Origin of the sequence: Flavivirga algicola, assembly GCF_012910715.1 — a bacterium.
Classification (GTDB): domain Bacteria; phylum Bacteroidota; class Bacteroidia; order Flavobacteriales; family Flavobacteriaceae; genus Flavivirga; species Flavivirga algicola.
The window spans coordinates 235,687-293,357 of the sequence record NZ_JABBHF010000002.1 but is presented as its reverse complement, the minus strand read 5'-3'; the positions used below and the strand labels follow the sequence as shown (position 1 = coordinate 293,357).

The 57,671-nt window shown below is 31.2% G+C and carries 59 protein-coding genes and 1 riboswitch (2 of these 60 only partly in view); of the genes, 20 read left to right on the top strand and 39 right to left on the bottom strand.

Going from position 1 to position 57,671, the window contains the following annotated elements; genetic code table 11:
- Positions 1–287, top strand: partial view of an SCO family protein gene (locus tag HHX25_RS04215; RefSeq protein ID WP_169670471.1) — the 3' portion only. Its footprint begins 343 nt before the window's first position; only the last 287 of its 630 coding nucleotides appear in the window; its start codon lies beyond the left edge, outside the window; its stop codon occupies positions 285–287.
- 78 nt (positions 288–365) lie between these two features.
- The gene (locus tag HHX25_RS04210; protein WP_169670469.1) at positions 366–1,436 is read left to right on the top strand and encodes a WD40/YVTN/BNR-like repeat-containing protein; all 1,071 of its coding nucleotides are present in this window, start codon (positions 366–368) and stop codon (positions 1,434–1,436) included.
- A gap of 55 nt (positions 1,437–1,491) precedes the next feature.
- Here the strand turns inward: HHX25_RS04210 and HHX25_RS04205 are convergent, their stop codons facing one another.
- The 7 genes from HHX25_RS04205 to HHX25_RS04175 all read right to left on the bottom strand — a co-directional run bounded on the left by HHX25_RS04205 (position 1,492) and on the right by HHX25_RS04175 (position 8,589).
- Positions 1,492–1,941: a Spy/CpxP family protein refolding chaperone gene (locus HHX25_RS04205; RefSeq protein ID WP_169670467.1), complete on the bottom strand. Its 450-nt coding sequence runs from the start codon at positions 1,939–1,941 to the stop codon at positions 1,492–1,494.
- Between the two features lie 11 nt (positions 1,942–1,952).
- Positions 1,953–2,450: a hypothetical protein gene (locus HHX25_RS04200; RefSeq protein WP_169670465.1), complete on the bottom strand. Its 498-nt coding sequence runs from the start codon at positions 2,448–2,450 to the stop codon at positions 1,953–1,955.
- Between the two features lie 32 nt (positions 2,451–2,482).
- A complete protein-coding gene (locus HHX25_RS04195) occupies positions 2,483–3,025 on the bottom strand; it encodes an RNA polymerase sigma factor (RefSeq protein WP_169670463.1) in 543 nt (180 codons plus the stop codon).
- A 280-nt stretch (positions 3,026–3,305) separates the two neighbouring features.
- Positions 3,306–5,141, bottom strand: coding sequence for an ABC transporter ATP-binding protein (locus HHX25_RS04190; RefSeq protein WP_169670461.1), 1,836 nt, complete (start codon positions 5,139–5,141; stop codon positions 3,306–3,308).
- A 53-nt stretch (positions 5,142–5,194) separates the two neighbouring features.
- On the bottom strand, positions 5,195–6,925 hold the full coding sequence (locus HHX25_RS04185) for a phospho-sugar mutase (protein ID WP_205957989.1): 1,731 nt from the start codon (positions 6,923–6,925) through the stop codon (positions 5,195–5,197).
- Positions 6,926–7,068: 143 nt separating this feature from the next.
- Positions 7,069–8,019, bottom strand: coding sequence for a glycosyltransferase family 2 protein (locus tag HHX25_RS04180; RefSeq protein WP_169670459.1), 951 nt, complete (start codon positions 8,017–8,019; stop codon positions 7,069–7,071).
- Positions 8,020–8,058: 39 nt separating this feature from the next.
- Positions 8,059–8,589, bottom strand: a complete 531-nt coding sequence (locus HHX25_RS04175) for a DUF4199 domain-containing protein (protein ID WP_169670457.1) — start codon at positions 8,587–8,589, stop codon at positions 8,059–8,061.
- A 159-nt stretch (positions 8,590–8,748) separates the two neighbouring features.
- Here HHX25_RS04175 and HHX25_RS04170 point away from each other — a divergent pair, with 159 nt between their 5' ends.
- The 6 genes from HHX25_RS04170 (at position 8,749) to HHX25_RS04145 (ending at position 13,501) form a co-directional block, all read left to right on the top strand.
- On the top strand, positions 8,749–9,000 hold the full coding sequence (locus HHX25_RS04170; protein ID WP_102757447.1) for a type B 50S ribosomal protein L31: 252 nt from the start codon (positions 8,749–8,751) through the stop codon (positions 8,998–9,000).
- A 165-nt stretch (positions 9,001–9,165) separates the two neighbouring features.
- Complete coding sequence (locus tag HHX25_RS04165) at positions 9,166–10,341, top strand: GlmU family protein (RefSeq protein WP_169670455.1); 1,176 nt, start codon at positions 9,166–9,168, stop codon at positions 10,339–10,341.
- A gap of 73 nt (positions 10,342–10,414) precedes the next feature.
- Positions 10,415–11,323: a TolB family protein gene (locus HHX25_RS04160; RefSeq protein WP_169670453.1), complete on the top strand. Its 909-nt coding sequence runs from the start codon at positions 10,415–10,417 to the stop codon at positions 11,321–11,323.
- A 54-nt stretch (positions 11,324–11,377) separates the two neighbouring features.
- The gene (locus HHX25_RS21530; protein ID WP_169670451.1) at positions 11,378–12,085 is read left to right on the top strand and encodes a lysoplasmalogenase family protein; all 708 of its coding nucleotides are present in this window, start codon (positions 11,378–11,380) and stop codon (positions 12,083–12,085) included.
- Positions 12,086–12,216: 131 nt separating this feature from the next.
- Positions 12,217–12,504, top strand: a complete 288-nt coding sequence (locus HHX25_RS04150; RefSeq protein ID WP_169670449.1) for a hypothetical protein — start codon at positions 12,217–12,219, stop codon at positions 12,502–12,504.
- 295 nt (positions 12,505–12,799) lie between these two features.
- Positions 12,800–13,501 carry a lysoplasmalogenase family protein gene (locus tag HHX25_RS04145; RefSeq protein ID WP_169670447.1) on the top strand — a complete coding sequence of 234 codons (702 nt, stop codon included), beginning with the start codon at positions 12,800–12,802 and terminating at the stop codon, positions 13,499–13,501.
- Here HHX25_RS04145 and HHX25_RS04140 read toward each other — a convergent pair.
- Genes HHX25_RS04140 through HHX25_RS04130 form a run of 3 tightly spaced genes read right to left on the bottom strand, consistent with a single transcriptional unit; the run spans position 13,488 to position 18,059 of the window.
- Positions 13,488–15,107, bottom strand: a complete 1,620-nt coding sequence (locus tag HHX25_RS04140) for an ABC transporter substrate-binding protein (protein WP_169670445.1) — start codon at positions 15,105–15,107, stop codon at positions 13,488–13,490. The genes HHX25_RS04145 and HHX25_RS04140 overlap by 14 nt on opposite strands.
- Before the next feature lie 23 nt (positions 15,108–15,130).
- The gene (locus tag HHX25_RS04135; protein WP_169670443.1) at positions 15,131–16,891 is read right to left on the bottom strand and encodes a hypothetical protein; all 1,761 of its coding nucleotides are present in this window, start codon (positions 16,889–16,891) and stop codon (positions 15,131–15,133) included.
- Positions 16,892–16,901: 10 nt separating this feature from the next.
- Positions 16,902–18,059 (bottom strand): ATP-binding cassette domain-containing protein, encoded by a 1,158-nt coding sequence (locus HHX25_RS04130; RefSeq protein ID WP_169670441.1) that lies wholly within the window; start codon positions 18,057–18,059, stop codon positions 16,902–16,904.
- Positions 18,060–18,198: 139 nt separating this feature from the next.
- On the opposite strand from HHX25_RS04130, the gene mtaB reads away from it, so the two are divergent.
- Together mtaB and HHX25_RS04120 are read left to right on the top strand one after the other, a co-directional pair.
- Positions 18,199–19,524, top strand: a complete 1,326-nt coding sequence (mtaB, locus tag HHX25_RS04125; RefSeq protein WP_169670431.1) for a tRNA (N(6)-L-threonylcarbamoyladenosine(37)-C(2))-methylthiotransferase MtaB — start codon at positions 18,199–18,201, stop codon at positions 19,522–19,524.
- Positions 19,525–19,677: 153 nt separating this feature from the next.
- Positions 19,678–20,178 (top strand): hypothetical protein, encoded by a 501-nt coding sequence (locus HHX25_RS04120; protein WP_169670429.1) that lies wholly within the window; start codon positions 19,678–19,680, stop codon positions 20,176–20,178.
- 90 nt (positions 20,179–20,268) lie between these two features.
- Here the strand turns inward: HHX25_RS04120 and HHX25_RS04115 are convergent, their stop codons facing one another.
- The gene (locus HHX25_RS04115) at positions 20,269–20,565 is read right to left on the bottom strand and encodes an N-acetyltransferase (RefSeq protein WP_169670427.1); all 297 of its coding nucleotides are present in this window, start codon (positions 20,563–20,565) and stop codon (positions 20,269–20,271) included.
- A 195-nt stretch (positions 20,566–20,760) separates the two neighbouring features.
- Between HHX25_RS04115 and HHX25_RS04110 the strand changes: the two genes are divergently transcribed.
- Both HHX25_RS04110 and HHX25_RS04105 read left to right on the top strand, forming a co-directional pair.
- Positions 20,761–21,426 carry an alpha/beta hydrolase gene (locus tag HHX25_RS04110; protein WP_169670425.1) on the top strand — a complete coding sequence of 222 codons (666 nt, stop codon included), beginning with the start codon at positions 20,761–20,763 and terminating at the stop codon, positions 21,424–21,426.
- A 35-nt stretch (positions 21,427–21,461) separates the two neighbouring features.
- Positions 21,462–22,388, top strand: coding sequence for a lytic transglycosylase domain-containing protein (locus HHX25_RS04105; protein WP_169670423.1), 927 nt, complete (start codon positions 21,462–21,464; stop codon positions 22,386–22,388).
- 37 nt (positions 22,389–22,425) lie between these two features.
- Here the strand turns inward: HHX25_RS04105 and HHX25_RS04100 are convergent, their stop codons facing one another.
- Positions 22,426–23,001 (bottom strand): tetratricopeptide repeat protein, encoded by a 576-nt coding sequence (locus HHX25_RS04100; protein WP_169670421.1) that lies wholly within the window; start codon positions 22,999–23,001, stop codon positions 22,426–22,428.
- 299 nt (positions 23,002–23,300) lie between these two features.
- Here HHX25_RS04100 and rpmH point away from each other — a divergent pair, with 299 nt between their 5' ends.
- Both rpmH and carB read left to right on the top strand, forming a co-directional pair.
- A complete protein-coding gene (rpmH, locus tag HHX25_RS04095; RefSeq protein ID WP_027878648.1) occupies positions 23,301–23,462 on the top strand; it encodes a 50S ribosomal protein L34 in 162 nt (53 codons plus the stop codon).
- Between the two features lie 112 nt (positions 23,463–23,574).
- A complete protein-coding gene (carB, locus tag HHX25_RS04090) occupies positions 23,575–26,430 on the top strand; it encodes a carbamoyl-phosphate synthase large subunit (RefSeq protein ID WP_169670419.1) in 2,856 nt (951 codons plus the stop codon).
- A 58-nt stretch (positions 26,431–26,488) separates the two neighbouring features.
- On the opposite strand, the gene HHX25_RS04085 is transcribed toward carB, so the two are convergent.
- Positions 26,489–26,833: a hypothetical protein gene (locus tag HHX25_RS04085; protein WP_169670410.1), complete on the bottom strand. Its 345-nt coding sequence runs from the start codon at positions 26,831–26,833 to the stop codon at positions 26,489–26,491.
- A gap of 264 nt (positions 26,834–27,097) precedes the next feature.
- Positions 27,098–28,150, bottom strand: a complete 1,053-nt coding sequence (locus tag HHX25_RS04080; protein ID WP_169670408.1) for a glycosyltransferase family 4 protein — start codon at positions 28,148–28,150, stop codon at positions 27,098–27,100.
- Positions 28,151–28,242: 92 nt separating this feature from the next.
- Between HHX25_RS04080 and HHX25_RS04075 the strand changes: the two genes are divergently transcribed.
- Together HHX25_RS04075 and HHX25_RS04070 are read left to right on the top strand one after the other, a co-directional pair.
- A complete protein-coding gene (locus tag HHX25_RS04075; protein WP_169670406.1) occupies positions 28,243–28,983 on the top strand; it encodes a phosphorylase family protein in 741 nt (246 codons plus the stop codon).
- Between the two features lie 7 nt (positions 28,984–28,990).
- Positions 28,991–30,031, top strand: a complete 1,041-nt coding sequence (locus tag HHX25_RS04070; protein WP_169670404.1) for a glycosyltransferase family 2 protein — start codon at positions 28,991–28,993, stop codon at positions 30,029–30,031.
- On the opposite strand, the gene HHX25_RS04065 is transcribed toward HHX25_RS04070, so the two are convergent.
- The 11 genes from HHX25_RS04065 to HHX25_RS04015 all read right to left on the bottom strand — a co-directional run bounded on the left by HHX25_RS04065 (position 30,018) and on the right by HHX25_RS04015 (position 40,297).
- Positions 30,018–31,706, bottom strand: a complete 1,689-nt coding sequence (locus tag HHX25_RS04065; RefSeq protein ID WP_169670402.1) for an ATP-binding cassette domain-containing protein — start codon at positions 31,704–31,706, stop codon at positions 30,018–30,020. The two genes, HHX25_RS04070 and HHX25_RS04065, sit on opposite strands and share 14 nt — an antisense overlap.
- A gap of 64 nt (positions 31,707–31,770) precedes the next feature.
- Complete coding sequence (locus HHX25_RS04060; RefSeq protein WP_169670400.1) at positions 31,771–32,751, bottom strand: glycosyltransferase family 2 protein; 981 nt, start codon at positions 32,749–32,751, stop codon at positions 31,771–31,773.
- Between the two features lie 3 nt (positions 32,752–32,754).
- On the bottom strand, positions 32,755–34,140 hold the full coding sequence (locus HHX25_RS04055; protein WP_169670398.1) for a B12-binding domain-containing radical SAM protein: 1,386 nt from the start codon (positions 34,138–34,140) through the stop codon (positions 32,755–32,757).
- Positions 34,137–34,922, bottom strand: coding sequence for a class I SAM-dependent methyltransferase (locus HHX25_RS04050; RefSeq protein ID WP_169670396.1), 786 nt, complete (start codon positions 34,920–34,922; stop codon positions 34,137–34,139). The genes HHX25_RS04055 and HHX25_RS04050 overlap by 4 nt, the downstream gene beginning before the upstream one ends.
- Entirely contained in the window at positions 34,915–36,378 is a 1,464-nt protein-coding gene (locus tag HHX25_RS04045) for a B12-binding domain-containing radical SAM protein (RefSeq protein ID WP_169670394.1), read from the bottom strand. The genes HHX25_RS04050 and HHX25_RS04045 overlap by 8 nt, the downstream gene beginning before the upstream one ends.
- Positions 36,371–37,276 carry a nucleotidyltransferase domain-containing protein gene (locus HHX25_RS04040; protein WP_169670392.1) on the bottom strand — a complete coding sequence of 302 codons (906 nt, stop codon included), beginning with the start codon at positions 37,274–37,276 and terminating at the stop codon, positions 36,371–36,373. Before HHX25_RS04040 ends, HHX25_RS04045 begins: the two co-directional genes overlap by 8 nt.
- A gap of 45 nt (positions 37,277–37,321) precedes the next feature.
- The gene (locus HHX25_RS04035; RefSeq protein ID WP_169670390.1) at positions 37,322–37,873 is read right to left on the bottom strand and encodes a YceI family protein; all 552 of its coding nucleotides are present in this window, start codon (positions 37,871–37,873) and stop codon (positions 37,322–37,324) included.
- A 46-nt stretch (positions 37,874–37,919) separates the two neighbouring features.
- A complete protein-coding gene (locus tag HHX25_RS04030) occupies positions 37,920–38,285 on the bottom strand; it encodes a hypothetical protein (protein WP_169670388.1) in 366 nt (121 codons plus the stop codon).
- Positions 38,286–38,297: 12 nt separating this feature from the next.
- Positions 38,298–39,146, bottom strand: coding sequence for a DUF5777 family beta-barrel protein (locus HHX25_RS04025; RefSeq protein ID WP_169670386.1), 849 nt, complete (start codon positions 39,144–39,146; stop codon positions 38,298–38,300).
- Positions 39,147–39,220: 74 nt separating this feature from the next.
- Positions 39,221–39,625, bottom strand: coding sequence for an OB-fold protein (locus tag HHX25_RS04020; RefSeq protein WP_169670384.1), 405 nt, complete (start codon positions 39,623–39,625; stop codon positions 39,221–39,223).
- 33 nt (positions 39,626–39,658) lie between these two features.
- Entirely contained in the window at positions 39,659–40,297 is a 639-nt protein-coding gene (locus HHX25_RS04015) for a sigma-70 family RNA polymerase sigma factor (RefSeq protein ID WP_169670383.1), read from the bottom strand.
- A gap of 107 nt (positions 40,298–40,404) precedes the next feature.
- Here HHX25_RS04015 and HHX25_RS04010 point away from each other — a divergent pair, with 107 nt between their 5' ends.
- Positions 40,405–40,752, top strand: coding sequence for a hypothetical protein (locus tag HHX25_RS04010; RefSeq protein WP_169670381.1), 348 nt, complete (start codon positions 40,405–40,407; stop codon positions 40,750–40,752).
- Positions 40,753–40,785: 33 nt separating this feature from the next.
- Here the strand turns inward: HHX25_RS04010 and HHX25_RS04005 are convergent, their stop codons facing one another.
- The 7 genes from HHX25_RS04005 to HHX25_RS03975 all read right to left on the bottom strand — a co-directional run bounded on the left by HHX25_RS04005 (position 40,786) and on the right by HHX25_RS03975 (position 47,199).
- A complete protein-coding gene (locus HHX25_RS04005) occupies positions 40,786–41,322 on the bottom strand; it encodes an acyl-CoA thioesterase (RefSeq protein ID WP_169670379.1) in 537 nt (178 codons plus the stop codon).
- A gap of 5 nt (positions 41,323–41,327) precedes the next feature.
- Positions 41,328–42,029, bottom strand: coding sequence for a DUF3307 domain-containing protein (locus tag HHX25_RS04000; protein ID WP_169670377.1), 702 nt, complete (start codon positions 42,027–42,029; stop codon positions 41,328–41,330).
- Positions 42,026–42,655 (bottom strand): transcriptional regulator, encoded by a 630-nt coding sequence (locus HHX25_RS03995; RefSeq protein ID WP_205957988.1) that lies wholly within the window; start codon positions 42,653–42,655, stop codon positions 42,026–42,028. The genes HHX25_RS04000 and HHX25_RS03995 overlap by 4 nt, the downstream gene beginning before the upstream one ends.
- 112 nt (positions 42,656–42,767) lie before the next feature.
- Positions 42,768–44,087, bottom strand: coding sequence for a DNA recombination protein RmuC (locus HHX25_RS03990; protein WP_169670375.1), 1,320 nt, complete (start codon positions 44,085–44,087; stop codon positions 42,768–42,770).
- 92 nt (positions 44,088–44,179) lie between these two features.
- Positions 44,180–44,974, bottom strand: coding sequence for an ABC transporter ATP-binding protein (locus HHX25_RS03985; RefSeq protein WP_169670373.1), 795 nt, complete (start codon positions 44,972–44,974; stop codon positions 44,180–44,182).
- A gap of 80 nt (positions 44,975–45,054) precedes the next feature.
- Entirely contained in the window at positions 45,055–46,086 is a 1,032-nt protein-coding gene (locus tag HHX25_RS03980) for a FecCD family ABC transporter permease (RefSeq protein WP_169670371.1), read from the bottom strand.
- Positions 46,087–47,199, bottom strand: coding sequence for an ABC transporter substrate-binding protein (locus HHX25_RS03975; RefSeq protein ID WP_169670369.1), 1,113 nt, complete (start codon positions 47,197–47,199; stop codon positions 46,087–46,089).
- 127 nt (positions 47,200–47,326) lie between these two features.
- On the opposite strand from HHX25_RS03975, the gene HHX25_RS03970 reads away from it, so the two are divergent.
- Entirely contained in the window at positions 47,327–47,983 is a 657-nt protein-coding gene (locus HHX25_RS03970; protein ID WP_169670367.1) for a Dph6-related ATP pyrophosphatase, read from the top strand.
- A gap of 153 nt (positions 47,984–48,136) precedes the next feature.
- Here HHX25_RS03970 and cobC read toward each other — a convergent pair whose 3' ends face one another.
- The 4 genes from cobC to HHX25_RS03950 are packed head-to-tail and all read right to left on the bottom strand — an operon-like array spanning position 48,137 to position 51,011.
- Positions 48,137–48,712 carry an alpha-ribazole phosphatase gene (gene cobC / locus HHX25_RS03965; RefSeq protein ID WP_169670365.1) on the bottom strand — a complete coding sequence of 192 codons (576 nt, stop codon included), beginning with the start codon at positions 48,710–48,712 and terminating at the stop codon, positions 48,137–48,139.
- Positions 48,697–49,458 (bottom strand): adenosylcobinamide-GDP ribazoletransferase, encoded by a 762-nt coding sequence (locus HHX25_RS03960; protein WP_169670363.1) that lies wholly within the window; start codon positions 49,456–49,458, stop codon positions 48,697–48,699. The genes cobC and HHX25_RS03960 overlap by 16 nt, the downstream gene beginning before the upstream one ends.
- Positions 49,459–49,463: 5 nt before the next feature.
- Positions 49,464–50,507: a nicotinate-nucleotide--dimethylbenzimidazole phosphoribosyltransferase gene (cobT, locus tag HHX25_RS03955; protein WP_169670361.1), complete on the bottom strand. Its 1,044-nt coding sequence runs from the start codon at positions 50,505–50,507 to the stop codon at positions 49,464–49,466.
- The gene (locus tag HHX25_RS03950) at positions 50,508–51,011 is read right to left on the bottom strand and encodes a bifunctional adenosylcobinamide kinase/adenosylcobinamide-phosphate guanylyltransferase (protein ID WP_169670359.1); all 504 of its coding nucleotides are present in this window, start codon (positions 51,009–51,011) and stop codon (positions 50,508–50,510) included. It abuts the gene before it with no gap.
- Positions 51,012–51,103: 92 nt separating this feature from the next.
- Positions 51,104–51,396: riboswitch (cobalamin riboswitch) on the top strand.
- Between the two features lie 66 nt (positions 51,397–51,462).
- Here HHX25_RS03950 and HHX25_RS03945 point away from each other — a divergent pair.
- Positions 51,463–53,325, top strand: coding sequence for a TonB-dependent receptor plug domain-containing protein (locus HHX25_RS03945; protein WP_169670357.1), 1,863 nt, complete (start codon positions 51,463–51,465; stop codon positions 53,323–53,325).
- Between the two features lie 94 nt (positions 53,326–53,419).
- On the opposite strand, the gene HHX25_RS03940 is transcribed toward HHX25_RS03945, so the two are convergent.
- The 3 genes from HHX25_RS03940 to HHX25_RS03930 form a co-directional block, all read right to left on the bottom strand.
- A complete protein-coding gene (locus HHX25_RS03940; RefSeq protein WP_169670355.1) occupies positions 53,420–54,142 on the bottom strand; it encodes a Dph6-related ATP pyrophosphatase in 723 nt (240 codons plus the stop codon).
- Positions 54,143–54,531: 389 nt separating this feature from the next.
- On the bottom strand, positions 54,532–55,626 hold the full coding sequence (locus HHX25_RS21525) for a thrombospondin type 3 repeat-containing protein (protein WP_394352854.1): 1,095 nt from the start codon (positions 55,624–55,626) through the stop codon (positions 54,532–54,534).
- A 176-nt stretch (positions 55,627–55,802) separates the two neighbouring features.
- The gene (locus HHX25_RS03930; RefSeq protein ID WP_169670351.1) at positions 55,803–57,233 is read right to left on the bottom strand and encodes a S41 family peptidase; all 1,431 of its coding nucleotides are present in this window, start codon (positions 57,231–57,233) and stop codon (positions 55,803–55,805) included.
- 148 nt (positions 57,234–57,381) lie between these two features.
- Between HHX25_RS03930 and HHX25_RS03925 the strand changes: the two genes are divergently transcribed.
- On the top strand, positions 57,382–57,671 hold the 5' portion of the coding sequence (locus tag HHX25_RS03925; RefSeq protein WP_169670349.1) for an RNA polymerase sigma factor. The gene runs 220 nt beyond the window's last position; 290 of the gene's 510 nt are visible here — the first part of the coding sequence; its start codon is at positions 57,382–57,384; the stop codon falls past the right edge of the window.

Sequence of the window (57,671 nt, the reverse complement as noted above, 5' to 3'; positions counted from 1 at the left end):
AAGACTCCATACCTGTTTTAAAAGATTATGCCCAAAGAAATCATGTAAATGCTGCTAGGTGGCATTTAGTGACTGGAGATAAAGAGGCATTGTATAAAATAGCTAGGAACGGGTATTTCGCCGATGAAGATTTTATAAAAACACAAAATGAGAGCGACTTTATACATACCGAAAACTTTATTTTGATAGATAAACAAGGATATATACGGGGCGTTTATAATGGCACTTTGGAAATTGATATAGAACGATTAAAGAGGCATATTACTATTTTAAAAGGAAAGGGATAAATTTTAATTAATAGTATTATTGTAAAGCTTCGTGATTCATCACGAAGCTTTTTCTATTTTTATAGAAATTTAGGTTTTATGAAAAAGGTATCTTTACTGTTAATAGCCATGTTTATATTTTTTGGATTTAAAGCGTTCAATACATTTAAGTTTCGAAACATTAATAGTGTTGAGATTAGTACCATTATAAAAGATTCCTTATTGAATGTTAGGGCACTAGAAATTATTGAAAATACTAATGTTTTGGTTTTTTTAACGTCCAACGGAAACATGGGTGTTGTACCTATTGAGGAAAATGGAACATCTAATAAAAATATAGCGTATCCCATTAAAGTTAAGAGTGATTCGATATCCCCTAATTTCAGGGCTTTGGCAGGGAGCAGTAAACACGGGTATGGCTTAAGCATAGGATCCCCAGCTTTGTTGTTTAAGTTAGATATAGGCAAAGATACTGTAGTTTACAGGGAAAATCATCCTAAGACTTTTTATGATTCCATGGATTTCTGGAATAACCAAGAAGGTATTGCTATTGGAGATCCTACAAACGATTGTATGAGTATTATTATTACAAGAGATGGTGGGGAAACATGGCACAAATTACCCTGCGATTCTTTACCAAAAGTTAATGAAGGTGAAGCCGCTTTTGCAGCAAGCGATACTAATATTGCTATTGTAGGGAACCATACTTGGGTAGCTACAGGAGGAAAATCTAGTAGAATTTTATATTCACCCGATAAAGGAAAAACCTGGAAAGTTTATAATACACCAATAGTTCAAGGTTTAGAAACAACAGGTATGTATTCTATCGATTTTTATGATGAGCTCAATGGCTTTGCTATAGGTGGAGATTACACAAAACCAGAAGATAATGCTGCTAATAAAATTAAAACAATTGATGGAGGTAAAACCTGGGAATTAGTAGCTCAAAATAAAAACCCTGGCTATAGAAGCTGTGTACAATATATTCCAAATAGGGGAGGCAAAGAACTGGTTGCCGTTGGGTTTAAAGGGATAGATTATAGTAATGATTCTGGAAATTCATGGAAACATTTAAATGATGAAGGCTTTTATACGATCCGATTTTTAAACGATTCAATAGCTTACGCCGCTGGGGCAGGAAGTATTTCAAAGTTAACCTTTAGAGAGTAAAAAGTTCATGAAAAGTGTGAAGGCTAGGCAACATGTTAGGGATATTCAATCTAATTTATTCCCTTTTCCTTCCTTTGTAACCTCTATTTTTAAAGTGCTGGAGCATTTTTCTTTTAAAATCATCCTCAGCTATTTTTAATAAAATTATTTTTCTGGGAGGCAAGATTTGCAATAATTTATTTGATAACTCCATACGCTGGTTATGGAGGGCACTTTCGGCTTTATTTAGCTTCGTGATTAGATCTTTTGCTTTTTTATCTGTTAAGGTGTTTATATTGCTTCTAATTTCACGACGAATACTTCTAATATCTTCATGTCTTATTTTAGAGGTTACCTTATCATAATTATTGTAAACCGGCCAAAATTTCTGAGCTTCATCCTCTGTTAAATCTAGTTTTTCAGTAATGAACGAAATTTTAAGAGCTTTAATTTTTCCTCTATCATGTTGTGCTAAAATATTTAGCGAAAGAAAAAATATTAATATAGGTAGTATGATTTTTTTCATGAGTTTGTACTTTATTCAATAATAAGATCTTCAATGTCCAGATTGTCTAATATATAGGTTTTTACAGATTCTTCTTCAACTTTATACTCTATAAAGTTTTCTTCTAACAAATCTTCTTCAGGTAGTAATGTTGCAATTTCATAAGAACCAATATTTTCATTCAATATATAATTCTCAACGGTTTCAAAATCTAAAGAATCAAAAGTTGGTTTACTTTTAAAAATTGAAAGATTAAATAAAAGTAGTGCAGCCGCTGCTATACCAGATATGTAAATGATGCTTCTTTTTCTAAATAAAGGCACTACTTTTACAGGAGGCTTGGTTGAAACTTTTTCCATAACCTTATCTTCTAAAGTGTCAAAGTAGCCCTCAGGTAGTTTAAAACCAGAATCATTTGATGCTTCTTTAAGTTTTATATCACTTAAAAGAGCATCTTCCAAAGTATCAAAATAATCCTTGGGAACTTTAAACCCAGTTTTTTTAATGTTATGTAGTTTATTCTGTTTCATTATCTATTAAGACTTATAGTTTTAATAAAGGTTTAATCTTTAGTTAAATAGGTTTCAATTTTCTTAACAGCGATGTGATAAGAAGCTTTTAATGCACCTTCACTGGTTTCTAGTATGTCGGCCATATCTTTATACTTTATGTCTTCAAAATATTTCATATTAAAAACGAGCTGTTGCTTTTCTGGCAAAGTAGCAATAGCCTGTTGTAATTTTAGTTGAATGGCGTCGCCTTCAAAATAAACATCGGATGCTAAATTGTTTATTGCTAATTGTTGCACTTCTTCACTTGTAATTTGCAGACGTTTAGCATTTTTATTAATTAATGTAATCGATTCGTTAGTAGCAATGCGGTATAACCATGAAAACAATTTACTATCTCCTTTAAAGTTATGAATGTTTTTATAAACTTTAATAAATGTATTTTGGAGTACGTCATCAGTATCATCGTGTGATTTTACTATATGACGAATATGCCAGTATAAGCGATCTTTATAAAGCGTGATTAGCGTTCTAAAAGCGTGATCTTTATGGCTTTCAGATTTTAATTGTTCTACTAGTTGCGTTTCGTTGGTCACAAAAAATATTTAGTCTTTAGACTAATAAAAATACAGAAAGTTTAAGTTTTATTTTTTAATATTTTGTAATTAACTGATAATCAATTTAATGTAGTTATTTTTATCGATTAAATGTATTAAATCGACGATTAAATGCGTTTTTTCTTGGTTCAAAAGGTTTTTTGTTTTATGTTTGTAACAGAAACCTACTTATTGTTGTTAGTCGTCCCCAAGTCTATCAATGAACAAAAAAGGATAGATGCCCAAATCTCTATCCTTTTTTACTTTTTAGTTATTAATATTATCCGAAACTTTGCATTTCTACAAGTTTGTAGTAGGTTCCTTTTTTACTAATAAGATCTTTATGTTTACCTTGTTCGACAATTTCCCCTTTATTAAGAACTATAATTTCATCGGCATTTTGTATGGTAGATAATCTATGTGCAATAACAATAGAAGTTCTGTTTTTCATCATATTTTCTAAAGCGACTTGTACTAAACGTTCACTCTCGGTATCCAGAGCCGAAGTTGCTTCATCTAAAACCATAATAGGCGGACTTTTAAGAACTGCACGAGCGATACTTAAACGTTGCTTTTGACCACCAGAAAGCTTATTTCCTGAGTCTCCGATATTTGTATTAATAGTTTCGGGCAAATCCTTAACAAATTCCCAGGCATTGGCAATTTTTAAGGCTTCAATGATGTCATTATCATTGGCATTGTCATTACCAAGTTTTAAATTATTCTTTATACTATCGTTAAATAAAATAGCATCTTGAGTTACTATACCTAATTGACGTCTTAAGGAATCAGTTGTTAAATCTCGAATATCTATACCGTCTATTGAAATTTCTCCTTTGTTAACATCGTAAAAACGTGTTATTAAATTGGCAATAGTTGATTTTCCACTTCCAGATTGTCCAACCAAAGCTACCGTTTTTCCTTTAGGGATAGTTAATGAGAAGTTTTTCAGTACATAATCGTCCTCATATTTAAAAGAAATGTTTTTAAATTCTATTTCAGAATCAAAACTCATTTTTGCAATGGCATTTTCTTTATCCTTTAAAGGGTTAGGGGTATCAATGATTTCTTGAATTCTTTCAGCTGCGGCACCTCCTTTTTTAATATTATAAAGCCCACGTGAAATAGCTTTGGCAGGTGTTAATATTTGATAAGATAACCCCATGTAGATTAAGAAGCTGGTACTGTCTAGTGCTAAGTTCTGGTCTTTAGTTAGAACTAAACTACCTCCATACCATAATATAACAGCGATCATACAAATTCCTAAAAATTCACTGGAAGGAGATGCTAAGTTTTGCCTGTTCATTAATTTATTAGAAAACTTATAAAACCTAGATGTAGATTCTTGAAACTTTTCATTGAATTTATTTTCTGCACTAAAACCTTTAATGATTCTTAAACCTGTTAAGGTTTCTTCTAAAGTGGATAAAAATAAGCCTTGTTCTTTTTGAACGCGATCAGATTTTCGTTTTAAACTTTTGCCAATTTTAGATATAATAAACCCCATTATAGGAATAAAAATAAATACAAAGAGCGTAAGTTTTGCACTTATAATGAGCATAGCCGCTATTGTGAATATAATAGTTAACGGCTCTCTTACAATAAGTTCTAATACAGATAGGAAAGAATATTGTAAATCTAAAACATCACTGGTAACCCTAGCTAAAATGTCCCCTTTTCGTTGTTCTGATAAATACGATAAAGGCAGCTCTATGGTTTTTTTATAAACTCTATTTCTAAGATCTCTTATAACGCCATTACGCAAAAACACTAAAAAGTAGTTTGCCAAATAACCAGATAAGTTTTTGAGTAAAAACATGATAACAATTAAACCAACTGTAAATAATAGGGCTTTTGATTTATCCCCACCGGTAAATTGATTCATTTCATATGCCAAATAGTTTTCAACATAATCTCCAATTTCCATATAACCTTCATAAATGGGTTTTGTTGTTGGAGCTATTTTATTTTCTTTAAAAATGACATCCAACATCGGTTTTAAAGAAATGAAGGATAATGTGCCAAATAAGGCAAAAAACACATTGGATATAATATGTCCTATAGCAAATCTTTTATATGGCTTTGCGTATCGTAGAATATTTACAAAATGACTCATCTAGTAGTATTTGTTATGTTTTAAAGCTATTCTAGAATGAATTAAATGTTTCATTAATTAAGTTTCATATCTTTTAAAATAGCATCTATTTTAGATTCTAGCTTAGCTTCGGTATCATAAAAAGCATCAACAGATTCTAAATCGTCATTTACACTAACGTAGAATTTTATTTTTGGTTCTGTTCCACTAGGTCTTAGTGCTATTTGGCTGCCATCTTCTGTATAATAAATCAATACATTGGATTTTGGAATGTCAATCGTACTTTCTTCACCAGAAATCATGTTTTTACTAACAGATAATTGATAATCTTCAACTTTAATTACCTTAGATCCATTGACTTCAGTTAAAGGGTTTTCACGTGCATCGATCATCATTTGCTTAATTTCTTCGGCACCTTCAATACCTTTTTTGGTAAGCGATATCAAGCGCTCTTTGTAAAACCCGTGTTCAGCATATAAATTTATAAGCTCACTGAAAAAAGAACTACCATTAGCTTTACACTGTGCAGCTATTTCGCAAGCTAGAAGTGTTGAGGTAACAGCATCTTTATCTCTAACAAAATCACCTACCATAAAACCAAAACTTTCTTCGCCACCACCAATAAAATCAAGCTCAGGGAAATCTTTTATTAATTTAGCTATCCATTTAAAACCTGTTAATACAATTTTGCTATCTACGCTATAAGCTTCGGCAAGCTTATTAAGCATGGGTGTAGATACTATGGTTGAGGCAATAAATCCTTTTCCTTTAATTTTTCCTTCAGCTTTCCATTGCTTTAATAAGAAATCGGTCATCATAACCATAGTTTGATTCCCATTAAGCAATTGTAGCTTATTCTCTGAATTACGAACAGCAACGCCCAATCTGTCACAATCAGGATCGGTTCCTATAACGATATCGGCACCTACTTTGTCTGCTAACTCCAATGCCATTTTTAATGCGGCAGGCTCTTCTGGATTAGGTGATGCTACGGTTGGAAAATCACCATCAGGGACTTCTTGTTCTTTTACGATATGAACATTTTTGTATCCAGCACGCTTTAAAGTTTCTGGGACTGCTGTAATTGACGTACCGTGAAGTGATGTGAATACAATGTTTAAGTTGTCTTTGGCTTCTTGTGAAGCTCCACAACTACCATTTTTTACTGAAGCATTTATAAACGTATCATCAACATCCTTTCCTATGTAATGAATAAGATCGTTATTCGCTTCAAATTTTATATTGGCGTAGTCAAGGTTGTTTATAACTTGTATTAAGGCATCGTCATGTGGCGGAACTAGTTGGCCTCCATCTTGCCAATATACTTTATATCCATTGTATTCTGGCGGGTTATGGGAAGCTGTTAAAACGATACCACAATGACAGTTTAAATGTTTAACGGCAAAAGATAATTCTGGTGTAGCACGTAAATCCTCAAACAAATAAACTTCAATACTATTTGCCGAAAAAACATCAGCAACAACTTTAGCTAATGTCTTGCTATTGTGTCTGCAATCGTATGCGATAACAGCTTTTGGATTTTCGTTTGGAAACGATTTGTGTAAATAATCACTTAATCCCTGAGTACTTTTTCCTAAAGTATATTTATTGATGCGGTTGGTTCCAACTCCCATAATACCTCGCATACCACCAGTTCCAAATTCTAAGTCTTTATAAAAACTTTCTTGAATGTCTTTTGGATTGCTAGCAATGCTGTCTTTAATGAATGCTTGAGTTTCATTATCAAAAGTTGGCGTTAACCATGTATTGATTCTATCTAAAATTTTTGGTTCTATGTAAATCATATGTCAGTTAAATAAATGCAAAAATAATCAATTAACGAGATAATATCTTTGTTTTTCACGTTGAACTAATATTTAATAACGCAAACGTTTTAGTATTTTTATAAGGCATTAGTAGGTTGTATTTTTTTGAAAAAGTATGAATGCTAATTAAAGTTCAGTTCCTTTTTAATATAATAGCGCTTTTTGCCTTGTTTGGTACGCAAAACAATTTCACCTAAAAAGCCAGCAACAAAAAATTGTGTGCCGATAACCATGGTTGAAAGGGCAATATAAAATTGAGGACGTTCTGTAATAAGTCTGCCCGTTGGATTTAAAAATAGTTTATCGATACCTAAATAGAATGCAAATCCAAAACCAATGGTAAACATAATAAAACCTAATGCGCCAAATAGATGCATAGGGCGTTTACCGAAGCGTGACAAGAACCAAATAGTGATTAAATCTAAAAAACCATGGACAAAGCGATTCATACCGAATTTTGTTTCTCCATATTTTCTAGCTTGATGTTGTACTATTTTCTCACCAATTTTTGTAAACCCTGCATTTTTAGATAATACAGGAATGTATCGATGCATTTCACCGTTAACATCAATATTTTTAACAACATTTAAGTGATATGCTTTAAGTCCGCAATTAAAGTCGTTTAATTTAACACCAGATGTTTTTCTAGCAGCCCAATTGAATAATTTTGATGGCAAGTTTTTAGCAATAACAGAATCGTAACGCTTCTTTTTCCATCCAGAAACCAGATCGTAGCCACCATTTGTAATCATATTGTAGAGTTCTGGAATTTCATCAGGATTATCCTGCAAGTCTGCATCCATAGTAATAACCACATTGCCCTTGGCTTTTTCAAAGCCAGCATGTAGTGCTTGGGATTTTCCAAAATTTTTAAAAAAGCGAATGCCTTTTACGTGATTGTTTTGTGATGCTAATTGAGAAATAATTTGCCAGGAATTATCTGTACTGCCGTCATCAATGAAAATAATTTCATATGAAAAATGATTGGATTGCATAACTTTTGCAATCCAATCATATAATTCTGTTAAAGAGTCTTGTTCGTTTAGTAGTGGTATAACTACAGATATATTCATTTAAATATTTTCAAAATTCAATATTCAAAAATAATGAATTTATTCTGTGTCTGGCTTACTTTTTTTCATCGCAGCAGCAACAATTAACCCGATAATACTAAAAAGCACTAAATATCCTGCCAGTCCTTTAAAAATGTTTCCTAACGAATATTGATTTTGAGACTCAATTTGCTCAACAGACTCGGCTATCTTCTCACTAGGAACATTAAAACTTTCAAGTGTTTGAACGGTTTGTTCAATAGTCTTTTCTTTCAATACCTCTGCAGCATCAGTATCGATAAAATTAAATAATAGATAAGAAACCAGAGTGCTTATTACTAAGCCAATTAAAACAGTGAAAAAGTATGCAGTAAACGCTTCCTTAAAAGAGGCATATCCATTTTGAAGTTGTTTTGTTTTGGCAACTGAAATAATTCCTAAGACTATTATTGTTATTAGAATAAAAATTCCGTACCACATGTTTGTTAGTAAATCAAGGCTTACAGCGTAAGCCACAACGGTTAAAAGAGCCAGTATTGCACCTAAATATAGTCCGTAATTTGAAGCAATAGACTTTAAAGATTTTTCCATAATATTTTGTTTAAAAATGTTAGTTGATCTGTTAGTATACTAATATAATAAAATGTTACACGAAAAGGTTAAAATAAAAAATAATAAAAAATATTGCGGATTTATAAAAAATACTTAAATTTGCAGCTCGAAAATTGTAAAGAATAAAAGCATTTAGTGATGAGAAAAGGTATACATCCAGAAAATTATAGATTAGTAGCATTTAAAGATATGTCTAATGATGATGTGTTTTTAACAAAATCTACTGCAGATACTAATGAAACTATTGAAGTTGATGGTGTTGAGTATCCACTTGTTAAAATGGAGATATCAAGAACTTCTCACCCTTATTACACTGGTAAATCTAAATTAGTAGATACTGCTGGTCGTATTGATAAATTCAAGACAAAATACGCTAAATTTAAAAAATAATTTAAGCGCAATTCATATTCGTAATATAAATATTTATAAAGCCTTTCAGTTTATGAAAGGCTTTTATATTTTATCTAATTGAGTTACTTTTGAATGTATAAATAATACATGCGATAGTAAAACGTACAAAACTTGTAGCTTCTTAACTCATAATTTTGATTTTTTATGAATTACATTCTTTTTGATGGATCTTCTCGTAACAATTTGTTGCCGTTTACATTTACCAGACCAGTAGCCGATATTAGGGTTGGAATTTTAACCATTCGTGAAAAGTGGGAAGCTTTTTTGAAAACCACAACGACAACTATTACCGAAGACTATCTATCTGATAAATATCCTATGGTAGAACTGGAAGAAAATGTGATGATTAATGCATCATGCCTTCCAAATTTTGAATTGGTAAACAAAATAAAAGATTTAAAAGAGCACCAAGCCATTTTTAAAGACGATACTATTATTGCATTTTTTGCTAAAGAAGGACAAGAGGATATAGACTTCAATGCTTTTGAAAAATTTGAATTTGAGAGTCATATTATAAAGATTGAAAATACTTGGGATATTTTTTCTAAGAATGGAGAAGCTATTCAAGAAGATTTTAACTTACTTACAAAAGATAGAACGTCGCAACCCATACCATCGAGTAACAATGTGATTGCTCCAGAGAATATTTTTGTAGAAGAAGGAGCTAAATTGGAGTTTGTAACACTTAATGCTAGCGGAGGACCTATTTACATTGGTAAGAATACAGAGATAATGGAAGGAAGCATTATACGCGGAGCTTTTGCTTTATGTGAAAATGCTATGGTGAAGTTAGCTGCAAAGATTTATGGGCCAACAACCATTGGACCTAGTAGTAAAGTAGGCGGTGAGGTTAACAACGCAGTTTTATTTGCTAACTCGAATAAAGGTCATGATGGCTTTTTGGGGAATTCTGTTTTGGGAGAATGGTGCAACCTAGGAGCAGATACTAATACGTCTAATTTAAAAAATAATTACGCCGAAGTGCGTTTGTGGGATTATGAAACTGAAGGTTTTGCTAAGACGGGATTGCAGTTTTGTGGGCTCATGATGGGAGATCACAGTAAATGTGGTATCAACACGATGTTCAACACAGGAACCGTTGTAGGTGTTAGTGCTAATATTTTTGGCAGCGGATTTCCAAGAAATTTTGTGCCAAGTTTTAGCTGGGGAGGCAGTAATGGTTTTACAACCTATTTAACCAAGAAAGCATTTGAAGTAGCTGGCATTGTTATGGCTAGGCGTAATAAGGAATTTACAGAACAGGATCAGGCAATTCTGGAACATGTTTTCGAAGAAACCAAAAAATATAGAAGAGAATAATTTATAAATCGGCAATAGCGCATTGTAATCGATTTGAATTCAAATCATTATATTTGTTTGTGTACATTGCTTTATGCTTAAGTTATTTTTTTATATACTCTTTTTAATTGGACTGATAGGTTTTTCTCAAACGAAGGATTACACTGTTAAAAACTTGGATATTAATACTAAGTATCCACATTTTGGCTTGATGCAGATTAGTGATTCAAAAGTTGTTTTTACATCATATTTATTAGATAAAAAGGGTAGGGTAAAACGTTTTGAGGGCAACCCCATCCTAACAATTTATGAAGGTGATTTATTAGATGAAGGCTCTATTAATAATATAAAACTTGTTCAAATAGATCCAAAACAGCACATATCTCATATTACCAGTGCAACAATATCACCTGATGGAAAACACATTTATTTGGCAACAAATTATACGAGGAAAAATATGCCAAAAGGTAACTTTAAAGAATCTAACTTTCATATTTCGGTAGGAGAGTTTATGGCTGGCTTGGGTTGGACTAATTTTAGAGTCTTGCCATTCTGCAATCCTAAATATTCTTATGCACATCCTGCTTTAAGTAAAGATGGGAAAACCTTATATTTTACAGCAAATATTAGGGGAGGGAGGGAGAACACAAGAGGCGGTTCAGATATTTTTAAAGTAGATATCTTTGATGGTGGTACTTATGGCGAGCCAAAAAATTTAGGAAGTAAAGTCAACTCGTATAGCCGAGAGATGTTTCCTTTTATAAGTGCTGATAATACCTTGTATTTTGCTTCAAATAGACCCAATGGATTTGGTGGATTCGATATTTATAAAAGTATTATGAATGAGGATGGAACTTTTAAAAAAGCTGTAAAAATGCCAAAACCTTTAAATAGCAAACAAGATGATTTTAGTCTAATTATTGATGCTGAAAATAAGACAGGTTACTTTTCATCAAAACGTCAAGGTGGAAAAGGAGATGACGATATATATTTTTTTAATTAAATAAAAGTTCTAAATTGCAATGCTCTTAAATCTCCATAAACCTGCATAACAACGGTGGCTTTATTTAAAAATATTTATTTATTCTCAACTCTTTTCTTCTCGGTATTATTCATAGATATTTTAGTAAAACTTAACCCTGACATTCTAATTTGTAGGTTTTTTTCTAAAAGTTTAGTTACAACGTTACTATTAGTATATTATCTGGTTAATAATAAAGAGCACTTTAAACGAAAACGAATTTTTGTTATTTGCGCTTTATTGAGCTTTCTGGCAGGTGATGTTTTTTTGATTTTACACACCCAAACAATTTGTTTTATTATAGGCACTTTTTGTTTCATTTTAGGAAAAGTGTTTTATGTTTTTCGCTTTTCAAATAAAAGAGATTTTAGCTTGATTAAATTATCTCCTTTTTTAGCTTTTTGTTTTGTATATTTAGTTGGCTTTTTAATTTCAATCTATAACAATTTAAATAGTTATTTTTTACTTATTTTACTGTATTTGTTTATAGCAGTGACCACTATAGCATTTGCTTATTTAAGAAAAGGAGAAGTTAATTCAGCTAGCTATAGCTGGGTTTTAACTGGTATTGTGTTTTCTGTTTTATCAGATAATATTACCGGGCTAAGGCTTTTTTATGATAATGATTTTGCTTACCATTCAATTACAATTATGTTGTTTTATGGCTTATCTCAGTATTTTATTGTGCTTGGTATAATTAAAGAAACTAATTTTTTATTTGTTAAAAAGAAACTTTTTAGTTGATTAAATTTTTAAGTTAAAGCTTTTCTTATCTATATGTTATTGGTACTTAAAATCAAACAAGTTGTCTTTCATCAAAATGAATAAAAGGCAAGGAAGATGACGATATTAATTATTTTAAATTAAAATATTTTATGCTAGGAATTTTACTCATTTATTTTATCGGAAAAAGATTTTATGATTTATCAGAAGAATACAAACAAAATAAATGGCTGTATGCCATATTAAGTATTGTTGTTTATTATGCGGGAACTTTTATGGCTGGAATAGTTTTGGCGCTATTGGTAGAGTTTGGAATCATGTATATAGACTTAGAAAATAGCCTAATATTGACTATCATAGCTTTACCATTTGGACTTGGGGCTGTATTTATTTTATATTCTCTTAGAAAAAAAATGGAAGAAATCCGTAGTCGTTATTAAAGATGAAATTAATGACATAGGTAGAAGTAATAAAGAATAAAAAGGCTATTAAAAAGTAGAAAAAACGAAAGTTATTTTATGCTTCGTTAGAAATATGAATAATAATTGGCAAGCACTATATTTTAAATAAACTCCCTATTTTGTTTATAATAGATGCCTCTTTAATTTTAATAATCTCAGAAAAATTTTGTTCAATTTGAAGGAAATTGGCTAATACAATTCTATTTTTCTATATTAGCTAAGGTTTACATTTTTTAAAGGGTGTAAACTTTAATAGCCCCTAAAAAGATAAACAGTGTCGCACATTTTTAAAAATGAAAAAAAGTTCACTATCCTTTTCTTTGTTGTTTTAACTATAGATATCTTAGTCAAACTAAATCTCAGTTCTTTTCCATATCGTTACATCTCCAAGCCTCCTATAACATTGCTTTTGTTTTTATATTACTGTTATAATACTACAGAGAAAAGAAAGATTAAAAAGTCATGGGTAATCTTGTCATTATCCTGTTTTTTAATAGGAGATATACTTATTATAGAACATACTAATATTATTCTCTTAAGTGCTAGTTTGGCTATTTTTGGTTTTGCAAAAATCTTTTTAAGCTTACGATTATCTCATAGATCAGATTTTGATATTATGAGACTGGTTCCCTTTTCCATAGTGCTATTTGCTTATACCGTTTTTATAGTGAGTTTACTTTATAATAGCTTAAAGAATTTTTTTATACCGGCATTACTCAGTTTTTTTGTGTCGTTATTACTTATTCAGTTTGCTTTTTTAAGAAAAGATGTTGTTGATAGGATTAGCTATTTATATGTGTTTTTTGGTGTTATTTTTTATATGCTTTCTGAAGGCATGATGGCAATAAAAACATTTAAAATGGATCTTCCAATGCAGGATATTCTAATTATGTTGTCTTATGGTATATCAGTCTATCTCATAATTTTTGGAATTGTTAAAGAGCATAGAAAGAATAATAATATTAATCCTTTTTAACTCGCCTTAAATCCAAGAGGTTTATAGGGTTAATGCCAAGTCCAGAAACATTTTTTCCTGTAAAACGAACCACTTCATCATAATATAGAGGTACCATGATGGCGTTTTGCATGGCTAAAGAGTCCATGGCAGTATATAAATGTTTTCTTTTTTCAATATCGGTAATCGTAAACGCTTGGTTGTATAAACTATCAAATAAAGTATTTTTAAAGTGAAAATAGTTAGACCCTTTTGGCGCGAAATTTTTACTATAGAATATTGATAGGTAGTTTTCTGCATCCAGGTAATCAGCGATCCAGGAACTCCTAAACATATCGACCTTTCCATTAGACCGGGCAGATCTTAAAGTGGCTTCAGGCATAACATCAACATTAATGGTTAGTCCAGCTTTTTCAAGTTCTCGCTGTATAAATTCACAAAAATCTAAATAATTACTTGTTGTAACCAATGTGATTTCTGGATTTGTTATACCACTTTCTTTTTTGAATTGTTCTATGAGTTGTTTTGCTTTTTCTGGTTGGTAAGAAAAACCAATAGATTTATTATAGCCAGCTAACCCTATTGGAATAAAGCCACCGTTGGCAGGATTACCAATACCATTACGTAAATAAATCATCATTTTTTTTCTGTCGAACCCATAATTTATGGCTTTTCTTATGAGTACTGATTGAATTTCTGGAGTTTTAGAATCTAAATAGAAACCTAAATATTCGGTATTTAAATAAGGGCCGCGAATCATATTGATTGTCTTAGCGTAGGAATTGCGTAGGTGTCCGTCTGCGGTTAATAACTCGTCTTTATACGAGGCATCTAAACCATATACATAATCGATATTACCTTGAGCAAATTGTAAAAACTCACTTTGTTTATCGGGCAAAAAAGTAATTGCTACAGCTTCTAGGTATGGTAATGATTTGCCTGCTTCGTCTTTTTCGAAGTAATGCTGGTTCTTTCTAAAAATAAGTTTAATATTTTCTTTCCAGCGTTTAAATTTAAAAGGACCTGTGCCGATAGGATGTGATCTAAACTCTATGCCATAGTGTTCAACGACTTCTTTTGGAACAACCGAGCAATACTTCATGGTTAATAAGCCTATAAAAGCAGGAAAAGGTTGCTTTAAACTGATTTGAAAAACTGTATCATTAATAGCTTTAAAATCATCTACTTTATTTAAAACCCAACTCCCGGGTGCCGCAATTTTTTTATCTCTTAACCGGTTAAGACTATATTTAAAATCTTCTGCAATGACCACTCTGGTGGAATCCTTTCCAAATAGTTCATGTTTGTGAAAATAAACATCATTTCTCAATATAAATTTGTAAGTCAGCCCATCCTCCGATGTACTCCAGCTTTTAGCTATACATGGAAGGATATTTAATTTGTTGTCCAATTGCACTAAACCATTAAATAATTGATTACATACCGAATTGTCCTGTAGAGTTCGCGAAAAAGCTGGATCTAAAGTATTAATGTTTGCATATTCATTATATCGGAAAACTAAATGATCTTTTTGGATTGATGTGTTATTTGTACATGAGCATAACAACAAAATAATGCATGTTATAAATAAAAAGGCAGTTAGGAGTTTTGTTTTTATTAGTTTCATTTAAAAGCAAATAATTTACAGTTTTATCCTTCGGGTAAGGCTTTCCAGTTTTTTATAACACCAGAATACATGTATATAAAGAACAAATTAATAATGAATAAAATATAGCTCCAAGTTATGCCTAAGCTTTCCAATAGATTAGGGCAATCCTCAATGAGATAAGCAAAATACCTCCCACATGCATAAGATTGATGTAAGGTTATTATGGTTATTATTAGGAAAATATAAAGTATAAACCCGATAATAGATATGTTCAAGCAAATTGCAACGATAAGCTTTTTTATTTTTTTTGCATAAAATATAGGGATAGACAAAATAACAGCGCCCAATATAAGGCTTAAATAAGATGCGAAAAAGCCAACCTTTTCATCATTAAATTTGGTTATGTACGCATAAAAAACTGCTAGTAGTATAACAAATATGGTTAAAATCCCAATACTTATAATTGTAAAGAGTAGGGGCTTTAAACCTGTAACTCTAAACATAAAAACCAAAGCAGAGAAAAAGAAAGCAAACCACATAAAAAAATGAATACTTTCTAAAAAAGGATCACTGTCTTTAATCTCTTCTATGTTTTCGAAAACCCTAAATAAAGAATCATTATCTAAATAATAATCTGTGATATGGTTTTTGTAAAAGGTATCTAAGGTAGTTTTAGGCTCGTTGGATTCATATTGTAATTCTAACCTAGGTTCATTCCTGATCAGATTTTTTAATTCGAAGTTGCCATCTGGATGATAAATCATGTCAAACCAATTCTTGGCAGTTAAATTATGCCTAATTTCATATTGATTACAAATCACCAAAAAATCAGATAATATTTGCCTAATTTCATTAGGGTCATTTCGTTTTAAAAGGTCGTAATTCAACTTGCTCCATCGCTTATTATTTTTATTGAAACCCAACCGATAATTGTACTGGTCGTAGTCAAAATCATTATATTCAGAGTAATTATATTGAATAACATCATGTTCAAGTTTGTCTTTTTGGGATTCGTAAAAGATTTTTGAATAGTTAAAATAACTAGGGTTGACTGTCTTTACATGAGGTGAAATATCAAAGAAAGAATCTTTATAAAAATAAGTCCGAATTGTATCTTTCGTTTTGTAATACACATAATCTGTATAAGTGCTATCTGTGAACTCCTGGTTTATTGTGCCTTCTTTTTTATAAAGCGTATAATACTTGTAATGGTAATCCAGGAATCTTAATGATAAACTGTCTTCGGTACGAGTTATGCCATTATAGATTTCGCAATATAAAGTATCGAATGGGGGTGGATAACAACGCTGGTTAATAGTATAATCTAATATGTTTTTAGAAAAGAATAATGAGGCAGTATTAGAAGCCGAAATTTCTTTCTCAGTGCTCTCATCATCATATTGGTATGAAATATAAGACTTAACACCTAAATTATATGAAATATAAAATGTTGTAGAAAGGAAAGTGATTATTAAATAGATGAAAAATTGTTTAAATAATTTTAGTCTTGATATTGGATAAAAACTTTTAAAGGCATTGTTTTTAAACAGGAAAATAAGCCAAATAACAAGTATTAAAATGGATAGGATAATGCTAATGTAAACGGTGCCATTTTCAAAAAAGATTTGCTTAGCCCCATACTCATGCAAAATTTTCGGGTTAGTAATAGCAAAGAACCCAAAAACAAAAAACAAAACATGTAAAATAATAGCAGTCGTTAAAGCCCATAATAGTTTTGTATTCCAAATTATTGGATGATTTTCAAGTAAGTGTTGGTTCGTTTTATATATGAATTTTTTCATCGATTTGGCTTTAAGAAACAAAGAAACGTCTTGTGGATTTTGTTATATTACGTGTATAAATAACATCTATTTTATGTTTTCCTAAAGTTTTAAGGACTAAAGGGAAAGCGATATCAATAGGGAAGTAGGCAATAAAAATACCACCATTGAAAACTAACTTTTTAAGGCTTAAATCAGTAAAGATTTGTTTGAGTTTGTCTCTGTCGCAATTACAATCAATCTCTACGATTAAATAATTTTTAGTATTTGCAACTGTATTTTCGTCTTCTTGTTCCTTATAAATACCGTCTTTAAGATATATGACTTTATCGGACACCTTTTCTACTTCATACAATTGCTGGGAACTTAATATTAACGCAATTGGATTGTTTATAGAATTACAAATAGATTTTAAATCTTCTAGAATCACTTGTTGGGCCAATACATCTAGGTTGGCTAGAGGTTCATCTAAAAGTAATAGTTCGGGTTGTCTTAACAATGTTCTTGCCAACTCAAAACGCATTTTATAGCCTGAAGATAATTCGTTCCATTTTAAATGCTTATAATTCCATAAACCAAAACGGGCAATCATCATAAGAACTCTGGTTTCATTTTCTTCGGGACTTATACCATAGTTTGATAAAACAAATTTTAAGTTATCCTTAAGGCTACCGTACCATTTTTTTGTCCTTTGGGGTATGTACACTAAATTGGAGCGTAAATCATAGTCGCTTTTAAAATCTTTATCAAAATTAAATTCTAAAGACCCTTCATTGTATTTTAATTCTTTAGCTAAAATTCTTAAAAGTGTTGTTTTACCATTACCATTTTCTCCAACTAATCCATATACGTCTCCTTTATGTATATTAACTGAAATAGGCCCCAATCTAAAACGATTCGTACCATAACTTTTAATAATATTTGATCCAGAAATAACAGGGCTTTTGGTATGATAGTCTTCAATTGGAATTTTGGAGATTTTATCCAGAATTTGAAGGCTTCTCTTTATGAGTTCATCTTCTCTGTCTGGGAATTTTTCTTTCCAATCTGTTAGGGCTATGACTTCATTATAAATATCTAGGTTTTGCGTGTCGATAGCACAATCCATAAGTTTGCGATACCCTAAAAAAGTGTCTTTATTTTCAAAAAAAGTGACTACTTCTTTAATGCGTGTTTCGGCTCTTGTCATTTTTATTGTCAGCTTTTAGTTTAAGTCTTCATACTTAGATTGTATTACTTGAACCAATTACGTAAATTTGCAGGCTTTTAAGTTAGAAAACAAGTAAATATAAATACATTTCTTTCGTAAAGGAAATGAAAAACAATAAATGAAGAAAAAAGTCGCATTTTATACTTTAGGCTGTAAACTGAATTTTTCAGAAACATCTACTATTGCCAGAAATTTTACAAATGAAGGCTTTGATCGTGTGGACTTTTCTGAACAAGCAGATATTTATGTGATTAACACCTGTTCGGTTACCGAAAATGCAGACAAACGTTTTAAAACAATTGTGAAACAAGCTCAAAAGGTTAATACTGATGCATTTATTGTAGCAGTAGGGTGTTATGCACAACTAAAGCCCCAAGAGTTAGCTGATGTTAACGGTGTTGATTTGGTTTTAGGAGCTACTGAAAAGTTCAAAATAACCGATTACTTGAATGATCTTTCTAAAAATGACCTCGGCCAGGTGCATTCTTGTGAGATTGAAGAAGCCGATTTTTATGTTGGGAGTTATTCTATTGGAGATAGAACGCGAGCCTTTTTAAAAGTTCAAGATGGATGTGATTATAAATGTACCTACTGTACTATTCCGCTGGCACGTGGTATTTCTAGAAGTGATACCATGGAAAATGTCTTAAAAAATGCTAAAGAGATTTCTAAACAAAACATAAAGGAAATTGTTCTTACTGGTGTTAATATTGGTGACTATGGGAAGGGAGAGTTTGGCAACAAAAAGCATGAACATACTTTTTTAGATTTAGTAACCGAACTTGACAAAATTGAGGGCATTGAACGTTTAAGGATTTCATCTATCGAACCCAATCTTTTAAAAAATGAAACGATCGATTTGGTTTCTAAATCGAGAGCTTTTGTGCCTCATTTTCACGTGCCGTTACAATCTGGAAGCAATGAAATTCTTAAAAAAATGAAACGCCGTTATATGCGAGAACTATATATAGATCGTGTTTCAAAAATAAGAGATGTTATGCCTCATGCTTGTATAGGTGTGGATGTTATTGTTGGTTTTCCAGGAGAAACAGATGAGCATTTTTTAGAAACCTATAATTTTTTAAGCACCTTAGATATTTCATATTTACACGTGTTTACTTACTCAGAACGCGACAATACTGAAGCTGCAGAAATGAGTGGGGTTGTGCCAAATAATATAAGAAGTAAACGCAGTAAAATGCTGCGAGGCCTTTCGGTTAAAAAACGCCGTGCTTTTTATGAAAGTCAAGTAGGAACCACAAGAACGGTATTGTTTGAAAGCGAAAATAAGGAAGGTTATATTCATGGATTTACAGAGAACTATGTTAAAGTAAAGACACCTTGGAATCCGAAATTAGTTAATACATTGCATCAGGTGGATCTCACGGAAATTGATACAGATGGTTTAGTGAGGTTTGAGTTTGTAAATGTATTTTCAAACTAGAAATCTGTAATTATCATTGTTTTTTTTACGGTAGTTTTAACTAGAAAACGACATTATCTACATATTAGCTAGAGTTTTGCTCACTTTGACTTATTTTTTGTGCAAATAAAAAGCCACGCCATACTTTTATGCGAGTTAATTTATGCCCCAAAAATGAATAAGTTTCTTTTTGTTTTATGCTTTGCATTGTCTCTGGTTAGTTGTTCAGATGATGATAACGATGTCGTATCCGTTGTAGGCACATGGAAATTAACTGCTTGGGAAGTGGCTGACGGACTTGACATCAATGATGATGGTACAGCTAGTTCCAATATTTTAGATGAAATCACGTGCCCAAACAATGAAACTTTAATTTTTGAAGCTAATGGGGTTGTAACTTCAAATAAAACTTTTAATCCAGATCTAGATATAGCTTTAAAGCAAGGAACTTCAGATGAATATACGTTTAATGTAACATGTGATAATCAAGGTGTTATTGGGTTTGCAACGACCTATTCTCAAAATATGGATGCAGTTATATTTAATGATAATGAATCTATTATAATTGATAATCAATTATTACGTGTGGTTAAAGAATCGATTAAAATATATAACGAAGATTTTACAGAAGTAATTACTACTAAAGATTTAACATTGGTGTATACCAAGCAATAAGCAATTAACGTTTTAGATATCCTCAGAAAACAGAAAATCCGAAACATTAGTTTCAGATTTTCTTATGGTTCGTAATTTTTGTTTTAAAAATTAAATTCTTACTCCAACAGGAAGCATACGCTTATATTTTCTGTTGCTTCTCACAAACTTAGCAATTTCAGGGCTTGTTGGAACGACACTTAAATTGCGCTCTTCAATTTGCTCGAACACAGCAGCCATAAATTCTTTGCCAAAATCCTCATCTTTAATGCCTTCTGGTATAATAAGCTTTGTTAAAAAGATTTTCCTTTCTTGTAAAGAATATTCAATTTTAGCTAAATGCTCATCAATTTTTATTTCAAATTGACGTAAAAAATCATTATCAATTAGTTCTGCAGCTTCAACCATGGTAATTTTTGTTTTATTTCTTAAGGAATCTTAAATAGTGAGTACTATTTATATAACTTTGTTTTGCAAAAGTACAAAAAAAAATTGTCATTTTAAAGATAAATTAAGGTTAATGCCTTATAAAATAAACCATTAGAAAAAGAGTTGTTTGAATTTAAAAGGTAACTCTATTTATAAAACCAAACTAAAGTTTAAATGAACAAGGAAATCATACATGTTTATTTAATGCCAGGAATGGCGGCAAGCCCCATAATTTTTGAATATATAAAATTACCAGAAAACCAATTTGAGATTCACTGGCTTGAATGGATGATGCCAATTGATAACGAATCTATTGGAGATTATGCATTACGCATGATTAATAATATTACGCATGAAAATATTGTGCTACTAGGGGTGTCCTTTGGAGGGGTTTTGGCACAAGAAATAAGTAAGCATATACACATTAGAAAACTCATTATAGTTTCTAGTGTTAAATCCATGTACGAATTACCTAAGCACATGATTTTGGCTAAAAAAACAAAGGCTTATGCATTAGTACCAACACAATTAGCTGGTAATATTGATTTACTCGCCAAATATGCTTTTGGTAGCCATATAAAAAAGCGTTTAGATTTGTATAAAAAGTACTTATCGGTTAATGATAGTAAATATTTAAGTTGGGCTATTAAACAAATAGTTTGTTGGGGCCAAGAAGAAAGTCCATCAAATATTATACATATTCATGGAGATAATGACGCTGTGTTTCCTATTAAAAATATAACCGATTGTATCACAATAAAAAAAGGGACACATATTATGATTATCAATAAATATAAGTGGTTTAACGAGAATTTACCTCGTTTAATTTTAGAAAACTAAATAAAAATTTTACCTTTAAGCAAAACTTATTAAAAATGAAGACAGTACAAAGATTATTGGCGTTTGTGGGATTATTAAGTTTGTCAGCCCTATTTATTTATGCCCTGCAAGACGCTCCTACCGATGAGAATTTCGAAAAAAAATTAATTAATGACTATAATGTTTATGCATTACAGGTTCCTGAAGATTTAAATTTTGCAGGAGAGCCTATGCCTCTTAAAAGTCCTGATATTTTAGAGCGCATGGATAGAGAATTGTTAGTCAATACGTATTGGCAATCTAACGGTTTATTAATGTTTAAACGTGCTAAAAAGTATTTTCCAATTATTGAGCCTATTTTAAAGAAACATGGTATTCCAGATGATTTTAAATATTTGGCAGTTATAGAAAGCGGCTTAACCAATGCGGTATCTCCAGCAGGGGCCAGAGGTGTTTGGCAAATTATGAAAACTACAGGGAGAGAGAACGGTCTAGAAATTAATGATAATGTCGATGAGCGTTATCATTTGGAAAAAGCAACAGAAGTAGCCTGCAAATACCTATTGAGATCTAAAAAAAGATTGGGTTCTTGGACTTTGGCAGCTGCAGCTTATAATGCAGGCACTGCGGGTGTTTCCAGAAAGTTAAGAGAACAAAAAGTATCTAATTACTACGATTTATTACTTATAGAGGAAACGGGGCGCTATATTTTTAGAATTGTTGCTTTAAAAGAAATTTTATCTAACCCAGCTAAATATGGTTTTAATTTTAGAGAAAAAGATTTATATGAAAACATTCCTACATATAAGGTTGAGATTGATACAGCCGTAACCGATTTTTCTCAATTTGCACAAAATTTTGGTATTAATTACAAAATACTAAAACTTCATAATCCTTGGCTGCGCGAATCGCATTTAAATAATAAATCAAAAAAGTTATATACTATAGATATCCCTAAAAAAGGGTATTATGATGTTCAGTAAAGAAAATACTAATTTGAGAGGGTAATGAACTAATTAATTATCCTCTTCTTTTTTGAGCTCTTAAAGAACCGCCACTACCATAATGCTGATTAGGCATTTGAGAGCGCTTCATATTTTGTTTCATCATTTTTATCTGATCGGTCAACATACCTTGTTTGTCCAGTTTTTGAGCTTCAGATAGTAGTTTTTGAGCTTCTTGTTTTCTGCGTTTGGAAAAAGCGATACCAGCTAAATTTAATTTGGCCATAGCTAGATCATGATTCATAGATAGCCCAAGAGAAACCGCCTTCTTAAAATATTTTTCGGCTTCATTCATGTTACTTTGTGAAACCATAATACCATGTAAGTAATTATAATATCCTTGCTGTTTCTTTACTAAAGCCGATTCTGGTTTTTTAATTTTACTGAGCCATTTTTTTGCGCCATCGAAGTCTTGTTTACGTAGCCTTAAAAAAGCTAATAAAATAAACTCATTCTTAAAGTAAAGAAATACAAAAATTAAAGAGAGCAGAATAAGCATAATACCATTGCCTATATAGCCTTCTGTAAATTGATAGACAGCATAAGCAATAATCCCCGCAGCTATAATTAGTTTTATAATTTTATTGTACATTTTAATAAGTTTATAATGTGAGTAGACGTTATTTTTATATATGCAAACAAGGCCTCTTTTGTTTTAGATTGCAAAGAAACTAAATTTTTATTAAAATTAACTCATAGATATTTAACAAAAAGTACTGATTAGCCTAAACATACAAGGGTTTGGTTGGAAAGTTTTTACTCAAAAAAATAATTGAAAATATTTTTTTAAAAATGGTTTGCAAAGTAATAAAGGCTTTGTATATTTGCCCTCGGTTTTGGAGGAGCTCCAAACTTAAGAAAAATACAATTCAGATTTAAAGATACAAGATAATGAGTAAAAGAACATTTCAGCCTTCTAAAAGAAAGAGAAGAAACAAACACGGTTTCAGAGAAAGAATGGCTTCTGCTAACGGTAGAAAGGTATTAGCACGTAGAAGAGCTAAAGGAAGAAAAAAGTTATCTGTGTCATCTGAAACAAGACATAAGAAATAATGATTAACAATTGTTGATATTTTAAAGGTGTTACTTAAGTGTAACGCCTTTTTTTATATCTGCTAAGTAGTATTTTTGTAACAAATTTTAATACAACATATAACCAGTAAAAATGCCAAAGAATTCTAAACTTAAATCTATATTAATTATTGGCTCAGGCCCTATAGTTATTGGGCAAGCGTGTGAGTTTGATTATTCAGGTTCCCAATCTTTAAGATCGCTTAAAGAAGACGGAATTGAAACGATTCTTATTAACTCCAATCCTGCAACGATCATGACAGACCCTTCCATGGCAGATCATGTTTATTTGCTTCCTCTCAACACAAAATCCATTATCAAAATTCTAAAAGAGCACCCACAAATTGATGCAGTATTGCCTACTATGGGTGGACAAACGGCTTTAAATTTATGTATTGAAGCTGATGAAAAAGGTATTTGGAAAGATTTTGGAGTTGAATTAATTGGTGTTGATATTAATGCCATAAATATTACGGAAGATAGAGAACAGTTTAGAGAGCTAATGGAAAAGATTGGTGTTGGTATGGCACCACAAGCTACTGCGACCTCTTTTTTAAAAGGTAAAGAAATTGCTCAAGAGTTTGGTTTTCCATTATGTATTCGTTCATCGTTTACTTTAGGAGGTGCTGGCGCCGCTATTGTTTATGAAGAGGAAGATTTCGATAAATTATTACGAAGAGGATTAGAAATTTCGCCAATCCATGAAGTGATGATCGATAAAGCGATGATGGGGTGGAAGGAGTATGAATTAGAATTGCTTCGTGATAAAAATGACAATGTTGTCATTATATGTTCTATCGAAAATATGGATCCAATGGGAATTCATACAGGAGATTCTATAACAGTAGCTCCCGCAATGACTTTAAGTGATAGAACCTATCAGAAGATGCGTGATATGGCCATTAAGATGATGCGTAGCATAGGTGATTTTGAAGGTGGATGCAATGTGCAATTTGCTGTAAGCCCAGATGAAAAAGAAGAAATTATAGCTATTGAAATAAACCCGAGAGTATCACGTTCTTCAGCATTAGCAAGTAAAGCAACGGGGTATCCGATTGCTAAAATTGCTACAAAACTTGCCATTGGTTATACTTTAGATGAACTAGATAATCAGATCACTAAATCTACTTCGGCTTTATTTGAGCCTACTTTAGATTATGTTATTGTAAAAATTCCGCGCTGGAACTTCGATAAATTCGAGGGTTCTGATAGAACTTTAGGTTTACAAATGAAAGCTGTTGGAGAAGTTATGGGAATTGGACGTTCTTTTCAGGAGGCTTTGCATAAAGCTACCCAATCTTTAGAGATTAAAAGGAATGGATTAGGTGCAGATGGAAAAGGATATAGTGATTATAATCAAATCATTGATAAACTCACGCATGCTTCATGGGATCGTGTATTTGTTATCTATGATGCGATTGCGATGGGAATTCCGTTAAGTCAAATTTATGATATCACAAAAATTGATATGTGGTATTTAAAACAATATGAAGAATTATTTCAATTAGAAAAAGAAATATCTACATATACTATTGATACGCTTGATAAAGACTTATTATTAGAAGCCAAACAAAAAGGATATGGTGATCGTCAGATAGCCCATATGTTAGGATGTTTGGAAAGCCAGGTTTATAATAAGAGAGATGAATTTAATATTCAACGTGTATTTAAATTAGTGGATACGTGTGCTGCTGAGTTTACGGCAAAAACACCATATTACTATTCGACGTTTGAAAATGTGGTCGAAACGGCTTCTGGAGAAGTATATACTCATAACGAAAGTGTTGTAAGTGATAAAAAGAAAATCGTAGTACTTGGTTCTGGACCTAATAGAATAGGACAAGGTATTGAGTTTGACTACTGTTGTGTTCATGGTGTTTTAGCAGCCGCAGAATGTGGTTACGAGACCATTATGATTAACTGTAATCCAGAAACGGTTTCTACAGATTTTGATACTGCCGATAAATTATATTTTGAGCCTGTTTTCTGGGAACATATCTATGATATTATTCGTCATGAAAAACCAGAAGGTGTTATTGTACAATTAGGAGGACAAACAGCATTAAAATTAGCAGAGAAGTTAACCAAATATGGTATTAAAATTATAGGAACTAGTTTTGAGTCTTTAGATTTAGCAGAGGATAGAGGAAGTTTTTCTACCTTATTAAAAGAACATAATATTCCTTATCCAGAATTTGGGGTTGCTGAAAATGCTGATGAAGCTTTAGAATTAGCAGATCAATTAGATTTTCCAATTTTAGTGAGACCAAGTTATGTTTTAGGTGGTCAAGGAATGAAAATTGTTATTAACAAAGAAGAGCTCGTTGAGCATGTTGTCGATTTACTTCGAAAAATTCCAAATAACAAACTGTTATTAGACCATTATTTAGATGGAGCCATTGAAGCAGAGGCTGATGCTATTTGTGATGCAGATGGAAATGTTTACATTATTGGTATTATGGAGCATATAGAGCCTTGCGGTGTTCACTCAGGGGACTCAAATGCTACGCTGCCAGCTTTTAATTTGGGAGATTTGGTCATGCAACAGATCATTGATCATACGCATACTATAGCAAAAGCATTAAATACTGTAGGACTCATTAATATTCAGTTTGCGATTAAAAATGATATTGTATACATCATAGAGGCTAATCCAAGAGCTTCCAGAACGGTACCTTTTATAGCAAAAGCCTACAAGGAACCTTACGTAAATTACGCAACAAAAGTAATGTTGGGAGAGAAAAAGGTAACGGATTTTGATTTTAAACCGCAATTAGACGGTTATGCGATTAAACAACCTGTATTCTCTTTTAACAAGTTTCCAAATGTGGATAAGCGATTAGGACCTGAAATGAAAAGTACTGGTGAAAGTATATTGTTTATAGATAGTTTGAAGGATGATGAATTCTATGATCTTTATTCCAGACGAAAAATGTACTTAAGTAAGTAATAAAAAAATGCCGCTTTAAGCGGCATTTTTTTATTGATGATTGCACTTTTTTATAACACTAGTTTTCCAAAAGACCATCGTTTTTCCATTTTTGAATAATATCCCTGTTGCCGAAAGGCATTTGACCAGTAGGAGGCATAGGACTGGAAGAGCTATTAATTCGAGTTAATATAATATCTATTCTATCCTTAACTTGAGTGTAAGTTGTTAAAGAAAAAGGAGCACCATTAGCTGTTGGATTACCGTGACATTGTAAACAATTGCCGCCAATAATGTTTTTTACATTAGCATCATAAGTAATTTTTGCATTTGGGTCTGGTTGAGATATTGGGTCATCATCTCTATTAGAACAATTAAGTACAAGTAATACCATAAGGAATAAAATAGGATTTTTAGAATTCATAGTGTTTGAGAGTTTATAAATTGATTGATGTTTTTGAAAATATATATTTTTATAATAACATTAATACTAATTTGAGTTTAATATACTATTCGCTAAAAAAATTATGAGTTTGGTATTTAAAAATGTTTAAATTAATAGCTTTTAGCTTATTTAACGGTTAGATGATTTAATTTATTACTAATGTATAGTGAGTGATAATATTTTTGTAAAATTAGTTTACGTAATATTTTAAAGAGAGAATCTTTGTAATGCTCAAATGAAATTTTAATCAAAAAACGCTTTATAGACAGTATCAATAGTATCTGTCATTTTAAATTTTTCAACTCTTTTTGCTAAAAACTTCTGATTGTGTAAAATGTTTTTTATTTTATTAATAATTTCATCTTTCTCTGTACTATGAAAAAAAGTGTCCATTTTCGAACTTTGCTCCATTGGAATAGTACTTATAACATAACATCCAGAATATAGTGCTTCTTGTACTACAGTGGGATTGCCTTCAAATTTTGATGTATGTAAAAATATCGTTGAATTATTCATGAAATTCAAAACTTTTTTATGAGGAATAGTGCCAGTAAATTTGATGTTATTAGATAAATCAAAGTCATCTACTTTTTTTAAAAGTGAATTTTTGTCTTCACCATCTCCACCGCAAAGTACAACGGAAATATTAGAGAATTCTTTTTTTAAAACCTGAATGATATCAATAAATAAAGAATAATTTTTTAAAGGGCTTAAATTACCAACTCCAAGAATTTGAATCTTTCTTTCTTCATTATTTATTTTTGGAAACCTTTTTGGATTTATAGCTACGTTTGCAATTTTTTTAACATAGATTTTATAATTTTTATAAAAGATATTTCGCTGCTGATTTGAAACCATTATAATTTTATGAGCAGGTATTTTTATCCAATTAAGGTATTTATTATTTTTTTTAACGTCTTGACCTAGCATCCAAACTATTTGTGGTGTTCTGGTAAATTTACTTATCACTTTTCCTACTAGTGTACTTTGACTATACCAAAAACATAATATACCATCGTAATTATTTTTTTTATCTAAATATATTCCTCTTGAGATTGCTTTGATTAAATAAGGAAACATCTTCAGTTTTTTTTTGTATCCGCTTTTGATGGTGTAAACTTTGATTCCTTCATAAAAATAATCTTTCGATAAAGGAAACATTAGGGCTAGTATATCTACTTCTGCATCAGTGTTATTAACAAATGTTTCTGTGAAGTGGGTTATAAAAGGTACAATAGTATCTTCAGCTTTATCTTTTGGAAACATTGGTGTTATAAATAATAATCTTTTATTCACTAGGATATTAGTTGAAGCATTTAGTATATTATTAATACATTTAGGGGTTTATACAAACATAGAGATTTATCATTTAAATAAAGCTTTAACTAATGTCATTTAATTTCAAAGATTCCAATTTTTACAATGAGAATACGATTTTGGATATTTCAATGATAGTCGACTGGAATAAAAAAAGGCGAAAATATAATTTTGATAAACTTCCATTAACTGCAATTATTTCTTTAGATAAAAATCTTTTATCTAGAAAGGTGCGTTTTGTTTCAAAAAAAGCAAAAGGTCTGGTTGGTAACAACTACATTATAAATAACAATTTTATGTATGCTTCTAACTTTGGAAATGGTGCACCCGCATTAATTGGTCATTTAGAAGAGTTGCGTTGTTTGGGAGTAGAAAATTTTATTTTTATTGGATTGGGAGGATCATTGATTTTTAATGAATCCAGAAATAATAGTTTTATACTTAAAAACACTTTTTCTACATCTGGATGTACTACTTTGTATTCAATGAAAGATAGTTTTAAACCTATTAAAAATGAGTGGTATAATAATTTAAAATCTAAATTAAACCTTGCTGAAACTATAGGTTGGAGTACAGATGCCCCTTTTAGAGAAACCCCATCTTTATTAAACTATTATAGAGAAAAAAAGGTGACACATGTGGATATGGAAAGTGCTTCAATATATGCGTTTTCTGAATTTTACAAATTAAATGCTATGTGTATTATAGTCTCAGCGGATGATTTAACAAATAATCGTTGGACACCTCCCCAAAACGTTGACAAATTAAATAATATCATCAATTCTATTATTACAATTTGTTCGAAAACATAAAATTGGAATGAAAAATAATCCGTTAATATCAATAATAATAGCTTTTTATAATGAAGAGGATTTTTTAGATAGGTGTTTACACTCTGTTTCAAGTCAAACCTACAATCGTTTTGAAGTAATTTTAATTAATGATGGGTCTACAGATTTTTCTTTAAAAATAGCGAAAGAATACGCTGATAGTTTTTTTAAGGCAAACTTAATTACAATTCAAAACTCAGGACATGCAGAAGCTCGTAATATTGGATTAGAAAATTGTACAGGTGATTATGTGACTTTTTTGGATGCAGACGATCTTTTGGAACCTAATATGATAGAAGTTTTTATAGAAGATATTAAAAGTTTTAAAGCTGATATAGCTATTTGTGATATTTCTGTTTATAGTGAAGATGGAAAAATAAGTTATAATTCAAATTGGAATGGAGAACTATCTAAAAAAGAAAGTACTAACGAATTGATTAACCAAATGTATTGTGGCGGTATTAGCGAAAATGTATGGGCAAAAGTTTTTAGAACCAATTTAGCTAAACAAATTGTTTTTGAAAAGGGATTATGGTTTGATGACAGACCTTTCTTGTTAGAATATTTACATCTTTCTGAAACAGCTTCATTTGTCAATAAAAAACTTCTAAAAATCTACAGACGAAATTCTTCTATTACTAGACGAGAACTTGAACCTAAAAGAATTGTTGATGCTTATAGAGTTTTTGAATTAGAATTAGACATATCAAAAAAGTATAATAACTTAAATGATTATAAAAATAAGATAGGGAAGTTTACATTAAATGTTTTTATGGATACTTATATCATGCAGATTATTGATGAAAAGAGAATAATAGATATTGATATAGTAAGGAAAACTTTTTTGAAGTACTTGGTGAGATTTAAAAAAGAAATTGAGGTTCAAAATATTAACATGAAGCTGAAAGATAAAATAGCTTTACAACTAATAATTTTACCTAGGCTTTTAGGATGGAATTTTACCAATCTAGCTTTTTATTTTTTAAAAGGGAAAAGAATAAATGCAATCAAAAGACTTAAGAATCAATGATATTTTCTAATTTTTCATCCTTAATTATATATATATCATCCAAAAAAGAATCTACATCTTTATTATGTGAAACATTAATGATTGTGGTTTTCGAATTAATGGAAAGCTCTTTCAAGAAAATAAAAATCTGTTGTTCTAATGATTTGTTTTGTTGATTTGTTGCTTCATCTAATATTAATAGGTCTGGTTTTGTATATAAAGCTCTTACAATGGCTAGTCGTTGTTTTTGTCCTCCTGAAAGGCGTAGGCTATTATGTTCTAATATTGTTTTGTATCCATTGTTCAATTTTTCAATTACATCATGTAAAGCCAGCTTTTTACAAAGAAAAAAAATGTAGTCATAATTTATGTTTGCTTTTTCTTGGCCCATAACAATATTATCAATAATACTGCCTTTAAATAAAAAGGGTTGTTGGGGAACATAATTAGCAAATGACAAGAAATTACCTATGTTAATTTCTTTTTCATCAATAAGGTAGTTCCCTTTTTGGGGTTCTAAAACCCCTAAAATAAGATATATAAAAGTAGTTTTACCTATTCCTGAATTACCTTTTAAACCAATAAAACTACCTTTCTTTATATTTATATTACAATTTTTAAGAATAGCATTTTTTCCGTAACTAAAATAAATATTTCGTAGTTCAATAGTAGAGTTAAAAATGTTTATACCTCTTTCCTTTTTATGTTTTATTTTATTTAATACTTCAATTGTATAAAAATGAGAGTTAATCATGGTAATTCCATTCATAATTTTACTTATTGAAGGAATGAGCCTTAGGCAAACAGCTCCTAGAATAGAGAAAAGAACTATTGTGTCATTTTTTTGAAAACTAAAAAAAGTTAAGATTGCTAAACATAAAATTAAGAATATTTCTAAATATTTAGAGTAATTAGAATAGTATGAAATTAATTCAGCAGAAACATTATTGAGTAATGATTTCTCTTTCTTGTATTCGTTTAAAAAGTACTCTTCATTTTGAGAGCTTTTGATTTCTAAAAAACCATCTAATATATTTAAAATATGATTATTTGCTTTAGACTCAGATTTATGGTAAATAGTATCGAACAATAAAAACCGTCTTCTTTGTATAAAATAAATAAATGTAGAAAATGATAAAACAACCAATAATATTATTAAAGTAATTTTGAAGTATAGTATCAGCAAAGAAGTCAATATTATAATTAAAACAAATATTTCAGAAAATAGGAAAATAAAAGAGTGTAATAAATTACGACAAAAATCATCAGGTACAGTTGTTATACTTTGAAGTATTTTACCTTTGTCTTCTTTTTGAAACTGAAGATATTTTTCATTTATAAAGTTTGTTATACTTGCCATTGATAACTCTGTCGAAATATCAAATAAAAAACGGTATAGTGCAGAATTGAATTTTGTTTGTATTATTGTTTTTATGAAAAACAGTAATAGAAGCCCTAAAGACAAAAATAAGACCCAAGAGCTATGTAAATTAATAGTGTAGTTTAAATGTGTTGATACCATGCTTTCTAATTTTTTTGGATCAAAAAATAAAATTAATATAGGTACAACATAAGCCATTGAAATTAAATCTAATAAACCATTAAGTATACTTTTTATAAAAAAAATAAATAATTTTCGATGCTTATTTTCGGGAATTATCGAAAGTATATCAAAATAGGTTTGTTTTATATTCATATATACTATAGATTTTCAATGATATTAGTAAAACTACTCAAAATTTAAATGTGAATAGAATTCATTATTGATATAGATTACGATGAAAAATGATTCTTAAAATCATAATTAAACTATAATAGATTTTTTTTAACGCTCTTTTTTTTAAGAATAGTATAGAATTACCAATTAATGACCATATTAAAAAAAGTAAATTTATGTGATTAAATCGTTTGTGTTTTAGTAGAATATAGTGTAATGCACCTATTCTATAATAATATGCTTTATCACTATTTACTCTATTTATTATTTCTTTATGATGATAAGCATTTGCACGTTTTATAACATTTATGTCTTTATCTAAACCAATAGCTAAATCATAATTATCTCCAACACCATGGGTATAAAAAGCAGTATCATATAATACATTTTTCAAATCCTTAGATCTAATTATTGAAGCACCCAATCCGTAAATTGGTGCTGCAAAATAGTCACCAGTATAACTTATTGTGCATGGCCATCCAGATTTTGAGATGTGATTTCCTTTTTTTATATAAGAATCAATAATCTTCTGAATAATAAAATTATTTGGGTAATCTCTTTTATCTAATTCAAAGTTTAAAGAACATGAAAAAATGTAGGAATGTAATAGCCCCAAAGTAGAACTTTTTGGAAAGCAATAAAGCCACTTATCTTGATGTTTTTCATAAATTAACCCACTAGCTATAGTTTCAGAAGGGTTTTTATTTAAAAAGCGTACCAGTTCTTCTATATAGTTTTTAGAGATTTCAATATCATCATCACATAAGAAAATATAATTAGAATGACTCTTTTTAATGCCTATATTTCTTTGTAAGCATACCGATGGCTTAGATTGAATTATTTGTAAGTCACAATTAAATTTCAAATCTACTTGCTCTCTTTTAAGTAGATTGTCACTTGAGTCTATAATGATTATTTCTTTAGGGAGGCATGTTTGTTTGGAAATAGAGCGTAAAGTTCGTTTTAAAGAAATTAGTCTATTTCTAGTAGGTATTATGATACTAACCCTTGATATCCCTTCCATTTCTCATTTATTAATTTTCATTAACCTATCAATCAAAAGTAATTTGGTTTTTAGTTTAAATACTTTCAGGTTACTCCTGCTTTTTCCTTTGTTTATCTCTTTGTAAAGTTCAACATTGTTTACAACTTTCCTTACTGCATAATCATAAAATTTTCTAGAGTAAGTTCTAGAAAAATCAATATCCCTATCCGTAGATGTTTCCCAATTAGGGTGTGCTATTATTTTATCTTCAATCTCATTATATAGAGATGTTCCTTTAATGGGATAAGCTACTGTAATAGTGAAATATGTTGGATTGGCATCTTTTAAATACTTAATAGTTTGATTAATATCTGTTTCATCTTCCCCAGGATAGCCTATCATAATAAATGTACCAGTTTCAATACCTAAGGCATTTGTTTTTTGAATGGCTTCTTTTACTATATTTACATCTACACGTCTGTCCATGGCATCAATGATTTTTTGGGAGCCGCTTTCGGCACCAATCCAAATTCGGAAGCATCCCGCTTCTTTTAACAGTTGCAATATCTCACTGTTTAAACGCTCTGCTCTTGTAATACATTCAAAAGGGATAATTGCATTTTGTTTGATGACTTCTTCGTGAAAACTTTTTATCCATTTATGGCTTACTGTAAATACATCGTCTACAAACCAAATACTATCAGGCTTGTAAGAATCTTTAAGCATACGTAATTCGGCGGCAACCATATTTGCTGGACGCCTTCTGTAACTTTGACCATAAACGGCAGTACTGCACCATTTACAAGTGTAGGGGCAGCCACGTTGTGTGCTAACGGTCATAGAGCTTTTTCCATGGTGTGTCTTCCAGGTTTCTAAATACTTATTTACAGGTATGGCAGATCTATTTGGTAAGGGTAGCTCCGAAAGGTCTTTAATTTTAGTTCTTGGAGCTGTCTTTATAACCTTGTCATTTTCCAGAAAAGCAATTCCAGAAATATTTTGATAATTATTATTGCTTATTATAGCACGATACAACTCTAAAGTTGTTTGTTCGCCTTCTCCTATAACTAAAAAATCGGCACCATTGTTCAAATAATTTTTACAATTATAGGTGACATCTGGACCACCCAATATAACTTTAGGAAAACCATACCTTGAATCATTTTTTAATAGTTTAACCAATTTAATAACGTTAATTTTTGTCATCAAATTGGTGTAAATAGCAACGGCTTTTGGGCGTTTGTTTTGAATAAATACTAGTTGTTCTTCTTGAGAATAAAATGTAGAATCGAAGACATGATTTTCTACATATTTCTCATTTAAATAAGACGAAATATAAAGTAATCCTAGAGGGGCATATGGTTTCATGATATATGCCTCTTTTGGGTCTTCGTATAAGTAATAAGCATGGGTTAATACGAGGCTCATTTCTTCGTCAATTCAATTAAAAAATGGTCCGCATATTTAGCCAAAAAAGAAAAGTTAAATATTTTTTCAATACCAATTAATAGATCTAAAAGAGGTCTTTTAGATATAAAAGAGGCTTCGAGATACGAAGGTGGGACGCTTATCCCTATGGGCTTTATCTTTTCAGGTTTGTACTGCGGTTTTGCTAAGGATATAATTTCTTTCGGATTGTAATACCATGTAGGGACTTTTATACCATCTATATTGGCTAAGACGCTTTTGTTTGAACGTCTTCTTTTAGCATTTGTTAAATCTCCTTTTAAATAAAAATATAGTCGCTCCCAGATACAAAACCTAGGCATGATAACGAACACTAGCTTTCCGTTGGGGGTTAGAAGGTCTTTAGAGGTTTTTATAAAAGCTTCCAATTCCTTTTTAGAAAGACAGTTTAATCCGCCAAAGTTTGAGAAAATTAAGTCAAATTGTGTTTGGAACGTTTGACTTGAAATGGTATTAATATCCTGAATTTTAAAATCTAAATTTTTAGGGGTTTCTTTAGCTTTTGCCACATCTATCATAGCTTTGGAGATGTCTGTGGCTAAGACAGAATGTCCGAGATTCGCCAATTTTATAGCATCAGCTCCTGTACCACAATTTAGTTCAAGTATAGAAAGCTTTTTGGTGGTGTTATTAATTATCGGATTTAGATAGCTATACACACGATTCCGTTGTGCACGGCCTATTTTAGAAAATGTAAATACATTATCGTAATTTTTTGCAGCTATGTCAAAATCACTAGGCATAACTGTGTTCCATATTTTTTAAAATTATTTTATCTAATAACGCAGATGGAACATAATACCCATATAAAAGTATAGATCTCAATTCGGATTTCGTTAAAGACAAAGGAGTTTTAAAAATCTTTTTGAAATTAGCCATTCCTTGACTTTTACGATACTCTTTGTGTACATAGCGATGCAGTTTTTTATAGAACTTTGGGTTAAACGTTCCCTTGAATAGCATAGCCAAATCGTCAGAATCTGTCCAATTAGCTTTTAGTTGTAAATCATCTTTAACTTTTTCATAAAATTTGGTTCCTGGCAACGGATATGAAACAGAAACCCCAATATTATCAGGGATTAGGGTTTTAATCATTTGGATGGTTTTATTGATATCCTCCTTGGTTTCGTTTAAATATCCAAATTGAATAAAGAATGCCACACGAATATTTTTCTCTTTTAGCAAGTGAGTCGCTTCATAAATTTGGGAAACGGTAATGCCTTTATCCATACCATCCAGTATGGATTGGGAACCACTTTCTGCTCCAACCCAAACTTCATGAAGTCCGCTTTCTGCTAAAGCATCGATAGTGTCTTCTTTTAAAAGTAAATCGACTCTACTTTGTATATAATAGGAGATCGATAGGCTTTCGGTCTTTAGACATTTATTGAATTGCTGAACCCAATGAGGCTTTAATCCAAAAATATCGTCACACATCCAAAAACGGTTTACATGATATGTTTCGACCAAATGTTTAATGTGTTTCGTAATATATTCGGGGCTATGCGAGTTGTAACGATTACCATAAATAGGCTTAGCACACCAATTACATTTATACGGGCAACCGCGAGTTGTTGCAATATTTAGGGTAAATTCATTTCCATGAGACTCCCAGATATTTCGATATGCTTCAATATCAACTAAATCCCATGCCGGTAGAGGGAGTTGATCTAATTCTTTTAAAACGGTTCTTGGCGGATTTTTAATTATTTCGTCTTTACTTTTGAATACAATACCCTGAATTAAAGATGTGTCTTGGTTATCTTCAAGGGCGATCACGAGCTCTTTAAGCGTCATTTCTCCTTCTCCCTGAATTACGAAATCTGCACCAGAATTTAAATACTTTTCATAATGATCGGTAGCATCAGAACTACAAACTATAACATGACAATGTAGGCTTTTGGCTATTTTTATCATCTCAAAAGCAGCTCCACGCATAGTTGTCAAGCACATTTTTGTTAGATAATTAAAACCATCGTCATAAATAATAAATATTTTGGGTTGATGCTTTTTTAAATAGGGTTCAATTGTTTTTGGTTCATCAAGAAGATTTACATCAAAAAGATCAACAGAATATCCGTTTTCCCTGAGATATGAGGCTGCATAAATAGTGCCTAATGGGGGATAAGGCGTTTTGTTCTTCCATTGCTTTTGGTCGAATTTATAATAATAAGAATGTGAAAAGACTATATCAAGCATGCTCAGAGTGTATGTCTAAATTATATTGTTTTCTTATGGTATTGTATTTTTTATTTAATAGATCAATCACTTTTTTTTGAAAATTTTGAGGGTGGTGTTTGGAAACATTTTTAGTAGATTTCATAGCAATTTTAAAATCATCTTTTTCCATATGATTGAATTTTGAGTGCCATTTTTTTAATGTGACTTTTTTAAAGAAATCATCTATTGAATCACCAATTTTTGAATTCAAAAAGCTTTGCAATATTAAAGATAGCCATGACTTTTTATAATCCTGTATTTTTGAAAAATCTGTTAGAGTCATGTTAGGGAAATAATCTTTTACCCAAAGGTTCTCTTCAATGAATGATTTAAAGACCGTTTTCCCATTAACAGGAATGAGTGTTGCCAATTCTGTGGCTGTAAACCTATTTTGTTCGAAAATTTTTAGATTATTACTGCTAATAAAATAATTGACACAAAAATATTTCTTTGAATTCAATAGGAAGATTTTTTTGTATAGAATAAGCAAGGTTCTTGCTATCCATAATCTATTGGGTTTAGTTATGATGAAAAAATCAATATCTCCATGATCATCATAATAACCTTTAGATAAAGCTCCAGAAAGAGAAACACTTTCTACATAAGGGAATTTAGCTATAAATTTAGAGACCTTAAGGGCTTTTGGCATAATATTTTTCGCCATTCGGTTACCTTCAATCCTCCTCTGTATATGAGCTAAGTCATTTTCAATTGAGTAAAAACCCTTAAGCTTGTAAATGATACCCATGTGTAATAAAAGGTCAATTTCCTCGCGTATTGTGCCTTTTGAAGGCAAAGGTGAAAATTTATAAATTTCCTCTCTAGTAAGTGGATATTTAAAAATAGAAAAGTATAGTAATGTTTTAAGTGTATTCATGGTTTCGATTTTTATGGGTTAGGAAGGAGCACTGACTAAAGGTCGTTACTTCTTTTTAAGACTAAAATCGAAAGCCACTTCTATGTCATTGGCAATTTTATTTTTAACAACTTTTGGTATTTTTATATTGTAATCTGTAGCGTTGGCCAAAAAGAATCCAGAAATCTCAATAAGCCCATCTTCATTTAGGTTTATGTTGGCCTTAACATTGTCTAGTTGTTTCGTTTTTCCATGAAAGGTTAATTGGCCATTAATTAAAAATAATTGTTTTTTTGCACTTAATTTATCCATTGAAAAACTTAATATTTTTCCTTTAAATGTTGCTTTAGGATACAGGTCTGATTCTGCATAGTTTTCATTAAAATGCTCTTCCATGAGGGCATTTTTAAAACGAAAACCTTTTACTAAAACTAAGGTTGCAAATTCACCATTTTCTGAATTTATTATAGCAGTTACAGAATTATGTGATGCTTTTACTTCTTCAAAAGAGGGTACGGAAGCCTCAAATGCAACGGTACCTTTTTTTGTTAAGTATTTACTTTGTGCCGATAGCCCCAATCCAATAAAAAGGGTCATTAGAAAAAGTGTTTTTTTCATATTTCATTTTTTTAATTAATTGTATAAGCGTAGGTAAAAGAATATGTCATTCTTCTAATAGTCCATCGTCTTCCCATTTCTGTATTATATCGATCAAATTTTGGGGTAATCGGGGTCCCCCAAAAGGCATGGCTCCACTTTCTCCTGCCTGGCGTGAAATCCTATTTATTAAATTGCTATTTGTCACAGCATTTTTTACATCATTAAAGGTTGTTAACGATATTGGCGCACCATTTACTGGTGGATTAGCGTGGCAGACAATACAGTTATTATCAATAATAGTTTTTACATCGTCATTGTAAGTTGTTATAGTTGGTTGTGGTTCTTTAGCAATTAAATCTTCCTCGCTAACATTTGTACAGCTGGAAAAAATAATAGATTGAAATATTAGTAGTAAAAATATTCTTTTCATAACATTAGGGTATTAAAAAACTCTGCTTAAGTTAAATCCAAAATAGATGTTTCCATCAGACCAATCTCCAGACCCCTGACCTAAAAAAGTATTTGTATTCATGCCTTGCGCATTAGTAAAATGCAACTGAAAAATATGCCCGCCAGTTTCTAAATCGAAACCAATGGATAGCGGATTTTTAAAAGGGGAGTTATCAGCTCTATTTAAATGCCAACCATAATCTATATTAACAGACCAACGCTTAGATAATTTATGGCGACCACCTAGGCCTAGAGCGAATTGGGAATTATCTTGCCCGTCAATTTGTACAAAGTTGTCGTGGAAAAAGGTAGGCGCTAATTCTAAGGATAAATTAGTGTTTATTTTTCTTGATATTAATAATTGGATTGTATAACTAAGCCTGTGTTCAAATTCAATAAAAGGTAAGTTGTCTTTCTCTAAGCCTGTATTAATTAAAAAGGCATTAAAACCAACTATAGAAAAAGGGAAACCGTCTTTTACTTGCCTTAGTATCCTATATTTTGTTGATACTTCGTAAATTTTTTGAAAAGAACTTCTAGAGATTCCAAAATTAAGGTTATCGGAAACGCCGTAAACAAAATTTAAACGTGTTACAGCATCATCCAACCCAAAAAAAGTATCAATGCCATTTTCTAGGCTTCCAAATCGATGGGATACAATAAACGTAAGTTCGTTCTTAGCTACAAGTTTAGTAGACTCAAAGTTGACTATTTTTAGTCCTTTAAAAGCAGCAGAAACATATTCTATCCCAGTTGAATCTGAATCGATTTCATCTAATAAATCGTCTTGTGAATAGATTAGAAGGGGAAAACAAAAAATAATAGTTAGTAAGTATTTCATAAAATTAAAGATTAAACAGGGTGTTTTTGTTATTTTTAGTTCTGGTAGAAATCAATCATCTTTTTCATTTAGGTTTAATCAGATATGGTGCATTGATCTAATTTCACTTGTTCGAGTAAATCATCATAACCAATACACCTGCCTTTGATTTTTATTTTAGAATTAATATGGTATGATGTTGTTGCAGTAAGAGATATGTTGAAAGCACCATAAACATTGTTATTTAAAGTCATATCCATAGGATTTAATTCCGTGATAGTACCATAAATTTCTACAGTCTTATTCAAATATTTCTTTTCGGCAGTATCGGGGTCTTTTGAAAATTCGGCACTAATCTCATCAGCAGATAAAGAGAAAGTGGCTTTTTCTTTTTCAATGTTACGATGGTCTTGGTATATATAATTATATCCAATAATAACTATTAAAACGACAATTATCAGTGCTATAATGCTAATTCGTGTTTTTCTGTTTTTACCCATTTTTATTGAAATAAATTGAATAATAGTTGAAAGTTAAAGATTTTTCATTACAATATCCACTAAATCATCACATTTAGAAAAGCCAAATTCAAAAACATTAGGTTTTTGAGACAATTCATATAACTTATTTTTAAGCATGTGTTTAGCACGATGGATTCTTACTTTTACATTACTTGTAGAAAGGTCCAAGCAATCGCTAATTTCTTTCATAGACATGTTTTCAACTTCACTCAGCATATAAACTACCCGGTATTTTTCGGGAAGGCTTTCAATGGTTTGTTCTAAAATCCACTTAGCTTCTTTTTGTATGATAGCTTTTTCAGGACTCATTTCTTTTTTATCTTCTATAAAAGATTTAGCAGTTTTTTTTACTTGGTTAAATCTTAGTTCACGTAGGGCTTCATTGATACCTATTCTAATTAGCCATGTAGAGAATTGAGATTTCCCATTAAACTGGTGAAGTTTCTCATAGGCTCTTATATAAGTGTCTTGCATGATATCTTTTATAAGTGTCTCATCATTAATGTAACTTTTTATAACCCTATACAATTTTTGATTATTTCTGCGCATTAAAATCTCAAACAATCCTTTTTCTCCCTCTAAGATTTTTTTAATAACATCAAAATCATGGATCATAGGGTTTTTATAATCATCAATTCTTATGGCTTCCATATTTGTTTTTCCTTTAGATATAAATGAATGTAAAAAGTTACAAAATTTTGTAACTTTTTTTAGGGTTTGCCATCTAAAGCGTGTAATTAATTAAAAATAAGAATATTATGAATGTGAAAGATTTGCTTAAGTACACGTATGGCTTTGTACCTATTGTGGCAGGATTAGACAAGTTTACTAATATTTTGACAGACTGGTCTCAGTATTTAGGTTTGGGTTTACAAAATATTTTACCTTTTGATGCTTCAACTTTTATGATGATTGTTGGTATTATTGAAATTATTGCTGGAATTTTAGTACTCGTTAAAACTAAAATAGGCGCGATAATAGTTACTGCTTGGTTGGTACTTATAGCACTAACTTTGATTTTTAGTGGACATTATTTCGATGTTGCCGTTAGGGATTTGGTTATGGCAATTGGCGCGTTTGCTTTATACAAAATATTGAAGGACTAAAGAAAAAGGCGTAATAAAATACTTTTTTACGCCTTAAAGTTCAATTTTAGCATTATGTCCTTCTAAAAGGTCAATATATTCATCCATTTTAAATTCTGAAGCCTTAAAACTATTAGAACGTTTTTTTGCCTGCTCTTGTCTGGTAATACTTCTAGAAAAACGGCGAATACTTTGTTCAGAATCTAAAATAATACCAGGCACTTGTACATTTTTTCCGTTTTCGTCTTTAGCAACCATTGTAAAATAAGAAGAGTTGCAATGTTTCGTTTTTCCCGTTTGAATATTTTCCGATTCCACACGAACCCCGATAACCATAGAAGTCCTTCCTGTATAATTAACAGATGCTTTTAAAGTTACCAATTCCCCAACATCAATGGAGTTTAAAAAATCTACTCTGTTTACAGATGCCGTTACACAATAGTGTCTGGAATGTTTTGATGCACATGCAAACGCAATTTGATCCATCAAGTTTAAAATATAGCCGCCGTGAATTTTTCCGCTAAAATTTGAGTGCGATGGCAGCATTAATTCTGTAATGGTAATTTGAGATTCTTTTGTACTTTTAAACATGTATTTTAAATTAGCACAGTGTATATAATACCTGTGATGATTGCTATTCCAAAACTAATTAAAGTGCCTATTAAAATATACTCAGTAAGCTGTCTGTCCTTAGATTCTTTTAAATCTCCAAATCTAAAAACGGACTTAGCTGTAATTAAAAAACCAACAGCTTCCCAGTGGTCTGAAATTATAAATATAAACACTAAAACACGCTCTAAAATACCAATATATTTGCCTGCATCCTTAAGAGACTCGTTATTTTTAGTAAGTTCTGAAATATTCCACTTTAAAAAAATGGTTTTCATAAATATAGAGACTGGAATTGTTAAAAATGCTAGGCAAGTTAGTAGTAAAAGATTGTTTTCGGTTAAAAAAGACTCTGGGTTAAATACATTATTTGAATATAAAAAATAGCACCCAAAAATTACCAGGATATGAAGTAATTGATCTATAAAGAATAACAATCGTTTTGTTTTTTTCTTTTGTAAAACAAGTTTTGCGCCGTCAATTAGAAGATGTGTAATACTTATTGTTACTACGTAAGGCCATAGGGATATATCCCAAAGAAACACTATTAATAATGCAATATGAATTAATATGTGTAAATACAGTTTAGGTGATTTTAATTTTTTCTTTTCTTTTTCATGGACCCATTTTTGAGGTTGTAGAAAAAAATCACCAATTAAGTGAGCTAGTAAAAGTTTTAGTAGTATCATATTAGAGCATTTATTTTTTTTCTATACATAAGATCCAGTTCCTTAATTTCATCTAGGTGAGCCCTTTTTTGTCTGGTACTTACTGCATTTTGATTGATGCCAGTTAGTTCGCCTAATTCACTTTGTAGTGCTTTCGGCTTTTCTATACTTAGCTTAACAATTTCTGCCAAATTTACGGTCCAACTATCCATAGATATAAGCGCTAACTTAAAATATAGGTTTAATGCTTCGTCAATTTCATTATTATTGGTTTTAATACGTAAGTTTTGTTTCTCTTTTTTTAAAGTTTCCAATGTTTCTCCAGAAAATATAAATGCTTCACCATTCGATTCTGTGACGTTTTCGCCTTCGTAGGTTTTATTGCCAATACCAATAGCTAAACGTACATCCAAACCATGAATCGATTTTATGCAAGCTTTTATATACACGGCAGCTATAAAGCTAGAGTGAATATCTTTAATTTCTATTTGAAAGCTGTCTCCTCGATATATTTCCCAGTACACCTTATCATTACTTAGATAGGATAAGGCATCCTTTAATGCTTTTATCCATATTTCAGGGCTAATCTGGCCTCTAGACTTAATTATATCGCCTGTTATAACACTAGTTATTGTATTTGATATCATATATCACGTTTTTATGTGATAAACAAATATATCACATTTTTATGTGATAAACAATTATATCGCATAATTATGTGATAATTTAAAATATCACGTTATAGTGTGATAAAATGAATTAACTGTCTTCTTCAGCTCGTTTAACAATGGCATCTGGTAGTGCCTTTTTAGCTTTGGCTCCCATTTTTTTAAGTTTTTCAACGCTTGTGACTAAATTACCTTTACCATCAACCAGTTTGTTCATAGCTGCGGAATAATCATTCTTTGCAGCATCAATTTTTTTACCAACACCTGTAAGATCTTTTACTAAGCCTTCAAACTTGTCGTATAAAGCACCTGCTTGTCTGGCAATTTCAATAGCATTTCGTTGTTGCTTTTCATTGTTCCACATAGTGTCTATGGTGCGAAGTGTAGCCAGTAGCGTGGATGGTGTTACAATAACAATGTTTTTCTCGAAAGCTTTATTATATATGGCGTTATCTTCGTTAACTACAACAGCAAAAGCAGGTTCTATAGGAATAAACATGAGGACAAAATCGGGCGACTCTATATCATATAAATCCTGATAATTTTTTTCAGAAAGTTGATCGACATGCTTTTTAATGGAGTTAACGTGCGCCTTTAAAAATGGCAGCTTCTCATCATCTTCAGCATTTACTAAGCGTTCATAATCGGTTAATGATACTTTGGAATCGATAATCATTTTTTTACTATCTGGAAGGTGTAAAACAACATCGGGTAAGACTCTGGAACCATTCTCTAAAGTGAAACTTTGTTGTACAAAATATTCTCTGTCTTTTTCCAATCCAGATTTTTCAAGAACGCGTTCTAAAACCAATTCGCCCCAATTACCTTGCATTTTGCTATCACCTTTTAAAGCTTTGGTAAGATTGGTAGCCTCTTTGGTCATTTGTTGATTAAGATCTTTTAGGCCCAACAATTGTTCTTTTAGGGCCGAATGCATGCTAATACTTTCTTTTTGTGATGCTTCTACTTTTTTCTCAAAACCTTGAATTTTTTCTTGTAAAGGGTTTAAAATATTTTTGATGTTCTCTTTGTTCTGAAGTGTGAATTTCTCAGACTTTTCATCCAATATCTTAGTAGCTAACAACTCGAAATCTTTGCGTAATTGTTCCTGGCGTTCTTCTAACTCTTTATCTCGTTTTAAATTTAATTGCTGAAGATTTTCGAATTCAGTATTTTTTCTGGTTAACTCAGCATTTAAAAATTCTTTTTCTCTTCTTATTTCTTCACGCTCATGCTCAATTTTGCTAAGGTTCTGTTTTAACTCATCAATAGTTGAATTCATTTGATTCTGGCGCTCTTCTAAAGTGCTTTTTTCACTTTTACTTTTTAATTTAGTGAATAAGATTCCCAAATAACCGCCAGTTGCTGCAGAAATGATTATAGAAATTATAAGAATAAGATTGTCGTTCATTTATTTGAAAAATATAGATAATCAAAGATAATTTTTTTGAATGGAAGACGAAGACTAAATATTTTGGAATTTAGAATTAGTTTTTTGGAATGTTATTTCTTCACCCGAAAACTGCCCGTATTATTGTCGAAAATTATTAAATCTTGAGGAAATAAATTATTAAAAGTTCCTTTTTCTATTAAGTTACAAGGTTGATCTGTAATAACAGAATCTTTAGTCATAACAATCAAATTATCACATAATTGAATAGCCAAATCGATTTCATGAGAAGAAAATAGAATGGTTTTGTTAGTCTCCTTGGCTAGTTTCTGAAGCAATTTTAAAATATAAGCTTTGTGGTACATATCCAGGTGCGTAGTAGGCTCATCTAGAATAATCAAATCAGTATCTTGTGCCAAAGCACGGGCTATCATCACCTTTTGTAATTGACCATCACTCAACTCATAGCATTTTTTGTGTTTTAAATCGTCAATATTAGTTTGAAGTAAAGACTGATTTATAACTTGAAAATCCTTTTTTGTCAAATTACCAACCCAATTAGTATAAGGCTGACGCCCAAGCGCTACCAATTCAAAAACAGTGAGATTTTTTGATCCTAAAGACTCTGTAAGTACCAAGCTTAATACTTTAGCTAAATTGATATTTGAATAATTTTCTAAAGCCGTATTATTAATGGTAATATTACCCCCTAGTTTACGCTGTACGCTGGTAAGTGTTCGTAACAAGGTAGATTTTCCAATACCATTAGCTCCAATAAGTCCGACAAGCGCTCCTTTATGCAACTCAATATTTATGTTGGAGGCTATAACTGTTTTTGCTTTTTTGCTGGTATAGCCAATAGTTAAATCTTGGGTTTTTAAAACGATATGTGACTTGTTTTTTGCCATAAATTTTAATAAGAAAGCTCCAGATTCTAAATGTTTATAGTGTTGGTTTTTTGTCTTATGTTTTTCATTTTTTGTCTATTTTAAAAGATCATTTTACGTTTTCTTACCAATAACCAAATAATAACTGGTGCTCCAATTAAAGAGGTTATGGCGTTAATGGGCAAGGTAAGGTCACTGGAAGGTAATTGGGCTATGGTATCACAAATAAGCATGATAATAGCACCAAATAAAAAAACTGCTGGCAATAATATTTTATGATTCGATGTGTTAAAAATTTGTCGCGTCATATGTGGGATCGCCAAGCCAATAAAAACAATGGGACCTGCAAAAGCTGTTATGGTTCCAGCCAATAAACTGGTGGCTACAATTATTAATAACCGACTTGCTTTTACATTCAGCCCTAAACTTTTGGCATAGTTTTCTCCCAATAACAATGTGTTTAACGTTTTAATGGAGACCAGACTTAATACAATACCTATAGCATAAATTAGGAATAGTATAAATAATTCGTGCCAGGTTAGATTTCCAATGCTTCCAAAACCCCAAAAGATATATTGTTGTAATTCTTCGGCTGAACTAAAAAAGGAAAGTACACTAACCGTAGCCGTTGTAATACTGCCAAACATGAGACCAATAATTAATATGGCCATGGTATCTCTAACTTTGTTAGACATTATTAAAACAACAAGTAGTACAATGAAGCTACCTAGGCTAGCGGCTATTACAATACTCCACTTAGAAGTAAGTATACCTGCCAAGGTACCACCAAAAATAGAAGCGCCCATAATAACTAAAGCGACTCCTAAACTAGAACCAGATGTAATTCCTAAAACAAAAGGTCCAGCTAACGGGTTTCTAAATAGTGTTTGCATAAGCAGCCCAGAGATACCCAAACCAGACCCAACAATAATAGCTGTGAAAGCCTTTGGTAACCTATATTCGTGAATAATATGTTGCCAGGACGTATGTTCTGTTGGCTGTCCAATAAGGCCATTAAAAATATCCTTAAAGGGGATAAGTACAGAGCCTAAGCTTATGTTTATACAGAAACATAGTAGGAGTACTAAAATTAGTATTATGAAAGATAGTCTATATGTTTTAGTGTATGGCAACTATTCTAAACGTTTAAAAAAGAAGGGTTCGTAATCATTTAATAAATTTGGATGCGCAATCTTTATAATGTCTTTTAAAATTAAGTCTGGTCGTAAAGTTCCCAATTCGTAATAAAGTAAACCGCCTTTAGCGCCCTTTCTTTTTGTGTAAGTATACACCGCGCTATTTTTATAGGCATCAAAAAGAGTATAGCCTTTGTGATTATCTTGCATTTGCTTTTTTGTATCAAAACTTCCAACACCTATCCATAGTTCCGCATTTTGCGCTTTTTCTAATACGTTTTCAAAGTTTAATTGTATACTTCCTGTGCTATTGTTGGCTTTCCAAAGATAATCGGTATTTGCATCTTCTAGATATGTTGCAATAAAACTTTTTCCACCAGGTACATGCCATACATCTTTAAATGTAGAACCAGACATAACTATTGGCTTTCTGGTTAAGGTTTTTGCTATTTCTTTGGCCTTTAAATAATCTGTTTCTATATTTTTAAAAATAGAATCGGCTTCTTTTTCCTTATTATAAAATGCAGCGACAAATTTTATCCATTCGGCTTTTCCTAAAGGGTGTTGTTCTGTCCAGGCTCCATCAATAACAACTGGAATACCTAATTTTTCTATTTGATCTAATTTTGTATTGACACCATTAACAGAAAAGCCAATGACCAACTCTGGATTTAGCTCTAAAAGCGATTCGATATTGATCTCCAAATCGTTACCTAAATCTTTAATCTCTCCATTATCTATTCTTGTTCTGGTTTTTTCTGAACAAATATATTTTGTGTTAGGAAATCCAATTAAACTACGATCTACTTCTAAATATTCTAAAGTTGGGATATTGGTAGTAGAAATAGCTACCAGAGTTTTAATAGGAACTTCTATGATTTTGGCACTAGCATCAAGGTTGGGTGGTTTTTCTCCTTTCCTTACTAAAAAATAAGTAAACGATTTATTACTATTGGGCCATGGAGAATTAACGACAACTTTTTTATAGCCTTCGTAATTCGTTATTGAGAAGCCTTTGGCATAACTTATATTTTCTTCTGTACCTTTTGGTTCATTTACAGAAATTTCTATTTGTTGTTTTTTTTCTTCCTTACAAGATGTAAGAAGCATAGAACATATAACTAAAAGTATAAGAAAACGCATGGAAAAATAATTAAGGTCTAAAGGTCTTTATTTTTTTTGTAAAACTATAGTCTTAATAGTAATTAAACCTATTTTTGAGGTTTTAAACTAAATTATGAATCATTTTTTATGTTCCTGGAGTGGCGGGAAAGATAGTTGTTTTGCATTTTACAAAGCCATGCAATTAGGCTATAAACCAACGGTTTTATTAAATGTCATGAATGAATTTGGAGATAGATCACGGTCTCATGGCATTACCAAACCAATTTTAAGGGCTCAGGCTGAAGCCCTAGACTTGCCAATTCATTTTTTTAGCAGTTCATGGACAGATTATGAAGCAAAGTATATTAAAAATCTAAAAAAATTGGTTGAAGATTATCCAATAACGCATGCGGTTTTTGGTGATATTGATATAGAATCGCATCGGGCTTGGGAAGAAAAGGTGTCAAATTCTGCAAATTTAGAAGCTATTTTGCCTTTATGGAAAGGGAATAGAAAACAATTGGTTTTAGATATGATCAATAATGGCTTGGAAGCTATTATAGTGTCTTGTAATAACGATTTAGGATCCGATTTTTTAGGAAAAACTATTGACGCCTCTATTATTGAAACTTTTGAATCTATGGGGGTAGATGCCTGTGGAGAGAATGGAGAATATCACACATTGGTTGTCAATGCACCATTTTTTAAAAAGAAAATCCAGGTAGAGGTCATTAAAAAGTCTATTTCTAGCAATTACAATTTTGCTGAATTGGGTCTTGTAGAAAATTGATTGTATTTTTTTGTTAATACGTTAATTAAAAGTCTTAGAGTGGCAAATAAAAAAGGAATTGCATAGAACTTAAAACCTAACCCTAAATCTTTTTTTGTCATTCCAGCGAAGGCAGGAATGACAAATGAATAATTGGTAAACAAAATGTATTGATTAAATCGAATTTAAGTTAATTTCAGAAATAAGATTCCATGAATTCCCTTCTCTTTTAAGATGAAAAATAGCACCATATTTAATTTTAATATGAAAAGATTTTTCCAATGGAATATTTAAAACCGATGCGAGAAAAGCTCTTATTGGTCCAGCATGGGTTACAATAATAAGGTTTTGTTTATCTTTCGAATATATAATGTCTTCAAAGAAACTATGGACTCTAGAAGCTAAATCGATATAAGATTCTCCATTAGGGACTCTTGTGTTTACAAAGTCTTCCATCCACGGATTTAATGTTTCCTCAGAAATGTCATTCCATCGTTTCATTTCCCAGTCCCCAAAATCAAATTCTTTTAAGCGATCATCAAAAAGAACCTGAGAATTTAGATGATTGGCTAATAGAGCACAACGTTTTAAAGGGCTACTTTTTACCAAATAGCTTTTACTATTTGGGATTTGCTGCGTTATGGTTTTAAATTCTTTGGAATAAGTATCTGCCAAATCTAAATCTGTTTGTCCATAGCAAATCCCTTTTTCAATGTTGGGTGTCGTGTGTCTAATTATATAAATTTCCATAAAGCTATAACACTTAGGTAGAATACAACCTCACTTAGTTGTTGAACAGCTCCAGCACAATCTCCTGTTTGTCCTCCCAACCATTTCTTAAATTTAGTACCCAGATAGACTTTAGTTAAATAGCATGGAATAATGGTCAAGAAAATTAGAGGTTTATAAAAAAAGAATAGGGGTACTATGCCAAAAACAGCACTAATAAGAAGCATGTTTATAGTTATACTTTTTGCAGCAGGTTTAGCTTTGCTGTCTTCAGTATCTCGAACATAAGGGTGTGTGTAAATTAATGTCGTTGCTATAAATCTACTTAGACTATGTCCGGAAATAATCGTGATTGGAATAAATTGAAAGGGAACCTCTCTTAAAGCTGAAAACTTTATGGCCAAAATCAAAATTAACCCAGATACACCATAGGTGCCTAAACGGGAATCCTTCATAATGAGAAGAATTTTTTCTTTAGACCATCCACCTCCAAATCCATCACAAACATCTGCAAAACCGTCTTCATGGAACGCTCCTGTAATATAAATAGTAGTAACCATGCTTAGTAAAAGTGCTATTTCAGTAGAAAAAACAAGCGAAAAACCATAAAATACCAAAGCTCCAATACAGCCTACAATAATGCCTACTAACGAAAAATATTTGGCACTTTTTGAAAGATATTCAGGATTATGGTCTACCCATTTTGGACAAGGAATTCTTGTGAAAAACATAATAGCCGTTAAAAATACTTGAAGCTCTTTTTTCATATTTATTAGTCCTTAGTTTCACCACTTACTCCAGCAGCATCAAAACTTGCCATGTCATTTAAAAAATTGACTGAAACTTGAACCAAAGGTATCGCTAATGCCGCACCCGTACCTTCTCCGAGTCTTAAACCTAAAGACAATAAGGGTTTTGCATTTAAAAAGTTTAGCATTTTTATGTGTCCTTTTTCATTTGAATTATGTGCAAATATGCAATACTCCAAAACATTTTTGTTTATGGCCTGTGCAGCTAATAGAGCAGCAGTTACTATAAATCCGTCAATCACTATCGTCATTTTTAGTTCTGCAGCCTTTAAAATAGCACCGCAGAGCATTGCTATTTCAAAACCGCCAAAAACAGACATGGCTTCTAATGGATTTTTTGGATCGTATTTTTTATAAACTTCAGACAAGATCTGTTGTTTTTTGGAAATTCCCTCATTATTTAGACCTGTACCAGCACCTACACAATCCGAAATTGGTATTTTCGTAAAATAAGCCATAAGCAATGCAGCAGACGAGGTATTACTAATCCCCATTTCTCCGAAACCGATAGTATTTGTCCCCCCATCTTTAAGTGTAGAAATAATGTCGCCCCCTTTAAAAAATGCTTTTTCGCATTGTTCCAATGTCATGGCGGGTTCTTCCTGATAGTTTTTAGTGCCAAAATCAATCTTTGCATTAATAATATCAAATACTTCTGGGAATTTATAATTTACTCCAGCGTCAACTATTTTTAAATTTAGGCCATTTGTATTGCTGAAAATATTAATTGCAGCACCACCATTTACAAAATTATAAACCATTTGCGAGGTTACTTCCTGTGGAAAAGGATTTACTTCGCCTTTGGCAGCGATACCATGATCGCCTGCAAATACAACAATGGCGGGATTTTCTACTTTAGGGTTTTCGGTTTGTTGAATGCATCCAATCTTAAAAGCGATCCGTTCAAGTTCACCCAAGGCGCCTATAGGTTTAGTCTTTAAGTTTATTTTTTGCTGAAGTTTAACCTCTAGTTCGGGATTAATAATAGATTCTATACGATAGGTCATTTATTTCAATTTTACAGGTATGCCCGATACCATTAATGTCGCTTTGTTGGCATGTTTAGCAATATGTTGATTCATCCAACCTTGAAGTTCTGTGAATTTTCTGCCTATTTCAGTCTGGGCGTGTACTCCCATACCAATTTCGTTGGAAATAATAATGATCGTTGCATCGATATTGATCAACTTGTCAAACTCGATTTTAGCCAATTCTAAGCTTTTTTCAATGTCATTTTTGGTATCAACGTAAAAATTTGTAAGCCAAAGTGTGACACAATCAATAACCACGACATCTTTTGGGTTTATCATTCTTGAAAGTACTTTTTCTTCTTCAATGGAAGTCCATCGTTCATCTCTATCCGCGATATGTCTATCGATTCGTTTTCTGTGGTCATCTCCCCAAACACGTGAGGTTGCAATGTATTTAGGGGTGTTTGAAAGCGACAGAGCCAGATTTTGTGCGTAGCTGCTTTTTCCTGAGCGTTCACCGCCTGTTATATAAAAAATCATGCCTAGAGAATTGTTTTAATACTTATGCAAAGATTAAATATTTTATATGAATAAAGCCTAAAAAGAGGATTCTAATTCTAAAATTGATTAGTATATTTGCAGCGAATTTTGGTTTCGTTCAATTTTTAGTTGAACGGATTAAAAGGGAATCAAGTGAAAAGATTGATGATTTTAGATTAACGATTAAGGAACTGAGAATTCTTTCATCAAAGATCAAAGATTATTTTTCTTCATTCTTGAACTGTTCCCGCAACTGTAAGTTTATGCTGAATCGATTCAGCACCTCCTTGGAGGATGTTATTAACTACAATACCACTGGCTTTGTGCTGGGAAGGTGAAATAACATAAAATAAGTCAGGAGACCTGCCAAATTCAAACAAATAAGTTAAACTTTCGGGATAAAAGTTTGCGTATGATCATCCATACGACTCTCGATTAATTAATCATTAAAATGAACAAAAAATTAAATGTTTTTGGTATACTGTGCTTTGGTATATCTATGTCTGGGTTTGCACAACAGCAAATCGATTCAACAAATGTAGAACAACTGGAAGAAGTTGTTATTACAGATTCACGATTTAAATTAAAGCGTGAAAACTCGGGGAAGTCAGTCATCAAAATATCAAAAATTGATATTGAAAGAAATCAAGGAAGAACGGTTTCAGAATTGATCAATGCACAGTCTGGTATTGAAATAAATGGTAGTAGAAGTAATGCAGGACAAAACTTAGGGGTTTATGCCCGTGGTGGACGTAATCGTCAAGTGTTAGTTTTAATAGATGGTATACAAGTGGGGGATCCATCACAGCTTAGTGGTGAATATGATTTTAGACTTTTAAACTTAAATCAGATAGAGTCAATTGAAATAATTAAAGGAGCTGCAAGTACTTTATATGGAAGTGGTGCGGCATCTGCAGTTATCAATATTACAACTAAAAAGGCCGAAACTAAAAAAGTAAGAGCCGTTTTTACATCAAGTTTTGGCACAAACCAGTCTGAGTCGGATCAAAATTATAATATAGCCGATTTTAATAATAGTGTTGCTGTTAGCGGAACTTTGAATAAGTTTACGTACCGCACGGCATTTAGTAATCAATTTTCCGATGGTATTTCTGCCGCTATTAGTGATACTAATGAAAAAGATGTGTATTCAAAATACAGCGTTGATGTTAACTTAGGATATACGTTTAGCAAAGCTTTTTCTTTAAATGTGTATGGAAATTTTACCGATACGAATTCTGACATCGATGGGTACGATTCAAATTTCAATTTAGTAGATACTTCTGATGAATTCAATAATGAACAGGCTAGGGTAGGGCTCGCTTCAAAATATAAGTATCGAAACGGAAGTGTTAATATAAATGCTGCTTTTAGTGAATATGACAGAGAATTTATTTCTGATTTTCCCTCAACACTAAAATCAAAGAATTACATCGTAGACGCTTACAACAAATATGTATTTGATAAAATGTTTTACACTATTGTTGGGTTGAATGTTATAGAAAATAAAGCTTATTTTTCTAAAGAAGAAACATTTACAAATGTAGATCCCTACGCTAATTTTGTTTATGTATCGGATTTTGGATTGAATATTAATGCGGGAGGAAGATTAAATAATCATAGTGAATATGGTTCTCATTTTATATATAATTTAAATCCATCATTTACAATAAAATCCAATGTAGATGGTTATACAAAGGTTTTTGGATCCTTCAGTACCTCTTTTATTGCGCCTTCATTACCACAGTTATTTGGTTCATTTGGACCTAATCCAGATTTAGAGCCCGAGGAAAATAGGACGTTAGAAGCTGGTGCAGAGTTTAAATTGAACAACAATTTTAGAATTACAGGACTTTTCTTTAACAGAGAAGAAAAAAACACGGTATTGTGGGTAAACGGGGGCTATTTAAATGCAACCGATAAATTGAATGTAAGAGGTATTGAGGTTGAAGTTAAGGCTACACCACTAGAAAAATTATCTCTTACAGCGAACTATGCATTTACAGAGTATAAAGAAAGTTTAGCACGAAGAATACCTAAGCATAAAGGGAATTTACAATTGGGATACGATTTTTCTAAAACAACTTTTGCATCTTTGTCATATCAATACACACATGATAGGTTTGAAAATAGCTTTGTGCCGTTGTTAGAGAGCTTTAGTTTGTTTAACTTATATGTTAGTCATAATACTTTAAAAAATAAAATAAAACTTTTCGGAGGCATTGATAATATTTTAAATGAAGATTACCAGGATGTTCCAGGGTATGTATCAAAAGGAAGAAACGTTAGATTAGGTTTTCAATTGACTCTATAAGAGTCGGTAATCTACCTCTTAGCTACTTTATTAAATGCCGCTTTTAGCGGCATTTTTTATATAAATATTTTTGGTTCCTTATGGTATTTTGTTTTCAGGAGTTTTTTTCGATTAAATCACAATACCAGACACCGTATTTGTCAGCTTTACAAATAGAATCATCTGTTTGAGGTGTGTTATATTCTCGATATACTTTTTCGCCTATGGTAAACGATACAGGTTTATTAAAGATAGGACCATCAAAACAAAAGGTATGAAACTCGCCATTTTCGCCACATGGGTCTACACCCTGAGGTAAGTTGTCAATAAAGTGTTTGTCTATAACGGTACCAACAAAATCTTCGTTAAAATATTTAGAATTGGCACATACAATAATCGTTTTAAAACCCAAATCTAAAAATTCGTGGATGAGTTCTTTCGTGTCGTGTTTCCAAATAGGAAATACCGCTTTTAAACCTACTTTAGCTAGTTGATTTTCACGATAAGCCTTTAAATCTTCAAGAAAAATATCTCCAAAAGCACTATGCGTAAATCCATCTTCTTTTAGCCGAGTAATTGTTTCTGTCATTTTTTGCTCATAAATGTCCATACTAGGCATTTCAGGCAATTCAATAAGACTCGATTTTATATTTAAGGCTTTTGTCTGCTCTAGTAATAATTCTTTTCTAAGGCCATGCATAGAGACCCGATTGTAATGACTATTAACAGTGGTAATAAGCTCGTCAATCGTATAGCGATCATCTTTTAATAAATGATAAAGTGCCAGTGCAGAGTCTTTTCCGGTACTCCAATTGAAATAGGTTTTGATTTTTTGCATATAATTATATATCGACTAAGATAAATTATAAATATAAAAGTGCCCTCTAATAATGATTTTTATTAAGGGCACTTTTTTTAGATATAATACTATTATTAAAAATCATCTACTCCTCCGCCTCCTGGATATATCTTTCCAGTGATTAGCCCCATTTTTTTTACATATACATCATTTACATATATGGCATATATACCATTGTACATATGAGATATATTAATTATAGGGTTTTGCTCATGAATAGTTTTAATGTATTTTAAATGATTATAATGAATGTTTTGAATTTTAATATCATTAGTATTTGAAGAATAATCATAATCGATATCTACAGTAGCTCCATTCTCATTTAATTTTAAAGATATTTTACCTGTAACTGTTTTTTTATATTTAAACTAAATGATCTTAATATTGTCATTTGCGTTTTCATTAGATTCATCGACATTGTTATTTGGATCAATATCAATAAACATGTAATAAGTTTTATCGTTTTCTAAATTTAATGTAGAAATATTATCATAAATATTTTCAGAGAAAACAGTTGTTTTTTCAGAATTACCTTCAATACTACAGCCATTTATAGTTCTGTATTCATAAACAGGTTTATTGCCAATGTTTGGGTATTTATTTTCTTCAGAAACTAATAATTTATATTTTGAAGATGCTGAATAACCATCATCATCATTTTTAATAGTTATATTAAATGTATGGTTTTCTCCATATTTAAATTCAGGAACATTATTAGTATTTCCAAAAACGTTATAAGTTTTTGAGTCTACTGTGATGGTCAATTTAGAAAGTGTAAGATTTGGTTTTGCATTATTATCAGAGGGGTCACAAACGTCTCCTATTCCATCACCATCAGTATCTAATTGATCTGTATTAGGATTGTTTGGGCAGTTGTCAGAGTCATTTGGAATATTGTCTCCATCTGTGTCATTATTCTCATCAGCACCAACACAACTAGGGATTGTAAGGCCTCTCGCAAAGTTAGTAGCGCAGGCTACATTGTCGCCACATATAGGTTGAGGGTATTTATCCTTCTGTTCCCAATGAGATTCAGGAAAAAATAAAAGTAAACCAGGATCATTGTTTGTGATTATTTTGGTAATTCTAATTTTTGCATAGTATGATTCATAGGAAAGATCACCAACAAAAAAGGGAGTCTCATTCCTATCATATAAATAATATAGGTACTCACTCGTTGATGTATTAGGGTATCCATCATAATCGTTACGATACCTGGCTCTGGTTTTAACTAAAGTTTCATTGCCATTATTATCAATACCATAAACATAGAATTTGAGTTCATATTTGTAATAGCCAAACGATGTAACAGAACCTGAATGGTTTTCTGGAATAGGTGATGCGAAAGATACCTGTGCATTTATATAGGAAAGACAGTTTCCAGAGCCTTGTTTAGAAGTATATATGTATTTTAGAGTAGATTCAAAATCTGCTGCATCATATAATTGGAGCGTTAGATCCAAGTTGAGCAATTGATAATTGAGAAGTAATTAGAATACAAATAAGTAAAGTTTTTTTCATGATTTTAGGTTTAAATTTAATGTAGATTTAATTATAGTAAATATACTTAATCCTACAAACCACGCATAAAAAAACTTATATTTTAATTTATTGAAATGATTAATTTTATCGAAGAGCTTTAATCAATACGCATACCTCCTTCATGAGGGTTAAAATCATGGCTATCTTTTATAAGTTTAAATGAAATACCAGATTTAGATTTTATACTTTCCGATCTAGTAGTAGAACTTTCTATGTCAGCTAAAGCTAGAGCTAATAAAGGTTCATTAACGTCGCCTAAAGTGCCATAATTAAGAGGTCTTTCCTCATATTCAAACCCAATAGAAGGGATTAGGCCAGTTCCAGGTACTTGTATGTCATTTTTGTTTACACCAGTAGATATTAGAGGTTGCATAGCGTAGGTATGATTAGGGTTTAGACCTTGCCTTTGAAAATTGGGAGAATCATAAATGGTTACTGATGCCTGTGTTTTACCTGTAGTATTAGTTCCTATTTGTATAACATCGATGTAAGGATTTAATCCATTTATTAAACCTTCGCTTGCAGAAGCAGATCTTTTAGAGGTTAAAACATATAGTTTTTCAAGGCCTAAGCTATTAATTGTAGCTCCATTAGCTAATATATTAGTGAAATTATAAAGGGTATTACTAGACTGTAAATCATTATTGTAAATAAGCTTTTTAAAAACTTCCCCATTATATTGACCTGTGATCATACTTGCTAAAAAAGTAGTCGTAGATACAGAGCCTCCAGGGTTATATCTCAAATCCAAAACTAAATGTTGTATATTATTAGATTTAAAATCAGCAAAGACACTATTTAATTCATTTTCAGAACCAAGTATAAAGCCATTATACATTAAATAGCCAACATTTTCCCCACCTATATTTATTATATCTGTTATAAAGATTGGATTTTCAGTATATTGAACTTTACTTATAGTTATATTTTTATCAAGTGGATCTATAGAATCATCAGTAGTTTCTGGTGTTCCTTTGTCATTATAAAAACCTAGATTTAAAGTATAGGTTTCTTGACTTAGTAATGTGTTTATATTATTATTGGTAAGTCTCATACCATCAATACCGTAAAAAATATCACCACGTTTTAGGTTATTATCTTCAGCTGGACTATTAGGTAAAACTAAACGAATAACACAAAAACCTTCTATATCACTATTAGGTGAAGCAAAAAAACCGAACTCCATACCATTAGTGCCAGAAATTCCTTGGAATTGACGTTCTAATTCAAAATAATCATCAACAATCCAACTAAACCTGTCTACAGTTTCTCTTTCATATATTAAACTTTCAAATAAATCTTCTGGTCTGGAAAAGTCATTTAAATAGTTAAAATAATTTTGATCACTGGAAAACCTATTATTAGCAAGATTGGGAACATTATCTTTATAAAGATAAAAAGTGTTCATGCCTTTCCAAACAAAATCGTTTATGCTTCTTGTAGAAACGGGAATATCATCACCATCTTCAAAACAACTTGTTAAAAAGCTAAGCGTAAGTAATAGAATTAGGGTCTTAAAATATTTCATAGCCATTTTTTTATAAACGTTTAGTCCTTAAAACCCTAAAATTACTTACATTATTATATAATTAAAAATAATTTGTAACAAAATAGATAGTAGGTCGTCGTAATATCAAATAGCAATAATAAGCTTAATTAACTAAACCAAACCATCAATGACTCAAGGAGAGTTTTTAAATATTGTAATGCCTTTTAAAGATAAGGTCTTTCGTTTAGCAAAACGATTACTGGTATCGACAGAGGAAGCCGAGGATGCTACTCAAGAGGTATTACTAAAATTATGGAATAATAAAAAGAAGATGCAGGAATATAAAAATGTAGAGGCTTTTTCTATGACAATGACCAAGAATTTTTGTTTTGATAAATTAAAATCTAAACAAGCTCAAAATCTAAAAATTGTACATAGTAATTATGAAGACGGGAATACATCGTTACAAAAACAAGT

What these genes read in the sequence shown, in the direction of transcription:
- HHX25_RS04210 (WP_169670469.1), top strand. Translation starts at nt 366, where the DNA reads ATGAAAAAGGTATCTTTACTGTTAATAGCCATGTTTATATTTTTTGGA.
- HHX25_RS04205 (WP_169670467.1), bottom strand. Translation starts at nt 1,941, where the DNA reads ATGAAAAAAATCATACTACCTATATTAATATTTTTTCTTTCGCTAAAT.
- HHX25_RS04200 (WP_169670465.1), bottom strand. Translation starts at nt 2,450, where the DNA reads ATGAAACAGAATAAACTACATAACATTAAAAAAACTGGGTTTAAAGTT.
- HHX25_RS04190 (WP_169670461.1), bottom strand. Translation starts at nt 5,141, where the DNA reads ATGAGTCATTTTGTAAATATTCTACGATACGCAAAGCCATATAAAAGA.
- HHX25_RS04185 (WP_205957989.1), bottom strand. Translation starts at nt 6,925, where the DNA reads ATGATTTACATAGAACCAAAAATTTTAGATAGAATCAATACATGGTTA.
- HHX25_RS04180 (WP_169670459.1), bottom strand. Translation starts at nt 8,019, where the DNA reads ATGAATATATCTGTAGTTATACCACTACTAAACGAACAAGACTCTTTA.
- HHX25_RS04175 (WP_169670457.1), bottom strand. Translation starts at nt 8,589, where the DNA reads ATGGAAAAATCTTTAAAGTCTATTGCTTCAAATTACGGACTATATTTA.
- HHX25_RS04170 (WP_102757447.1), top strand. Translation starts at nt 8,749, where the DNA reads ATGAGAAAAGGTATACATCCAGAAAATTATAGATTAGTAGCATTTAAA.
- HHX25_RS04165 (WP_169670455.1), top strand. Translation starts at nt 9,166, where the DNA reads ATGAATTACATTCTTTTTGATGGATCTTCTCGTAACAATTTGTTGCCG.
- HHX25_RS04160 (WP_169670453.1), top strand. Translation starts at nt 10,415, where the DNA reads ATGCTTAAGTTATTTTTTTATATACTCTTTTTAATTGGACTGATAGGT.
- HHX25_RS04150 (WP_169670449.1), top strand. Translation starts at nt 12,217, where the DNA reads ATGCTAGGAATTTTACTCATTTATTTTATCGGAAAAAGATTTTATGAT.
- HHX25_RS04140 (WP_169670445.1), bottom strand. Translation starts at nt 15,107, where the DNA reads ATGAAACTAATAAAAACAAAACTCCTAACTGCCTTTTTATTTATAACA.
- HHX25_RS04135 (WP_169670443.1), bottom strand. Translation starts at nt 16,891, where the DNA reads ATGAAAAAATTCATATATAAAACGAACCAACACTTACTTGAAAATCAT.
- HHX25_RS04130 (WP_169670441.1), bottom strand. Translation starts at nt 18,059, where the DNA reads ATGACAAGAGCCGAAACACGCATTAAAGAAGTAGTCACTTTTTTTGAA.
- mtaB (WP_169670431.1), top strand. Translation starts at nt 18,199, where the DNA reads ATGAAGAAAAAAGTCGCATTTTATACTTTAGGCTGTAAACTGAATTTT.
- HHX25_RS04120 (WP_169670429.1), top strand. Translation starts at nt 19,678, where the DNA reads ATGAATAAGTTTCTTTTTGTTTTATGCTTTGCATTGTCTCTGGTTAGT.
- HHX25_RS04115 (WP_169670427.1), bottom strand. Translation starts at nt 20,565, where the DNA reads ATGGTTGAAGCTGCAGAACTAATTGATAATGATTTTTTACGTCAATTT.
- HHX25_RS04110 (WP_169670425.1), top strand. Translation starts at nt 20,761, where the DNA reads ATGAACAAGGAAATCATACATGTTTATTTAATGCCAGGAATGGCGGCA.
- HHX25_RS04105 (WP_169670423.1), top strand. Translation starts at nt 21,462, where the DNA reads ATGAAGACAGTACAAAGATTATTGGCGTTTGTGGGATTATTAAGTTTG.
- HHX25_RS04100 (WP_169670421.1), bottom strand. Translation starts at nt 23,001, where the DNA reads ATGTACAATAAAATTATAAAACTAATTATAGCTGCGGGGATTATTGCT.
- rpmH (WP_027878648.1), top strand. Translation starts at nt 23,301, where the DNA reads ATGAGTAAAAGAACATTTCAGCCTTCTAAAAGAAAGAGAAGAAACAAA.
- carB (WP_169670419.1), top strand. Translation starts at nt 23,575, where the DNA reads ATGCCAAAGAATTCTAAACTTAAATCTATATTAATTATTGGCTCAGGC.
- HHX25_RS04085 (WP_169670410.1), bottom strand. Translation starts at nt 26,833, where the DNA reads ATGAATTCTAAAAATCCTATTTTATTCCTTATGGTATTACTTGTACTT.
- HHX25_RS04075 (WP_169670406.1), top strand. Translation starts at nt 28,243, where the DNA reads ATGTCATTTAATTTCAAAGATTCCAATTTTTACAATGAGAATACGATT.
- HHX25_RS04070 (WP_169670404.1), top strand. Translation starts at nt 28,991, where the DNA reads ATGAAAAATAATCCGTTAATATCAATAATAATAGCTTTTTATAATGAA.
- HHX25_RS04065 (WP_169670402.1), bottom strand. Translation starts at nt 31,706, where the DNA reads ATGAATATAAAACAAACCTATTTTGATATACTTTCGATAATTCCCGAA.
- HHX25_RS04060 (WP_169670400.1), bottom strand. Translation starts at nt 32,751, where the DNA reads ATGGAAGGGATATCAAGGGTTAGTATCATAATACCTACTAGAAATAGA.
- HHX25_RS04055 (WP_169670398.1), bottom strand. Translation starts at nt 34,140, where the DNA reads ATGAGCCTCGTATTAACCCATGCTTATTACTTATACGAAGACCCAAAA.
- HHX25_RS04050 (WP_169670396.1), bottom strand. Translation starts at nt 34,922, where the DNA reads ATGCCTAGTGATTTTGACATAGCTGCAAAAAATTACGATAATGTATTT.
- HHX25_RS04045 (WP_169670394.1), bottom strand. Translation starts at nt 36,378, where the DNA reads ATGCTTGATATAGTCTTTTCACATTCTTATTATTATAAATTCGACCAA.
- HHX25_RS04040 (WP_169670392.1), bottom strand. Translation starts at nt 37,276, where the DNA reads ATGAATACACTTAAAACATTACTATACTTTTCTATTTTTAAATATCCA.
- HHX25_RS04035 (WP_169670390.1), bottom strand. Translation starts at nt 37,873, where the DNA reads ATGAAAAAAACACTTTTTCTAATGACCCTTTTTATTGGATTGGGGCTA.
- HHX25_RS04030 (WP_169670388.1), bottom strand. Translation starts at nt 38,285, where the DNA reads ATGAAAAGAATATTTTTACTACTAATATTTCAATCTATTATTTTTTCC.
- HHX25_RS04025 (WP_169670386.1), bottom strand. Translation starts at nt 39,146, where the DNA reads ATGAAATACTTACTAACTATTATTTTTTGTTTTCCCCTTCTAATCTAT.
- HHX25_RS04020 (WP_169670384.1), bottom strand. Translation starts at nt 39,625, where the DNA reads ATGGGTAAAAACAGAAAAACACGAATTAGCATTATAGCACTGATAATT.
- HHX25_RS04015 (WP_169670383.1), bottom strand. Translation starts at nt 40,297, where the DNA reads ATGGAAGCCATAAGAATTGATGATTATAAAAACCCTATGATCCATGAT.
- HHX25_RS04010 (WP_169670381.1), top strand. Translation starts at nt 40,405, where the DNA reads ATGAATGTGAAAGATTTGCTTAAGTACACGTATGGCTTTGTACCTATT.
- HHX25_RS04005 (WP_169670379.1), bottom strand. Translation starts at nt 41,322, where the DNA reads ATGTTTAAAAGTACAAAAGAATCTCAAATTACCATTACAGAATTAATG.
- HHX25_RS04000 (WP_169670377.1), bottom strand. Translation starts at nt 42,029, where the DNA reads ATGATACTACTAAAACTTTTACTAGCTCACTTAATTGGTGATTTTTTT.
- HHX25_RS03995 (WP_205957988.1), bottom strand. Translation starts at nt 42,655, where the DNA reads ATGATATCAAATACAATAACTAGTGTTATAACAGGCGATATAATTAAG.
- HHX25_RS03990 (WP_169670375.1), bottom strand. Translation starts at nt 44,087, where the DNA reads ATGAACGACAATCTTATTCTTATAATTTCTATAATCATTTCTGCAGCA.
- HHX25_RS03985 (WP_169670373.1), bottom strand. Translation starts at nt 44,974, where the DNA reads ATGGCAAAAAACAAGTCACATATCGTTTTAAAAACCCAAGATTTAACT.
- HHX25_RS03975 (WP_169670369.1), bottom strand. Translation starts at nt 47,199, where the DNA reads ATGCTTCTTACATCTTGTAAGGAAGAAAAAAAACAACAAATAGAAATT.
- HHX25_RS03970 (WP_169670367.1), top strand. Translation starts at nt 47,327, where the DNA reads ATGAATCATTTTTTATGTTCCTGGAGTGGCGGGAAAGATAGTTGTTTT.
- cobC (WP_169670365.1), bottom strand. Translation starts at nt 48,712, where the DNA reads ATGGAAATTTATATAATTAGACACACGACACCCAACATTGAAAAAGGG.
- HHX25_RS03960 (WP_169670363.1), bottom strand. Translation starts at nt 49,458, where the DNA reads ATGAAAAAAGAGCTTCAAGTATTTTTAACGGCTATTATGTTTTTCACA.
- cobT (WP_169670361.1), bottom strand. Translation starts at nt 50,507, where the DNA reads ATGACCTATCGTATAGAATCTATTATTAATCCCGAACTAGAGGTTAAA.
- HHX25_RS03950 (WP_169670359.1), bottom strand. Translation starts at nt 51,011, where the DNA reads ATGATTTTTTATATAACAGGCGGTGAACGCTCAGGAAAAAGCAGCTAC.
- HHX25_RS03945 (WP_169670357.1), top strand. Translation starts at nt 51,463, where the DNA reads ATGAACAAAAAATTAAATGTTTTTGGTATACTGTGCTTTGGTATATCT.
- HHX25_RS03940 (WP_169670355.1), bottom strand. Translation starts at nt 54,142, where the DNA reads ATGCAAAAAATCAAAACCTATTTCAATTGGAGTACCGGAAAAGACTCT.
- HHX25_RS03930 (WP_169670351.1), bottom strand. Translation starts at nt 57,233, where the DNA reads ATGAAATATTTTAAGACCCTAATTCTATTACTTACGCTTAGCTTTTTA.